Annotated in this window: 61 protein-coding genes and 1 pseudogene (1 of these 62 running past the window's edge); 36 read left to right on the forward strand and 26 right to left on the reverse strand. The window is 61.8% G+C overall.

The window, feature by feature from the left end; all coding sequences use genetic code 11:
• The 8 genes from ACQ4WN_RS16740 to ACQ4WN_RS16775 all read right to left on the reverse strand — a co-directional run.
• Positions 1-299 carry the 5' portion of an anti-sigma factor gene (locus ACQ4WN_RS16740; RefSeq protein ID WP_436552565.1) on the reverse strand. Its footprint begins 418 nt before the window's first position, so only the first 299 of its 717 coding nucleotides appear in the window; its start codon is at positions 297-299; the stop codon falls past the left edge of the window.
• Positions 296-853, reverse strand: coding sequence for a sigma-70 family RNA polymerase sigma factor (locus tag ACQ4WN_RS16745; RefSeq protein ID WP_436552566.1), 558 nt, complete (start codon positions 851-853; stop codon positions 296-298). Before ACQ4WN_RS16745 ends, ACQ4WN_RS16740 begins: the two co-directional genes overlap by 4 nt.
• Before the next feature lie 92 nt (positions 854-945).
• Complete coding sequence (locus ACQ4WN_RS16750) at positions 946-1,500, reverse strand: DUF3455 domain-containing protein (RefSeq protein WP_436552567.1); 555 nt, start codon at positions 1,498-1,500, stop codon at positions 946-948.
• A gap of 92 nt (positions 1,501-1,592) precedes the next feature.
• Entirely contained in the window at positions 1,593-1,940 is a 348-nt protein-coding gene (locus ACQ4WN_RS16755; protein WP_436552568.1) for a hypothetical protein, read from the reverse strand.
• Positions 1,937-2,323: a phage holin family protein gene (locus ACQ4WN_RS16760; protein ID WP_096233852.1), complete on the reverse strand. Its 387-nt coding sequence runs from the start codon at positions 2,321-2,323 to the stop codon at positions 1,937-1,939. The genes ACQ4WN_RS16755 and ACQ4WN_RS16760 overlap by 4 nt, the downstream gene beginning before the upstream one ends.
• Before the next feature lie 67 nt (positions 2,324-2,390).
• Positions 2,391-2,747, reverse strand: a complete 357-nt coding sequence (locus ACQ4WN_RS16765) for an ElaB/YgaM/YqjD family protein (RefSeq protein ID WP_436552569.1) — start codon at positions 2,745-2,747, stop codon at positions 2,391-2,393.
• A 107-nt stretch (positions 2,748-2,854) separates the two neighbouring features.
• Positions 2,855-3,709, reverse strand: coding sequence for a 4-hydroxybenzoate octaprenyltransferase (gene ubiA / locus ACQ4WN_RS16770; protein WP_436552570.1), 855 nt, complete (start codon positions 3,707-3,709; stop codon positions 2,855-2,857).
• 212 nt (positions 3,710-3,921) lie between these two features.
• Complete coding sequence (locus ACQ4WN_RS16775) at positions 3,922-4,854, reverse strand: hydrogen peroxide-inducible genes activator (RefSeq protein WP_436552571.1); 933 nt, start codon at positions 4,852-4,854, stop codon at positions 3,922-3,924.
• A 220-nt stretch (positions 4,855-5,074) separates the two neighbouring features.
• Between ACQ4WN_RS16775 and rfaE2 the strand changes: the two genes are divergently transcribed.
• The 7 genes from rfaE2 to ACQ4WN_RS16810 all read left to right on the forward strand — a co-directional run bounded on the left by rfaE2 (position 5,075) and on the right by ACQ4WN_RS16810 (position 14,896).
• On the forward strand, positions 5,075-5,557 hold the full coding sequence (gene rfaE2 / locus ACQ4WN_RS16780) for a D-glycero-beta-D-manno-heptose 1-phosphate adenylyltransferase (RefSeq protein WP_436552572.1): 483 nt from the start codon (positions 5,075-5,077) through the stop codon (positions 5,555-5,557).
• 159 nt (positions 5,558-5,716) lie between these two features.
• The gene (locus ACQ4WN_RS16785) at positions 5,717-7,171 is read left to right on the forward strand and encodes a hypothetical protein (protein WP_436552573.1); all 1,455 of its coding nucleotides are present in this window, start codon (positions 5,717-5,719) and stop codon (positions 7,169-7,171) included.
• A complete protein-coding gene (locus ACQ4WN_RS16790; protein ID WP_436552574.1) occupies positions 7,168-8,643 on the forward strand; it encodes a hypothetical protein in 1,476 nt (491 codons plus the stop codon). The genes ACQ4WN_RS16785 and ACQ4WN_RS16790 overlap by 4 nt, the downstream gene beginning before the upstream one ends.
• A 43-nt stretch (positions 8,644-8,686) precedes the next feature.
• The gene (locus ACQ4WN_RS16795) at positions 8,687-9,127 is read left to right on the forward strand and encodes a hypothetical protein (RefSeq protein WP_436552575.1); all 441 of its coding nucleotides are present in this window, start codon (positions 8,687-8,689) and stop codon (positions 9,125-9,127) included.
• Between the two features lie 37 nt (positions 9,128-9,164).
• Positions 9,165-12,863 (forward strand): tubulin-like doman-containing protein, encoded by a 3,699-nt coding sequence (locus ACQ4WN_RS16800; RefSeq protein ID WP_436552576.1) that lies wholly within the window; start codon positions 9,165-9,167, stop codon positions 12,861-12,863.
• A gap of 33 nt (positions 12,864-12,896) precedes the next feature.
• Positions 12,897-14,132, forward strand: a complete 1,236-nt coding sequence (locus ACQ4WN_RS16805; RefSeq protein WP_436552577.1) for a hypothetical protein — start codon at positions 12,897-12,899, stop codon at positions 14,130-14,132.
• A 17-nt stretch (positions 14,133-14,149) separates the two neighbouring features.
• Positions 14,150-14,896 (forward strand): hypothetical protein, encoded by a 747-nt coding sequence (locus tag ACQ4WN_RS16810; protein ID WP_436552578.1) that lies wholly within the window; start codon positions 14,150-14,152, stop codon positions 14,894-14,896.
• Here the strand turns inward: ACQ4WN_RS16810 and trmL are convergent, their stop codons facing one another.
• Complete coding sequence (trmL, locus tag ACQ4WN_RS16815) at positions 14,897-15,367, reverse strand: tRNA (uridine(34)/cytosine(34)/5-carboxymethylaminomethyluridine(34)-2'-O)-methyltransferase TrmL (RefSeq protein WP_070222564.1); 471 nt, start codon at positions 15,365-15,367, stop codon at positions 14,897-14,899.
• A 27-nt stretch (positions 15,368-15,394) separates the two neighbouring features.
• Complete coding sequence (locus tag ACQ4WN_RS16820) at positions 15,395-16,162, reverse strand: phosphoribosyltransferase family protein (protein ID WP_436552579.1); 768 nt, start codon at positions 16,160-16,162, stop codon at positions 15,395-15,397.
• A 57-nt stretch (positions 16,163-16,219) separates the two neighbouring features.
• On the opposite strand from ACQ4WN_RS16820, the gene ACQ4WN_RS16825 reads away from it, so the two are divergent.
• Complete coding sequence (locus ACQ4WN_RS16825; RefSeq protein ID WP_436552580.1) at positions 16,220-17,143, forward strand: methyltransferase domain-containing protein; 924 nt, start codon at positions 16,220-16,222, stop codon at positions 17,141-17,143.
• 124 nt (positions 17,144-17,267) lie between these two features.
• On the opposite strand, the gene ACQ4WN_RS16830 is transcribed toward ACQ4WN_RS16825, so the two are convergent.
• Positions 17,268-17,531: a hypothetical protein gene (locus ACQ4WN_RS16830; RefSeq protein ID WP_436552581.1), complete on the reverse strand. Its 264-nt coding sequence runs from the start codon at positions 17,529-17,531 to the stop codon at positions 17,268-17,270.
• 78 nt (positions 17,532-17,609) lie between these two features.
• Here ACQ4WN_RS16830 and coxB point away from each other — a divergent pair, with 78 nt between their 5' ends.
• The 6 genes from coxB to ACQ4WN_RS16860 are packed head-to-tail and all read left to right on the forward strand — an operon-like array spanning position 17,610 to position 22,271.
• Positions 17,610-18,818, forward strand: coding sequence for a cytochrome c oxidase subunit II (gene coxB / locus ACQ4WN_RS16835; protein ID WP_436552582.1), 1,209 nt, complete (start codon positions 17,610-17,612; stop codon positions 18,816-18,818).
• A 13-nt stretch (positions 18,819-18,831) separates the two neighbouring features.
• Positions 18,832-20,424, forward strand: coding sequence for a cytochrome c oxidase subunit I (gene ctaD / locus ACQ4WN_RS16840; protein ID WP_071079424.1), 1,593 nt, complete (start codon positions 18,832-18,834; stop codon positions 20,422-20,424).
• 51 nt (positions 20,425-20,475) lie between these two features.
• Positions 20,476-20,580, forward strand: coding sequence for a cytochrome oxidase small assembly protein (locus tag ACQ4WN_RS16845; protein ID WP_219116544.1), 105 nt, complete (start codon positions 20,476-20,478; stop codon positions 20,578-20,580).
• 7 nt (positions 20,581-20,587) lie between these two features.
• Positions 20,588-21,154, forward strand: coding sequence for a cytochrome c oxidase assembly protein (locus ACQ4WN_RS16850; protein WP_436552629.1), 567 nt, complete (start codon positions 20,588-20,590; stop codon positions 21,152-21,154).
• A 9-nt stretch (positions 21,155-21,163) separates the two neighbouring features.
• A complete protein-coding gene (locus tag ACQ4WN_RS16855; RefSeq protein ID WP_436552583.1) occupies positions 21,164-21,370 on the forward strand; it encodes a DUF2970 domain-containing protein in 207 nt (68 codons plus the stop codon).
• A 40-nt stretch (positions 21,371-21,410) separates the two neighbouring features.
• Positions 21,411-22,271, forward strand: coding sequence for a cytochrome c oxidase subunit 3 (locus ACQ4WN_RS16860; protein WP_289952273.1), 861 nt, complete (start codon positions 21,411-21,413; stop codon positions 22,269-22,271).
• 122 nt (positions 22,272-22,393) lie between these two features.
• Here the strand turns inward: ACQ4WN_RS16860 and ACQ4WN_RS16865 are convergent, their stop codons facing one another.
• Positions 22,394-22,594, reverse strand: coding sequence for a twin transmembrane helix small protein (locus tag ACQ4WN_RS16865; RefSeq protein ID WP_046683386.1), 201 nt, complete (start codon positions 22,592-22,594; stop codon positions 22,394-22,396).
• Positions 22,595-22,630: 36 nt separating this feature from the next.
• Here ACQ4WN_RS16865 and ACQ4WN_RS16870 point away from each other — a divergent pair, with 36 nt between their 5' ends.
• Genes ACQ4WN_RS16870 through ACQ4WN_RS16895 form a run of 6 tightly spaced genes read left to right on the forward strand, consistent with a single transcriptional unit; the run spans position 22,631 to position 27,802 of the window.
• Positions 22,631-23,386, forward strand: coding sequence for an SURF1 family protein (locus ACQ4WN_RS16870; protein ID WP_436552584.1), 756 nt, complete (start codon positions 22,631-22,633; stop codon positions 23,384-23,386).
• Positions 23,367-23,996: an SCO family protein gene (locus ACQ4WN_RS16875; protein WP_436552585.1), complete on the forward strand. Its 630-nt coding sequence runs from the start codon at positions 23,367-23,369 to the stop codon at positions 23,994-23,996. The genes ACQ4WN_RS16870 and ACQ4WN_RS16875 overlap by 20 nt, the downstream gene beginning before the upstream one ends.
• Before the next feature lie 18 nt (positions 23,997-24,014).
• On the forward strand, positions 24,015-25,190 hold the full coding sequence (locus tag ACQ4WN_RS16880; RefSeq protein ID WP_436552630.1) for a COX15/CtaA family protein: 1,176 nt from the start codon (positions 24,015-24,017) through the stop codon (positions 25,188-25,190).
• Positions 25,191-26,090, forward strand: coding sequence for a heme o synthase (gene cyoE, locus ACQ4WN_RS16885; RefSeq protein WP_436552586.1), 900 nt, complete (start codon positions 25,191-25,193; stop codon positions 26,088-26,090).
• Positions 26,087-26,680, forward strand: a complete 594-nt coding sequence (locus tag ACQ4WN_RS16890) for an SCO family protein (RefSeq protein ID WP_436552587.1) — start codon at positions 26,087-26,089, stop codon at positions 26,678-26,680. The genes cyoE and ACQ4WN_RS16890 overlap by 4 nt, the downstream gene beginning before the upstream one ends.
• A gap of 42 nt (positions 26,681-26,722) precedes the next feature.
• Positions 26,723-27,802, forward strand: a complete 1,080-nt coding sequence (locus ACQ4WN_RS16895; RefSeq protein WP_436552588.1) for an AI-2E family transporter — start codon at positions 26,723-26,725, stop codon at positions 27,800-27,802.
• Here the strand turns inward: ACQ4WN_RS16895 and ACQ4WN_RS16900 are convergent.
• From ACQ4WN_RS16900 to nhaR, 3 genes are all read right to left on the reverse strand, one after another.
• Entirely contained in the window at positions 27,799-29,139 is a 1,341-nt protein-coding gene (locus tag ACQ4WN_RS16900) for a hemolysin family protein (RefSeq protein ID WP_436552631.1), read from the reverse strand. The genes ACQ4WN_RS16895 and ACQ4WN_RS16900 overlap by 4 nt on opposite strands.
• 120 nt (positions 29,140-29,259) lie before the next feature.
• Positions 29,260-30,594, reverse strand: a complete 1,335-nt coding sequence (locus ACQ4WN_RS16905; RefSeq protein ID WP_436552589.1) for an MFS transporter — start codon at positions 30,592-30,594, stop codon at positions 29,260-29,262.
• Between the two features lie 123 nt (positions 30,595-30,717).
• Entirely contained in the window at positions 30,718-31,632 is a 915-nt protein-coding gene (gene nhaR, locus ACQ4WN_RS16910) for a transcriptional activator NhaR (protein WP_436552590.1), read from the reverse strand.
• Positions 31,633-31,747: 115 nt separating this feature from the next.
• On the opposite strand from nhaR, the gene ACQ4WN_RS16915 reads away from it, so the two are divergent.
• The 5 genes from ACQ4WN_RS16915 (at position 31,748) to ACQ4WN_RS16935 (ending at position 35,351) form a co-directional block, all read left to right on the forward strand.
• Positions 31,748-32,827, forward strand: coding sequence for a DUF475 domain-containing protein (locus ACQ4WN_RS16915; protein WP_436552591.1), 1,080 nt, complete (start codon positions 31,748-31,750; stop codon positions 32,825-32,827).
• A gap of 143 nt (positions 32,828-32,970) precedes the next feature.
• Positions 32,971-33,546, forward strand: coding sequence for a TerD family protein (locus ACQ4WN_RS16920; RefSeq protein ID WP_034784897.1), 576 nt, complete (start codon positions 32,971-32,973; stop codon positions 33,544-33,546).
• A gap of 71 nt (positions 33,547-33,617) precedes the next feature.
• Positions 33,618-34,313, forward strand: a complete 696-nt coding sequence (locus ACQ4WN_RS16925; protein WP_338680854.1) for a TIGR00266 family protein — start codon at positions 33,618-33,620, stop codon at positions 34,311-34,313.
• Positions 34,314-34,347: 34 nt separating this feature from the next.
• The gene (locus ACQ4WN_RS16930; RefSeq protein WP_436552592.1) at positions 34,348-34,929 is read left to right on the forward strand and encodes a TerD family protein; all 582 of its coding nucleotides are present in this window, start codon (positions 34,348-34,350) and stop codon (positions 34,927-34,929) included.
• A 203-nt stretch (positions 34,930-35,132) separates the two neighbouring features.
• On the forward strand, positions 35,133-35,351 hold the full coding sequence (locus tag ACQ4WN_RS16935; RefSeq protein ID WP_436552593.1) for a YqaE/Pmp3 family membrane protein: 219 nt from the start codon (positions 35,133-35,135) through the stop codon (positions 35,349-35,351).
• A gap of 698 nt (positions 35,352-36,049) precedes the next feature.
• On the opposite strand, the gene ACQ4WN_RS16940 is transcribed toward ACQ4WN_RS16935, so the two are convergent.
• The 5 genes from ACQ4WN_RS16940 to ACQ4WN_RS16960 form a co-directional block, all read right to left on the reverse strand.
• On the reverse strand, positions 36,050-36,937 hold the full coding sequence (locus ACQ4WN_RS16940) for a hypothetical protein (protein ID WP_436552594.1): 888 nt from the start codon (positions 36,935-36,937) through the stop codon (positions 36,050-36,052).
• A gap of 152 nt (positions 36,938-37,089) precedes the next feature.
• Complete coding sequence (locus ACQ4WN_RS16945) at positions 37,090-37,431, reverse strand: zinc ribbon domain-containing protein (protein WP_436552595.1); 342 nt, start codon at positions 37,429-37,431, stop codon at positions 37,090-37,092.
• 287 nt (positions 37,432-37,718) lie between these two features.
• The gene (locus ACQ4WN_RS16950; protein ID WP_436552596.1) at positions 37,719-39,371 is read right to left on the reverse strand and encodes a patatin-like phospholipase family protein; all 1,653 of its coding nucleotides are present in this window, start codon (positions 39,369-39,371) and stop codon (positions 37,719-37,721) included.
• Between the two features lie 208 nt (positions 39,372-39,579).
• Positions 39,580-39,981, reverse strand: a complete 402-nt coding sequence (locus ACQ4WN_RS16955) for a hypothetical protein (protein WP_436552597.1) — start codon at positions 39,979-39,981, stop codon at positions 39,580-39,582.
• The gene (locus tag ACQ4WN_RS16960) at positions 39,900-40,253 is read right to left on the reverse strand and encodes a DUF3667 domain-containing protein (RefSeq protein WP_436552632.1); all 354 of its coding nucleotides are present in this window, start codon (positions 40,251-40,253) and stop codon (positions 39,900-39,902) included. The genes ACQ4WN_RS16955 and ACQ4WN_RS16960 overlap by 82 nt, the downstream gene beginning before the upstream one ends.
• On the opposite strand from ACQ4WN_RS16960, the gene ACQ4WN_RS16965 reads away from it, so the two are divergent.
• Together ACQ4WN_RS16965 and ACQ4WN_RS16970 are read left to right on the forward strand one after the other, a co-directional pair.
• The gene (locus tag ACQ4WN_RS16965; RefSeq protein WP_436552598.1) at positions 40,213-40,374 is read left to right on the forward strand and encodes a hypothetical protein; all 162 of its coding nucleotides are present in this window, start codon (positions 40,213-40,215) and stop codon (positions 40,372-40,374) included. The genes ACQ4WN_RS16960 and ACQ4WN_RS16965 overlap by 41 nt on opposite strands.
• A pseudogene (locus ACQ4WN_RS16970) lies at positions 40,362-40,565 on the forward strand (antibiotic biosynthesis monooxygenase family protein); the annotation flags it as partial. The gene ACQ4WN_RS16965 and the pseudogene ACQ4WN_RS16970, both read left to right, overlap by 13 nt.
• 37 nt (positions 40,566-40,602) lie before the next feature.
• Here ACQ4WN_RS16970 and ACQ4WN_RS16975 read toward each other — a convergent pair.
• The gene (locus tag ACQ4WN_RS16975; protein WP_436552599.1) at positions 40,603-41,055 is read right to left on the reverse strand and encodes a hypothetical protein; all 453 of its coding nucleotides are present in this window, start codon (positions 41,053-41,055) and stop codon (positions 40,603-40,605) included.
• A gap of 178 nt (positions 41,056-41,233) precedes the next feature.
• Here ACQ4WN_RS16975 and ACQ4WN_RS16980 point away from each other — a divergent pair, with 178 nt between their 5' ends.
• Complete coding sequence (locus ACQ4WN_RS16980) at positions 41,234-41,500, forward strand: hypothetical protein (protein ID WP_071079406.1); 267 nt, start codon at positions 41,234-41,236, stop codon at positions 41,498-41,500.
• 90 nt (positions 41,501-41,590) lie between these two features.
• On the opposite strand, the gene rpoH is transcribed toward ACQ4WN_RS16980, so the two are convergent.
• From rpoH to ACQ4WN_RS17005, 5 genes are all read right to left on the reverse strand, one after another.
• Complete coding sequence (rpoH, locus tag ACQ4WN_RS16985) at positions 41,591-42,484, reverse strand: RNA polymerase sigma factor RpoH (protein WP_436552633.1); 894 nt, start codon at positions 42,482-42,484, stop codon at positions 41,591-41,593.
• 487 nt (positions 42,485-42,971) lie between these two features.
• The gene (gene ftsX / locus ACQ4WN_RS16990; RefSeq protein WP_436552600.1) at positions 42,972-43,892 is read right to left on the reverse strand and encodes a permease-like cell division protein FtsX; all 921 of its coding nucleotides are present in this window, start codon (positions 43,890-43,892) and stop codon (positions 42,972-42,974) included.
• The gene (locus tag ACQ4WN_RS16995) at positions 43,889-44,632 is read right to left on the reverse strand and encodes a cell division ATP-binding protein FtsE (protein ID WP_436552601.1); all 744 of its coding nucleotides are present in this window, start codon (positions 44,630-44,632) and stop codon (positions 43,889-43,891) included. Before ACQ4WN_RS16995 ends, ftsX begins: the two co-directional genes overlap by 4 nt.
• A gap of 8 nt (positions 44,633-44,640) precedes the next feature.
• Positions 44,641-45,699: a signal recognition particle-docking protein FtsY gene (ftsY, locus tag ACQ4WN_RS17000; RefSeq protein ID WP_436552602.1), complete on the reverse strand. Its 1,059-nt coding sequence runs from the start codon at positions 45,697-45,699 to the stop codon at positions 44,641-44,643.
• Between the two features lie 165 nt (positions 45,700-45,864).
• Positions 45,865-46,806: a MerR family transcriptional regulator gene (locus ACQ4WN_RS17005; protein ID WP_436552603.1), complete on the reverse strand. Its 942-nt coding sequence runs from the start codon at positions 46,804-46,806 to the stop codon at positions 45,865-45,867.
• 205 nt (positions 46,807-47,011) lie between these two features.
• On the opposite strand from ACQ4WN_RS17005, the gene ACQ4WN_RS17010 reads away from it, so the two are divergent.
• From ACQ4WN_RS17010 to ACQ4WN_RS17045, 8 genes are read left to right on the forward strand one after another with little or no spacing between them, the layout of a single operon-like run.
• Positions 47,012-48,322: an NAD(P)/FAD-dependent oxidoreductase gene (locus tag ACQ4WN_RS17010; RefSeq protein WP_436552604.1), complete on the forward strand. Its 1,311-nt coding sequence runs from the start codon at positions 47,012-47,014 to the stop codon at positions 48,320-48,322.
• Positions 48,312-49,109, forward strand: coding sequence for a DUF1365 domain-containing protein (locus ACQ4WN_RS17015; protein WP_436552605.1), 798 nt, complete (start codon positions 48,312-48,314; stop codon positions 49,107-49,109). The genes ACQ4WN_RS17010 and ACQ4WN_RS17015 overlap by 11 nt, the downstream gene beginning before the upstream one ends.
• A gap of 23 nt (positions 49,110-49,132) precedes the next feature.
• A complete protein-coding gene (locus ACQ4WN_RS17020) occupies positions 49,133-50,341 on the forward strand; it encodes a class I SAM-dependent methyltransferase (protein WP_436552634.1) in 1,209 nt (402 codons plus the stop codon).
• Between the two features lie 2 nt (positions 50,342-50,343).
• Entirely contained in the window at positions 50,344-50,892 is a 549-nt protein-coding gene (locus ACQ4WN_RS17025) for a chalcone isomerase family protein (RefSeq protein ID WP_436552606.1), read from the forward strand.
• The gene (locus ACQ4WN_RS17030) at positions 50,889-52,169 is read left to right on the forward strand and encodes an MFS transporter (RefSeq protein WP_436552607.1); all 1,281 of its coding nucleotides are present in this window, start codon (positions 50,889-50,891) and stop codon (positions 52,167-52,169) included. The genes ACQ4WN_RS17025 and ACQ4WN_RS17030 overlap by 4 nt, the downstream gene beginning before the upstream one ends.
• The gene (locus tag ACQ4WN_RS17035; RefSeq protein WP_436552608.1) at positions 52,157-52,720 is read left to right on the forward strand and encodes a DUF3833 domain-containing protein; all 564 of its coding nucleotides are present in this window, start codon (positions 52,157-52,159) and stop codon (positions 52,718-52,720) included. The genes ACQ4WN_RS17030 and ACQ4WN_RS17035 overlap by 13 nt, the downstream gene beginning before the upstream one ends.
• On the forward strand, positions 52,717-53,484 hold the full coding sequence (locus tag ACQ4WN_RS17040) for an SDR family NAD(P)-dependent oxidoreductase (RefSeq protein WP_436552609.1): 768 nt from the start codon (positions 52,717-52,719) through the stop codon (positions 53,482-53,484). Before ACQ4WN_RS17035 ends, ACQ4WN_RS17040 begins: the two co-directional genes overlap by 4 nt.
• A complete protein-coding gene (locus ACQ4WN_RS17045) occupies positions 53,481-53,936 on the forward strand; it encodes a nuclear transport factor 2 family protein (protein WP_436552610.1) in 456 nt (151 codons plus the stop codon). Before ACQ4WN_RS17040 ends, ACQ4WN_RS17045 begins: the two co-directional genes overlap by 4 nt.
• Positions 53,937-54,049: the final 113 nt, after the last annotated feature.

Raw genomic sequence — 54,049 nt, forward strand, 5'->3', positions numbered from 1 at the left:
CCGGCCAGTATTCTCCAGAAAGCCAGGCTGTTCCACCACGCTTGCCAGCCGCCCGCCTGCTGCACGGCTTTCGGCGTGAACAGGCTGGCGCTGATGCGCGGCCACAGTTGCGCCGAGGGCGTTTCGGGCGGTGCCAGCGTGGTCAATGGCAGCAGACGTTGTTCCCAGGCATCGATGGCATCGCGTAATGCCGGCTCGCGCGGCAAGCGCTGTTCCACATCCGCGCGCTCGGTCAGCGCCAAAGTGCCCAGCACGTATTGGCTGGCCAGCCTTTGCAATTGCTCGTCGTTATTTATCATCCCATGCACTCCCGCAAGGCGGCCAGGCCCCGCTTTACCCAGGCTTTGACGGTTCCCAGTGGCGCCTGCAGGCGCTGCGCGATTTCGCTGTGGGAACAGCCATCCACGTAAGCGTACAGGATGCTATTGCGTTTGGATTCGTCCAGGTGGCCGAGGCAATCGTGCAGCTTGCCCATGTCCGCCTGAAGGGCGTAGGCGTCGCCGGCATCATGGCCTTGTCGTTCGTGCAGCAGGGTTTCCACGGTATCCTCGTCGGCCGATACTTCATGGGCGCGGGCGCGCGCCACGTTCAGCGCCTGATGCCGCACCACCACATAGATCCAACCCTTGCCACTGCCGCGCGTGGCGTCGAAACTGCCGGCGCGACGCCAGATGCTGAGGAAGGCGTCGTGCAGCACGTCTTCGGCCAGTGCCCGCTGGCGCACGATGCGCAGGGCCACGCCCAGCAGATAGCGGCTTTCTTGCTGGTACAGGCCGTGCAAGGCTTGCTGCTCGCCCCTGGCGCAGGCGCGCAGGGCGGCATCGTAATCGAAGGGAGTAGCTTGGGCTGGCAAGGTTGGCACAATCGTCGGTAGTTAACGGTTAGCAAGTTTTTAATGCCGAGTATAGGCCAGAAACCAGCTTGCCAACCGTCGTTTTCACTGATTTATGCTGCTTTCCAGAAGATGTAGTCGGCCTGGTAGGGCACCCATTGCTTGACGCCAACGGTGTCCATGCCGCACGGCGCTGCCGGGGCCACGCCGCCGCTGGTGGCCACGCGCTGGATGTAGCTGACGCCCTGCATGGCGCCGCTGCCCGTGGCGGGGTTGGCTTTCACCAGTTGATACGGGATATTGCCCGCGCCGGCGGGCGCCACGGCCACTTGCGTCGCCGTCACTTTCGAACCGTCCAGGTTGGCCCAGGTCGCAGGCGGACCGACATACGTGCCCACTTGCATGCCGCTGCGGTCGTTCAGGGCCGCATCCGGGCCCACGAAGACCCATTCATGGCCCGTCATGTCTTTTTTGGCTTTGCATTCGTAGGCGATCTTGCCCACGCCCACCGTCTGCATGGCAACTTGATGGCCATCGGGCACCTTAACGGCGTTCGGCAATTGTTCCTGCGAGTAGCGCGCGCTCATGGGGGCGCAGGCGCTCAGCAGCAAGGCGGCGCCCAGCACAGTGAGGGTGGGAAAGGCGTGGTGGGTAGTGATGACGTGCATGGCAGGCTCCTGGTAGCGGATTGGCTCAACCGGTTGGTTGATACCATTACTACGCATGGGCCTGCCATTTGGATGCATCCAGGCAAAAATATTTAAGGAGGCGTGTCTTTCTTGCTGAAACGCTGCGCCAGCGCCAGCACGACGGGTAGGGCGGTCGTGGCGTGCTTGAGCAGCGCGCCGCTGGCCCGCAGCAGGGGCAGGAAACGCCGCGGGCGCACCAGCAGCAGGCCCAGCGCGGCGCCGCCCAGCATCAGGGGAATCTTGAAGTGCGTGGCCAGGGTATGGCGCAGATTGCTGCCCGTCAACGGTTCCAGCAACTGGCGCGTCTGCACGCCCAGGGCCAGGCGCTGCAGCGCGCATTCGGCCAGCAGTGCGTCGCGCCGCTGCGACAGGCTGGCGGCCGTGTGGACATGCGACAGTTTGGTGGGATGCGTGGTCATGGCCGCTCCGATTCCCGGCGCGCCAGCAGTTGCAGCTCATCCAGGTCTTTGTTCAGTTCGGAAAGTGTGAAGGACAGCAGTTTCGGCTTGCTGCGGAAGCTGGCGCGCACACCCAGCAGGGTAGCGAGGGCGGCCGCGATGAAGACGGCGGCCGTGATGGCGATGGCGGCGATGCGGTGCGTGTCCCAGAACAGCACGATGACGAGGAAGACCAGCAGCACCAGGCCGACAAACAGGCACAGCAGTGCCAGCATGGCCAGCGCCAGATAGGACAGGAAGCGCAGCGACTCTTCTTCCATTTCCACGGCCGCCAGGGCCAGACGGGTCTGGACGATGGCGGCGAGAGTCGCTGCGACTTGGGCGACATGGTGCACGATAGCCATATGCTGCCTTTCGCGTCATGAAACGGCCTGCGCCGTCGGTACTGTGTCGGTACTACGTTGGTACTATCTAGCGGCGTGACGAGGAGAGCAGCAGGCCGAACAGCACGCCAATGACGGCGCCCGCGCCCACGGCTTTCCATGGATTGTCCTGCACGTATTCGTCGGTGGCCTTGGCCGCCTTCTTGGTGCGTTCGAGCAAGTCTTCTTCCAGCTTGATCAAGTCTTTCTTGGCCGTTTCCAGGGTGGCGATGAACTTGTCCTTGACGGCTTTGACATTCTCGCCCGTCTGATCCTTGGCGCCATCGAGCCAGCCTTCCGCTTCATTGATGACGGTCTTCAGGTCGCCGACCAGTTTGTCGCGGGCCTTGTCGGCGTCGGCGAGGATGCTGTCGCTGCTGGATTTTCCGGTATGTATCGAGCTCATGTATTACCTCATGGAAGTGAAACTGCACAGTGAAATACCAGTGTAGGCAGCTGCGGCCAGGCATGTCTTGCGCCGCCTCAAGCGTTGCCGCGGCGCAAGATCATTGATTAACGGAAAGCAAAGTCCAGCACCACGCCCGCAAACACCGCTGCTCCTAGCCAGTTATTATGCCGGAATGCCGCAAAACACGGCATACGCTCGCGTGCGCGGATCAGGGTGTAGTGATAAACGGCGCAGCCGGCTGCAACTACCAGACCCGCGACGAACCAGTAACGCAAGCCCAGGTACCAGCCGCAGGCTAGCCACAGCAGCAGGAAAACGGCATAGCAGAACATGACGATGGCCACGTCGTAGCGGCCAAACGTAATGGCCGAAGTCTTGATGCCGATTTTCAAGTCGTCGTCGCGGTCGACCATCGCGTATTCCGTGTCGTAGGCCACGGCCCAGAAGACATTGCCCAGCAGCAGCAGCCAGGCGACGACGGGCACGGAATCCGTGATGGCGGCAAAGCCCATGGGAATGCCGAAGCCAAAGGCGATGCCCAGATACGCTTGCGGAATCGCAAAGAAGCGCTTGAAGTAGGGGTAGGTGCCGGCGATGATGACGGCGGCCACCGACAGCTGCTTGGTCAGCGCATTCAAGGGCAGGATCAGGCAAAAGGCCAGCACAGTCAGCACGCCGGCCACGGCCAGCGCTTCCTTGCCACTGATGCGCCCGCTGGTAATGGGGCGGTCCGCCGTGCGCTTGACGAATTTGTCGATATCCTGGTCGGCGTAGTCGTTGATGGCGCAGCCAGCCGAACGCATCAGGAAAGTGCCGAGGGTAAAGATGAGCAGCAACCGCCAGTCCGGCACGCCCTGCTGCGCCAGCCACAGCGCGCACAGGGTAGGCCACAGCAGCAATACAGTACCGATAGGCTTGTCCAGCCGTATCAGGCGGAAATACAGCGCCAGCTTGTTCATGGAAGACTCGATCTTGTTGAAGAGAAAGGTCGATTATCGCAAATAGTATGTCAATGTACTATTTTGACGGGTAGCATAGAGTCACAGTAACAACGCCTAACAAAACCGTAGCGAGCGGAAGTGAGTTGTGGTTGAGAAGCGGAGCTGTGCGAATGCACAGTGAGCATCGCAGGCCGCAAATCGCGACGCGCAGTAGGTTTGGTTAGGTGTTCCTAATCGTCGCACAAGGGGGAAATGCCGGGCAAGTCGCAGCTGGCGATGGCCGCGCACAGGGCATCGATGGCGGCCTTGCGCGTAAAACTCTTGCGCCAGAGCATCACCACTCTGCGCGATGGCACGGGGTCGGCGAATGGCCGGTATTCGAGCATGCCTTCGGTGGCATGCATATTGGACACGGAGGCGCGCGGCAAGACCGTCAGGCCGATGCCGCTGGCCACCATGTGGCGGATGGTTTCCAGCGAGGAACCTTCAAACGTGCGCTGCATGCCGTTGCCGGGCGAGGAAAAGCGCGCCATTTCGGGGCACACTTCCAGCACCTGGTCGCGGAAGCAGTGGCCATTACCCAGCAGCAGCATGGTTTCCGATTTCAAATCTTGCGCGGCGATCCGCGCGCGCGCCGTCCATGGATGCTGGCGCGGCATGGCCACGACGAACGGTTCGTCATACAGTTCCTGCATGGCCATGCCGTGTTCGGGCAGGGGCAGGGCCATGATGGCCACGTCCAGTTCGCCCTGGCGCAGCAATTCGAGCAGTCGAACCGTGAAGTTTTCCTGCAAGATCAAAGGCATTTGCGGCACCTGGTCTATCATGGCCTTGACCAGCGGCGGCAGCAGGTAGGGGCCGATCGTATAGATCACGCCCAGGCGCAGGGGGCCGGCCAGCGGGTCCTTGTTTTGCTTGGCGAGTTCCTTGATGGCGGCCGTCTGTTCCAGCACGCGTTCGGCTTGCGCAATGATCTGCGCACCCAGGGGCGTGACGGAGATTTCCGCACCGCCCCGTTCGAACAGGACCACGCCCAGTTCGTCTTCGAGTTTCTTGATAGCCACTGACAAGGTGGGCTGGGCCACGAAGCAAGCCTCGGCAGCATGGCCGAAATGTTTCGCTCGCGCGACTGCAACGATATATTTCAGTTCAGTCAGTGTCATAGTTGGATTGAAACACAGGAAGTGCTTACTTGCAATGAATGAAAGGTGGCGCAAACGTGAAACTGTGGCGCCTGTGGCGTATTGTAGCGGATCGCCCCCTATAATGCGGAGTCGGGCAGCGAAGGCAGAGGGCTGCCGGCGCTGGCGGCGGCATGCAAGGCGATAGTCACGCCTCAGCGTGACCATGTCGTGACCATATTTAACCCAACAAGAGATATCCATGCCTGATTTTGAAAACAAACTGTGCGGCCGTGACGAACTGCGTGCACGCGCCGCGGCCCTGCCGAAACCGGTGGTAGTGACGAATGGCGTGTTCGACATTCTGCACCGCGGCCACGTGACCTATCTGGCGCAGGCGCGTGCGCTTGGCGCCTCGCTGGTGGTGGCCGTGAATACTGATGCTTCAGTGAAACGCCTGGGCAAGGGCGACGACCGTCCGCTGAACAGTTGCGAAGACCGCATGGCCGTGCTGGCCGCGCTGGAAGCGGTGAGCCTGGTGGTGCCGTTCTCGGAAGACAGCGCCCTGGAAGTGGTGCAAGAGATCGCGCCGGAAATCTATGCCAAGGGCGGCGACTACGACATGGCGGCCATCCCTGAAGGCAAGGCCGTGCTGGCGTATGGCGGCCAGGCCGTGGCCATCGATTTCGCACACGACCGCTCGACCACCAAGCTGTTGACGAAAGTGCGGACGCAGCAGGGCTGAGGAACGCTGTCAATGTTTCCATACAGATAAAAAGACGTTACTATGCGAACTGCCAGGGTTGCGACCTCGTTGCGTCAGCCCCAGCACACGTTACACCGTCTGATATGCATTGCTTGTCATAGAAAATACATGGATCTTAAAACTTCTGGGGATTGGGCAGTGCCCTCTGGCGTCTGGTACGTCGATGACGATGGCGCGTGGACCATGCAGCGCAGCGCGGACGGCCAGAACGTCTCGCCCTTGCTGAGCCCTGCCGATATCGGCCTGCTGATGCATGCGCGGCGCCTGCCCGCTGCCGCCGGCGCGCCCGTGCGGCAGTTTCCGCCTGAATTCTCGTTCGACCCCGCCTCCGGCGCGGCCTTGCAAATGCCACCCGACACGGCTGCCACGCCGCCCTGGGTGCCGCCCTACGGTGCGCTTCCCGTCAGCGATGTGCCGCCGGCTGGCGCGGCCGGCTTGCGCCAAGCCAGCGTGCCCCTGAAACTGGCCGACCAGCGCGCGCGTGAAGAGCATGCCCAAGCCGACGCCCGGCTGCCCATGCCGCCGCCGGGCGATTACGAATTCTTTTCCGCCCAGTTCGGCACCAGCGCCGCCGCACTGCTGGCGCTCGACCCGCGCAAGGCCGTCTTGCACGCCTGGCTGCCCGCCTCGAAACGCTGGCAGGCGCTGGACCCCGAGTATGGTGGCTTGCTGGCCGAATCTGACCTGACCTACGACGCATGGCGTGCCGAGCTGGTGCCGGAGTTCAACAGCGTGCTGATCTTGCCGACCAGCCATGGCCTGGCCTGCATCCGTCCCGACGTGCCTTCGTTAAGCTACGTGGTCGAGCATGTGGGCGACGGGCCGTGCGCGGCCGCGCCCGTCTGGTTCCAGAACCGTCTGTGGGCGCCCTTGCGCGATGCCGATGGCCGCATCCGCTTCGTCAACCTTGATGCGCAACAAAAGCCGGGCAGCGATGTGCTGCTTGACGGCGTGGTGGACCTGGGTGCCGTCAGCACCCCCGTGGCCTACAACCGCATGGCCGTGTGGCCCTGTGCCAACGGCCAGCTGCGGCTGCAGCTGCAGCCCGATGGTAACGTGGCCGCCTCGTTCACGCCCTGGCCCGAAGGGCTGGTGCCGCGCTTTGAATTCGGCAGCCCCTACCTGTCGCGTGACGGTGGCCTGTGGCAATTGTGCTTTGCAAGCCGCCGTGACACCTATGTGTATGTCAAACTGGGTGGCCAGGTCGAGATGGCCGATGCGCTGGCGCCGCGCCTGTGTTCGGGCAGTTTCAATTACCGCTTCGCCACCAAGCTGAAAACGGCGCCGTGGGAAGAGCCGGAACACGGCGACGATGGCGGCAAGAACCAGGCTGTCATGCCGCTGCTGGAATCGAGTACTGGCAACAGCGTCTTTGGCGTGAAGTTTGCCACCAGCGCCGGCCTGTCCAGCGTGCTGCGCTCGAACGAGCGCCTGGCGGCGCAGCTGGTGCAGGACGATGAATTACGCGAAACCGTGTTTCACACCTTTGCCGTCAGCGAGCCGTGGCGCGTACGCCTGTTTGTTCATGAACGCATGCTGTGGGCGTACCACCTGCGACTGTTGGATATCGATGGCTGGACCTTGCAGGCATGAAGGCGCGCTTACTGAGCGTGGCCTGCGCCGCTCTATCTTTATTCAGTGCAGCCGGTGTGCAGGCCGCGGGCATCCAGCAAGCGTTTCTGGTGCAAAACTCGGGCTGGATGGAACCGTTCTACACGGATGAGCATTCGCAACTGAAAGCCCTGGTGGGCGCCGTGGCGCAGGCTGCCACGAACCCGTCCGATAAAGTCTATACCCTGGCGTTCAGCCAGAGCAGCGGCGCGCACGTGTCGCCGTCGCTGCTGGGGCAAGGGCAGGGCGGCGGGGGCGTGGCGGGTCAGCTGGCCAGTCTGGGCCTGGCGCGCAAGGGCAATGGCGGCGCACTGGCCGACACGGATTTCCAGGAAGCCGTCACAAAAACCATCACGGGGCCGTTCCAGTCCGCGTCCGGCATCGTGTGGATCTTTACCAATAACAAGAACAGTCCAAACAACGACAGCCAGACGGCCGAACGCAACCGCGACTTTTACCGCTTGCTGCACCTGGAGCCGTCGATCACCAAGACGCTGGTGTTTCCGCTGCGCATGCCCGTGCAGGGCAAGCTGTACAGCGCCAAGGGCTTGATGGTGTATGCGCTCGCGTATGGCCAGCCGGCGTCCGAGGCCCTGAACCGCATCCTGGCCGAAGGCCGGCTGTCGCAAGTGCTGACGCGTCCGCCCGCGCGCCTGAAACCGGTGGACCAGGATGCCGTGCGCATCGTGCCGCAGTCCGTCAAGAACAGCGACCATGTGCACGCCAGCCTGGGCCGCGATGGCCGCACCATCGTGCTCGACGTCGATGCGGTGAACCTGGTGCCGCAAGTGGTGCTGCAGGCGTCGCTGCAAAATATGTTTTTCCCGTATGTGATCGACAGCGCCAAAGTGCATGCCAGCCTGGCCGGGCAGAACGCACCCCTGCACGTTGCACCCGATCAAATCCACCAGTTGCAGCCGGGCGCCAGCCAGTCCGTGCAGGTACAGTTTGCCCTGCCGATGGCGCAGATCCCGTCGCCGTGGTCGGCGCAGGCGATTGCCGCCATGGGCAAGCAGGTGATGCTGCCCATGCAGGCGCAGGTGGGCCTGTCGGAACAGCGGCTGGCGCTGGCGTCCAGTTTTGGCAAGGATTTGCAGGAACTGTTCCCTGGCGACCCGATATCTAGCATGTTCACGCCGCCCGACAGCGTGCGCGCTTCACAGGCGACGATACCGTTGCTGGTGCGCATACAGTATCCGCTGCTGCCCGTGCTGGTGATACTGGGTGGCGTCCTGGCACTCGTGCTGGGCTTGCTGGCGCTGGGCCTGCTCGGCACGCGCGCCACGCGCTACAAGGTGATGGCCGACGGCGTGCAGCGGCAAGTGTTATTGAAGCCATTCAAAAGCGTGCAGATCCGCGATGATGACGGCCGCGATATCGGCGAACTCAAGCGGGGCCTGGGCAAGCCCACCGTCGTGCGCGTGGCCGAAGGCCATGCCTTGAGCCTGGCCTGAACAACCATTCTTTAAAAAATCTTCCATTACACAGAGGCATACCATGGCGCAAGATACTCCAAAAGACAATACAGGTTTTACCCTGCCGGCCCCGGCGTCTGCGCCGCCGGCCGCCGATGCGCCGGGCGCACCAGCGTCCGCTACCACCGCAACGACCGAACCGGCGCCCGCGCTTGATCCTGCCAGCACGACCGATACCTCGTCGCGCGACACCCTGGTCGGCGGCGTGGTGCTGTTGCTGCTGTTCATCGCCTTTTTCTTTGCCAAGAATGCCTATGCGAATGGCCTGGTAGCCAAGCGCGTGCCGCCCAACAAGGCCAATGCCTCGGGCTGGTGGCTGTTCATCTTCCTGGCCAGCCTGGCGACAGGCGTGGTGCTGGCGGCCGTGAACGCGCATAAATTCCTCGCGCCACTGTTCATGGGACCGCTGGTGCTGGTGGGCCTGGTCGCGTTACTGTTGACCTTTACATCGAGCCGTCGCTAAGCCGCACGCCGTCGTACGCATCATCGAAGGAATCACCATGGCAGAGAACCTGAACCAAACCATTACCGGCGGCGCCAGCGAGCGCAAGCAGGACAAGATCATCGAACTGCGCCCGACCCTGTTCATCGGCATCGGCGGCACGGGCATGCAGGTGCTGATGCGCGTGCGCCGGCGCATCCTCAACACCGTGTGGGGCGGCGCGGGCAACCGCACGCGCATCGAGGGCTTGGCGGACTTTCCCATCGCGCAATTCATCCATTTCGACCTGGACAATGGCGCCGTGATCGAAAGCGGCGAATCGCAGGCGAAAGACTTGCAGTTCGACCAGGTGAAGTTCACGGACGATGACAAGGTGGTCGAATCGTTCGACATGGACAAGTACAGCCGCGATGAAGATTCTCTGGAGAAATATCCGCACATCAAGGAATGGCTGCCCTTGACGCCGCAGCGCATCCGCGAATTGCGTTTCGACATGAGCAGCGGCGCGGGCCAGATACGCGCCGTCTCGCGCCTGTATTTCTTCGACAAATACGCGAAGATCCGCGACAAGATCCGTTTGAAACTGAAAGCCCTGAAGGCGGGCCTGTCGCACGAGCGCCAGCTGGCCGAACTGGGTTTACGCATGGAAACGAACCGTTTCCGCATCGTCATCGTCGGTTCCGTGGCCGGTGGCACGGGTTCCGGCTCCTTCCTGGACATGGGCTTGCTGGCGCGCTGGCTGGCGCGCAGCGAAGTGGGCGCGGCCGACGTCGAGCTGATGCTGTTCCTGCCGACCGGCTACACCAAGGCCAACAAGGACCGGGTCGAGGCCAACGGCTATGCGGCGCTGATGGAGCTGGAATCGGCGATGATGGGCAACAAGGGCTATGTGGGCCGCTGGGATGCGTATGACCGGCCGGAACTGACGCGCGAGCCGTACAGCGAGGTTTACCTCATCGATTCGGGTAATCTTGCCCAGCAGCACACCAAGGAAGTCAGCGACGTGTACCACATGGTGGCCGATTCCCTGTTCGAGGATTTTGCCTCGGCCGACTTTGCGCGCGCCAAGCGCTCGATCGCCGTCAACCAGGCGCAGCACAAGAATTCCCTGTACAACGCGCCCGTGCCGCAAGACCGCTTTGGCGACATGCGTTTGTATTTCTCGAAGCGCTTTTCTTCGTTCGGCATGGCCGTGCTCGATACGCGCCAGGAAGCGGCGCGCGACGAGCGGGCTCACCGCTGGGCCGGCGCCATGCTGCAAGCGTTCTTTGGCGTGGGCGGCACGGATGCGGGCGCCAACCGCGCCACCGATACGCAGCGCGATAATTTCCTCGCTGCAAATATGTTCCTGAAGGGCACGCCGTTCAGCGACTTCCCCGAATTTTCCGACAAGAGCATCGAACTGAAGCGCTCCAGCGGCGACTTCATCGATTTCCGCGTCGTCGACGAATTGCTGGAAGACCGCCACGGCCACTTGCTGGCCGGCGTGGAAAACCGCGTCAATACGCGCATCAACGATATCCGCACGGGTTTCGACCGCAGCGAATGGCCGGCGCAGGTGCGCGATGCCATGAAGCATCTGGAACGCGACGCCGTGCGCGACCAGGATTCCACGGCCGATACGACGGAAGACCGCATCAGCAAGCGCCGCCGCGAAGTGCTCGACGACGTCAAGAAAGTCGTGCGCGACCAGCTGTATGGCTATCTTGATAATAAAGAGTTCGGCGGCCTGGAGTACGTGCTGTCGCTGGTGGAACAGATCAAGGACCGCATCGAGGCGCCCGGCAGCGGCTTGACGGCGCAGATCGGCGCGAATGCCGAGCGCTACCGCGAAATCAAGGAAGCCGTGCGTTCGCGCGAATACGAGCGCCTGTTGAATAACCTGGAACAGACGCGCAGCACCTTCGGTTTCCTCAGCAATGGCGAAAAGCAGGCTGGCGTGGTGATGGACCATCTGCGCACGGAAATGGCGAATGCCCTGAAATTCCATTTGCGCGCCAAGGCTGCGGACGAGTCCGTCATCCTGCTGGGAGAACTGTCGCGCTGGCTGGGCAACCGGGTCGGCGTCGATGGACAGGGCCGCGCGCAGTGGAATGGCCTGGTGGGCGAGCTGCAAACGGGGCGCGAAGGCGTGCTGGCCATGCTGGCGGAACTTAAAACGGCCAATACCATCCTGCAAAAGGACCTGGACAAGGAACACGCGACCCTGATCGTCATTCCCGTCACGGAAAAAGCCATTGCGCTGCCATCGGCAGCCACTTTGCGCCAGTGGGCCGATGAAGCGTTCAAGGACATGGGCGGCTCGAAAGCGCTGTTCCCCATGCTGGGCGAACCGGCGCAGCGGGGCTTGATCCTGGCCAAGGTCACGCGCATGGCCGAGAACATGATCGCCACGGCGGGCCTGGCGGAAGGCGCGACGAGTACGCCCGACCCCCTGTTCGAGGCGCTCGAGCAGATGGATGTGTCCGAACGCCTGGACCGCTTCCGCAAGCTGCTGGCCTGCTCCATGCCATGGATCGACGCCAATATGGCCGGCGATTTCACGGTCGTGTCGGACCAGTTCAAGTGCGTGATCGGCGTGGCCAACGCGGCCGCCTTCAAGGCGAAGTTCGGCGCCGAGCTCGAATCGTGCGTGCCGACCCAGGTGGGCATCACGGTGAGCCAGCTGGAAATCGTCGAAACGGGCATCCGTGGGCGCGCCGTCTGCTATTGCGAACTGGCCGGCGTGCCGATGACGGTGCTGCGCGGCCTGGAAGGCTGGCGCACCAGTTACCGCAAGGAGGGCGACAACGACAAGGCGCCGACCCATACACATATTGATCCGACGCAATTCACGCACCCGATCGCACCGAACACGGATGAAATGAAGCGCCTGGCGGAAGATTTCGGCGAATTCCTGCAAGCCATCATGCTGGGCATACTGACGCGCCACACTGGCCGGGTCGTGCCGCCGGGCCAGTACCAGTTTGCCGTCGAACCGGGCGACTTGCGCCGCATCGGCAATGAACGGGCCATCCGCCAGAACGGCATGCCCGCCTCGTACGAGAAAAATATCGCCTTGCGCATCGAAGAAAAATTGGCTGCGCTTGATGCTGTGCAGACGGCGGCCCTGGCGGCGCTGGCAAAATATTATGAACGGGGCGTGTATGCGCCCAAGCTGGTGGCGCAGGCCGATGGCTCGCAGCTGCCGTATATCGGCTTTGGCAGCGCCATTTCCGCCGAGGTGGGCGCGCGTTTGCGCGAGTCGGCGCGCCGCAAGGGCATGGCCAGCGATGAGCTCGACCGCACGGTGCAAGCCCTGCTGGGCCGCCTGAAGGAATGGGCGAATGTCATTGGCGACTCCGACAGCGATGCGTACGACTGGGAAGTGCGCGAGCCGGAAGCGGACGGCCAGCCGCGCCTCAAGTATGCGATCAAGCCAGAAATGCTGGAAGCGGGGCGGTTGGAGCAATTGCTGCGTCCGGCCGGCGCGCCGGCTGCCCCTGTAGCACCGGTTTTTGGCATGGCGCCGCCACCGCTAGGCGGCATGCCGCCGCCGCTGGTGGAGCACCAGTATTTCCTGGGCATCAATGGCCAGCAGCAGGGACCGTTCACGGCCCAGCAAATCGTGCAGTACGTGCAGGCGGGGCAGGTCGCACCAGGCACCACCAAGGTGTGGCGCGCCGGCTTGCCGGCCTGGGTCGACCTGGTCCAGTTCGCCGAGCTGGCGCCTTTGTTCCTCAGCGCGCCGCCACCGTTGATGCCGCCGCCCCTGTGAACGCTGGAATGATGTTGGAATGAAGGATTAGTTTTGGATATCTGCATCAAATGTCAGGGCGGCCTGTGGACCGCTGTCAGCCATTGCCCGTACTGCGGTCACGCCGTGGCTGGCGCTGCCCGGCCAGACGCGGCTGTGCCGCTGCCTGTGCCCGCGCCGGTTCCAGTGCCAGCGCCGGTTCCAGTGCCAGCGCCGCCGCCCGTGGCGCCCAAGCCGCCACCCGTGCCGGTGACACCGGCGCCTGCGCCGAAAGCGCCGCCGGTGCCGGTGCCGCCGCAAGCCGCGCCGAAGCCCGTACCTGCCCCCGCGCCTGTGCGTCCACCGGCGCCTGCGCCGGCAGTACCGCCGCCACCGCCGCGCAAGTGGCTGCGCTGGCTGGGCGGCCTTGCCGTGCTGGCGGCCGTCATCGTCTACATGAATGGCAAGCCGGGCGGCAAGAACGATGCGGCTTGCAATGACGCTATCGACAGCGGCCTCAAGTTGGTAGCGAATGGCAGCCTGGACGGTGCCCGCCAGAAGCTGGCGACGGCGAAAAATGTGTGCACGGGCAAGTCCAGCGCCAAGGCGGACGATTTGCAGGCGGCGATTGGCAAGGCGGGCGCCACATCAGGCAGTTGCCAGCGCGGCGTGCGTGCCATTGAACGCAATATCGATGGCCACCAATTGCAAAGTGCCGTCAAGGGCATCGCCGCGCTCGACGCCGATTGTGCGGGCGCATCCAGCGTGGCATCCTTGCGCAAGCAGCTGGCGCGCCAGCAGGCGGCAGCCGCATCGGTGCTGGTAGGGGTGCGCCAGGCGCTTGATGGCAAGGATGCGACATCGGCACGCAATGGCATTGCCCGGCTGGAAGCGATCGACCGCGAAGCGGCGGAATTGCCGCAGTTGAAGGCCGACGTGCAAGCGCTGTCGGCAGCCTCGGCGCCGGCGCCCGCGCCCGTTTCTGCAGCGGCACCGCTGGAAACGGCACCGGCCCGCATCGTGCCAACGGAACCGGCGCCCGTGCGCGCGGTCGAACGTTCAGCGGCGGCCGAACGCCGTCCGCAGGAAACGTCGCCCGTCGATAGCGGCGCGGCCATGCGCAGCGAGATGGCGCAATCGTTCTTGCGCGATGCCGAGCGATCGTTGCTGGAAGGCAAGTTCGATGCGGCCAAGACGTATCTGGAAAGCGCGCGCCGTATCGATCCCGGCAATGCGCGCATCGAGAATCTGTCGCGCCGCATCCGCGAACGGGAACGGCAAGTGCTGCAGACGGAAACAACGATCAATTAGTCATCTGGGGAGCCACCATGCTGAATCACACCACCTTGCGCGCGGCTGCTGCGCTGACCATCGCGGCCATGCTGACCGGCTGCGCCACGGCGCCGGTGAATCCGAACGGCGTGCGCCAGGACAGTTCCTATTCGCAAGGTGGCACCCAGGCGGCCACGGATGAGGACCCATGCAGCGTGGGCACGACGGCGGCGGCCGGCGCGGCCGTGGGGGCGCTGCTGGGCGCGCTGGCGGGCGGCAAGAATGGCGCGCTGAAGGGCGCAGCCATCGGCGGCGGCCTGGCGGCGGCCGGTTGCCTGGCCATCAACGTCAATTCGCGCCAGACCAAGACGGCGGCGCAGGCGGACCGCGACTACATCCGCGCGCGCGGCGCGCTGCCGCGCGAGCCGCAAGTGGTGTCGTACACGCCGCAGCTGAGCGCGTCGACCGTCAAGCGCGGCCAGCCGTTCAAGGTGACAACGGTGGTGGAACTGGTCAACGGCAGCGCGCAAAGCGTCAACGACGTGCGCGAAGAGCTGGTGGTGCTCGACCCGCAAGGCCAGCCATTCAAGTCCGGCTCGAAAACCTTGGCCAGCAGTAATAAATCGGGCGGGCGCTTTGAAAACTCGTTCGAACTGACCTTGCCGGCCGGCGTGTCGCAGGGCGTGTATGGCGTCAAGACGAATCTGTACGTGAACGGCAAGCTGGCCGCCACGCGCGACCTGCGCACGCAGCTGGTGATGCTGGACGAGCATGGCGGCGCGGCGCAGCTGGCGCTGCGTTAGTTAAGCGCCACCAGCATAGCCATGCTGGCGCCAGGCCTCGTAGACGACGACGGCCACCGTATTCGACAAATTCAAACTGCGGTTGTCGGGGCGCATGGGCAGGCGGATGCGTTGCTCGGCAGGAAAACCGTCGCGCAGGGCGGGATCGAGGCCTTTTGTTTCCGAGCCGAACACGAACACGTCGCCCGGTAAAAAGGCCACGTCGCCGAACGGGCGTGAACCGCGCGTGGTCATGGCGAACATGCGCGCCGGGTCGGGCTGCGTGTCGGCCAGGAACGCTGCCCAATTCTTGTGCACCTTCATCTTGGCGTAATCGTGGTAATCGAGGCCGGCGCGCTTCATCTTGGCATCGTCGAGCGGAAAGCCCAGCGGTTCGACCAGGTGCAGCTGCGCGCCCGTGTTGGCGCACAGGCGGATGACGTTGCCCGTATTGGGCGGGATTTCAGGTTCTACCAAAACAACGTGAAACAAAATGCTCTCCTCATATATATAGCGAATTTAATGCGGCGGCGTGCGCGCCACGACCAGGATGCTGACCTTCGCCGCGCCCGCGCGCTTGCAGGCGGTCGCCAGGGCGTTGACGGTGTGGCCGCTGCTCATCACATCGTCGACGATGCCCACATGGCACCCATGCAATAACGCCCCATGTTCCGGCGCGATGGCGAATGCGTGCGCCAGGTTGGCTTGCCGTTCCTGTGGCGCCACGCCGCTTTGCGCCGGCGTTTCGCGCACGCGCAGCGCCAGGCGGGGCTGCAAATGTACGTCCAGCAGGCGCGCCAGTGGACGGGCAATTTCCAGCGCCTGGTTGAAGCCTCGCTCGGCCAGGCGGGCCGGGCCCAGCGGCACAGGACACAGCAGTTGCGGCGCCTCCCAAGTCGGTTGTTGCTGAATGGCAACATGCAGCAGTTCTGCCAACAGGGGCGCCAGCGCCAGGCGCGCGCCGAATTTCAGCTGCAGCAGCAACTGGTCGACGGGCGCCGCATAATCAAACGCCGTGATCGTGGCGTCGTATGCGGGCCTGTGGCGCAAACAGCGTCCGCACAGCGTTGCCACCTCAATGTCCGCGAGCGGATTGGCGCACTGGCGGCAGCGGGGGCGCAGTTGCCCCCGTCCTTGTCCCAGATACTGCGCGCGGCAGGGCGGGCACAGCACTTGCGGGCAGCCGATGCCACACAGCGCGCACTGGGCCGGCAGCACTGTGGCGCCCAGCCACTGGTGCAGCGCCCGCCAGGCGCCATCAAGCCGGGGCCGGGTGGCGGTCCGCATCGCGATGGCGTCGTTCCATGTACACTGCCGACATTATCTCACCTCCCCCGATTCAACATGCCAGTTCCCACCAGTCCGCCCAAAATGAGTGCGCCCATCGATACGGTGCAAGTACGCGATTTCTTTTCCCGTCCGGCGCGCATCGCGCCGTCGGACTTCCTGCGCCGCGAGGTATCACAGCGCATGCACGAGCGCCTGGAGCTGGTGAAAATCACGCCCTTGCGCGTGCTGGACGCCGGTTGCGGCCCCGGCGCGGACCTGGCGCAGTTGCACAAGGATTATCCCGCCGCGCAAATTATCGGTCTCGATGCAGCGCAAGCGATGATGCAGGCGGCGCGCGCGCCCGCGTCGAAACTGGCCGGCCTGAACCAGTTCCTCAGCAAGTTGCTGCCGGCCAAGGCAGGCGTGGATTTGCTGTGCGGCGACCTGGGCGACCTGCCGCTCGCGCAAGGCAGCATCGACCTCGTGTGGTCCAACCTGGCGCTGCACTGGCATGCCCAGCCTGACCGCGTGTTCGCCGAATGGCGGCGCGCGCTGCGCCTCGATGGCTTGCTGATGTTTTCCTGCTTCGGCCCCGACACCTTCCGCGAAGTGCGCGATGCGTTTGCCGAGGCGGACCTGTTTCCGCACGCCTTGCCCTTTGTCGACATGCACGACTTTGGCGACATGCTGGTCGAGACGGGGTTTTCCACGCCCGTGCTGGACATGGAGATCATCACAGTCACCTACGATACAGCGGAAAAACTGCTGGCGGACGTGCGCGCCTTTGGCGGCAACCCCTTGACCACGCGCCGGCGCGGCCTGATGGGCAAGGCGGCCTGGCAGCGCATGCTGGACGCGCTGGAAAAGATGCGCCGTCCCGACGGCAAGCTGGGCCTGAGTTTCGAGGTCATCTATGGCCACGCCTTCCGTCCCGCGCCGCGCGTGACGCGCAATGGCGAGGCCATCATTCGTTTTGACTTGCCCAGAAAACCCAAATAAAAGGGGAAAGAAACTGACACTTGGTCGCCATCCGCGCATGGATGCAGCAGCGTAGCGTTGCAAAGCGCGCGGCGGCCGGCAGAAGGGCGCGCACAAAGCCGATTATTGCTTGATGGATTCAAGTTTACTTGATTATAATCGTTGATTGTTTGTCAGCTTGCCAAGTAGAAAAAACAAGGGCTGCATACAAAATAAAAAAAACAAAGCAAGACTTATTCGAAGTTACTGCATTAGTATAGTAACCATCTTCCCCGCGAGGCCATTTCAAGGTGGGGAAGAAAAACAGGGTTCCAGCATGGTTGCGCGCCGCCGTTTTTGCTGCCGTAGCCAGCATGGAATTCGCTGGTGCTTGACGCACATGGCCGTATTCTGGCTGTGTTGCTTTCATGGAGGAGCGGCAGCGGTCCAGTACGGAGAAATCCGCAGCCGTTTAAAATATCATTATTTTTGGGTGGTTGGGGAAAACATGACACATGCAAAGCGACTTCAATCGTTGCTGCTCGGGCTGTCTTTGACAGCGTTTGGCATCGGGCGATGGGCCACGGCGGCACCGGCTGCCAGTACCTATCCCGGCACCGGCGGTCCCGTGCCGTTCGAAATGAATCTGCAACCGCCGGCGACACAGATCGCCCATGAAATCTACGATTTGCACACCCTGATGATGATCATCTGCCTGGTGATCTTCGTGGCCGTGTTCGGCGTCATGTTCTATTCCATCTTCAAGCACCGCAAGTCCCTGGGCCACAAACCGGCCACCTTCCACGAAAGCACCACCGTCGAGATCGCCTGGACCGTCGTGCCTTTCCTGATCGTCATCGGCATGGCCCTGCCTGCCACGCGCACCGTGGTGGGCATGAAGGATACCTCGAACGCCGATATCACCATCAAGGCCACGGGCATGCAGTGGAAATGGGGCTATGATTATCTGAAAGGCGAGGGCGAAGGCATTTCCTTCCTCTCCAACCTGGCCACGCCGCGCTCGCAAGTGGGCGCGCCAGGGGCGCCGCCGACGGAAAAGCGGGGAGAAAACTATCTGATCGAAGTCGACAATGAAGTCGTGGTGCCGGTCAACAAGAAGATCCGCGTGGTGCTGACGGCCAACGACGTCATCCACGCCTGGTCCGTGCCCGCCTTCGGCGTCAAGCAGGATGCGATTCCCGGCTTCGTGCGCGACACCTGGTTCAAGGCCGACCATATCGGCACCTTCCGCGGCAATTGCGCCGAACTGTGCGGCAAGGAACACGCGTTCATGCCCATCGTCGTCAAGGTCGTATCGGCAGATGACTACAAGGCCTGGGTTGATGTAAAACAAAAGGAAATGGCGGCATTGGCTGATGATCCAAGCAAGGTGTGGACCATCGACGAATTGAAGGTCAAGGGCGAGAAAGTGTATACGGCCAACTGCGTGCTCTGCCACCAGGCGACAGGCAAGGGCGTGCCCGGTGCGTTTGCAGCGCTGGACGGCTCTGCCGTGGTGAACGGTCCGAAAGCGGCACAGATGCATGTCTTGCTGAACGGGCAAAAGAGCGGCAAGTTCCCTGCTGAAATGCCAGCGTGGAAACAGCTGTCCGACACGGAAATTGCCGCAGTGATCACTTACACGCGCAATTCCTGGTCGAACAAGGCCGAAGAGAACATCGTTCAACCAGCCGAAGTCGTGGCTGCACGCAAGTAATTAGGAGCCGCACATGAGTACTAGCACGAGCACCTTGGATCACGCCGGTCACGACCACGCCCACGACCATCCCACTGGCTACCGCCGCTGGCTGTTTGCCACCAACCACAAGGATATCGGTACCCTGTACCTGTGGTTCTCGTTCATCATGCTGCTGTCGGGCGGCGTGCTGGCCCTGATGATCCGTACGGAACTGTTTCACCCAGGCTTGCAATTTTTTCACCCTGAATTCTTCAACCAGCTGACCACCATGCATGGCCTCGTGATGGTGTTTGGCGCCATCATGCCGGCCTTCGTCGGCTACGCCAACTGGATGATCCCGCTGCAAGTGGGCGCATCCGACATGGCGTTTGCCCGCATGAACAACTTCTCGTTCTGGCTGTTGCCGCCGGCAGCGCTGCTGCTGGCCACCTCCTTCCTCGTGCCGGGCGGCGCCACGGCTGCCGGCTGGACCCTGTATGCGCCGCTGTCGACGCAGATGGGCCCTGGCATGGACATGGCGATTTTCGCCATGCACCTGATGGGCGCCTCGTCCATCATGGGTTCGATCAACATCATCGTCACCATCCTCAACATGCGCGCACCGGGCATGACCCTGATGAAAATGCCGATGTTTTGCTGGACCTGGCTGATTACCGCGTACCTGTTGATCGCCGTCATGCCCGTGCTGGCCGGCGCCATTACCATGACCCTGACGGACCGCCATTTCGGCACCTCCTTCTTTAACGCGGCCGGTGGCGGCGACCCCGTCATGTACCAGCACATCTTCTGGTTCTTCGGCCACCCCGAGGTCTACATCATGATCTTGCCGGCCTTCGGCATCGTCTCGCAGATCCTGCCCGCGTTTGCCCGCAAGCCATTGTTCGGTTACGCGTCGATGGTGTACGCCACGGCCTCGATCGCGATTCTGTCCTTCATCGTCTGGGCGCACCATATGTTTACCACCGGCATGCCGGTGACCAGCCAGCTGTTCTTCATGTACGCGACCATGCTGATCGCCGTGCCGACGGGCGTGAAAGTGTTCAACTGGATCGCCACGATGTGGAAGGGTTCCATGACGTTCGAAACGCCGATGCTGTTCTCGGTGGGCTTCATCTTCGTCTTCACCATGGGCGGCTTCACTGGCCTGATTCTGGCCGTGACCCCGATCGACATCCAGCTGCAGGATACTTATTATGTGGTGGCCCACTTCCACTATGTGCTGGTGGCCGGTTCGCTGTTCGCCCTGTTCGCTGGCTTCTACTACTGGTCGCCGAAATGGACGGGCCATATGTACAACGAGACGCGCGGCAAGATCCACTTCTGGCTGTCCTTGATCACGTTCAACGTGACCTTCTTCCCGATGCACTTCCTGGGCCTGGCCGGCATGCCGCGCCGCTACGCCGACTATCCGGCGCAGTTCACGGACTTCAATATGATCGCCTCGATCGGCGGCTTCGGCTTTGGCCTGATGCAGGTGTACTTCCTGTTCTTCGTGGTCTTGCCGACCATCCGCGGCGGCAAGGCTGCGCCAGCGAAACCATGGGAAGGTGCGGAAGGCCTGGAATGGACCGTGCCGAGCCCGGCGCCATTCCACACGTTTGAAACCCCGCCGACAGTGAAATGAGGTATCGCGGGCCGGCGTGTTGCGCGGCCCGTCTTGAATAAAGTGCCTGTCATGACCGAACGTAAAAAACCGAACAACCTGCGTACCGGGCTGATCTTGGCCGCTTTGGCGGCCTTCTTCTTCCTGTCCGTATTCGTCAAGCGCATGTGGCTCTGACGTGACGATGCCCCACCAACAGGAAACACGCGGCCTGAACCGCAAGATGCTGGGCAAGCTGATCGTCATTGCCATCCTGATGTTTGGCTTTGGCTACGCCCTGATTCCCGTCTACAAGCAGATTTGCGAGGTGATGGGCATCAACGTGCTGACGCAAAAAGATGGCACGGTGGCTTACGATAACAATACGCAGGTCGATACGACGCGCAGCATCACCGTCGAGTTTGACGGCAATGCGCAGGGGCCATGGCGCTTCCGCCCGACCGTGTCGAGCATGCAAGTGCATCCGGGCGAACTGGTGACCGTCCTGTATGAAGTGGTCAACACGCAAAACCGCGTCGTCAACGCGCAAGCCATCCCCAGCTATGCGCCGCAAAGTGCCACGCCGCATTTCAAGAAGGTCGAGTGTTTCTGCTTCAAGCAGCAGACCTTGAAACCCCACGAAGCGCGGCAGATGCCGGTGGTGTTCTTCCTCGATCCGGCCCTGCCGAAAGAGGTGAAAACCATCACCTTGTCGTACACGTTTTTCGAGATTGCCGGTCTGAGCCAGGCTCAAACGCCGGCCGTCCAATAGGAGAGTGCCATGGGCGAATCCAAGCAGCCTGAAAAAGCGTCATTCCTGTATTCGCTGCGGGCCGTGGTGTGGTCATTCACGGGTCTGCGCCGCAAGAGCGATTTCGACACGGATTCGGCCAAGCTCAATCCCGTGCACATCGTCATCGCCGGCTTCCTGGTGGTGGCTTGCCTGATCGGCGTCCTGATTTCGATTGTTAAATTCGTCGTTTTATAAATTATAAAAAACCACCCTATAAGTTTTTGAGGAGATGATGATGAGTTCCAACCACGCCGCCGTACCTTATTATTTCGTGCCCGGCCCGTCGCGCTGGCCCATGCTGGGCGGCGCCAGCCTGCTGCTGACCATGATCGGCGCCTCGGCCTGGGTCAACGACGTCTCCTGGGGCCCGTACGTGAATTACCTGGGCATCGCCGGCATCCTGCTGGTGCTGTATTTCTGGTTCGGCGACGCCATCAGCGAATCGGAGCAGGGCCTGTACAGCGAGCGCATCGATCATTCCTTCCGCTGGAGCATGAGCTGGTTCATCTTTTCGGAAGTCATGTTTTTCGCCGCCTTCTTCGGCGCGCTGTTCTATGCGCGCAGCATTTCCATGCCGTGGCTGGCCGATCTCGACCACAAGGTGATCTGGCCCGACTTTGCCGCCCACTGGGGTAATACGGGCCCGGCTGGCACGGTGCAGGAATTTACCACCATGACGCCGTTCTGGATTCCAACGATCAATACGGCCTTGCTGCTGACGTCGGGCGTCACCCTGACCATCTCGCACCACGCACTGCGCGCCGGCCACCGCGCCATGACGGCCCTGTTCCTGTTCGCCACCATCGTGCTGGGCGCGATCTTCATGGGCTTCCAGGTCTACGAATACATGCACGCCTACAGCGAACTGAATTTGAAATTGACGTCGGGCATCTACGGCGCCACCTTCTTCATGCTGACGGGCTTCCACGGTTTCCACGTGACCCTGGGCGCCATCATGCTGTCCGTCATCCTGTACCGCGTGCTGAAGGGCCACTTCACGCCCGACCACCACTTCGGCTTCGAAGGCGCCGCCTGGTACTGGCACTTTGTCGACGTCGTCTGGCTGGGACTGTACGTGGTCGTGTATTGGTTATAATGGCGGGGCAGGGCCTGCGTCGTTGACGCTTGCGCCTGCACCATAAAAAAAGCCGTACCGGGAGATCCTGGGTACGGCTTTTTTCTTAGCGTGAAGAATTTGCCAATCAGGCAAGAAGAAGCTTAATGTATACCGGTCGGCTGGATGTAGCCCAGATGATGCGCCAGCAGGATCAGCAGGAACAGCGTGATCGACAAGCCCACGCGCAGGGCCAGCGCCTGCACGGTGCGGTTGCTCTTGCCCTTGTCGCGCATGAGGAAGAACAGGGCCGAGCCCAGGCTGCCCAGGATCAGGATGAAGGCAATGGCAACGAGGATTTTCATGGATGGTAGCGCCAGGCTTGAGGAGGTTTCATTGTAATGCGTATCCGCTTCCATTTTAGATGGATTCCATTTGTTGTAATGCTGCTACTGGTGGCCCTGGGGGTGTCGCTGGCGCAATGGCAGCAGCGCCGTGGCGACGAGAAACTCGCCCGCGCCGCCCGTCTCGCGGCGGGCAACCAGGCCGCACCGCTGGCATTGACGGCCGTGCCCTTGCTGCCGGCCGATGCGCAAGCGATCGAATACCGCCGCGTCACCGTCACGGGCCGCTTCGTGCCTGCCTGGACGGTCTACCTGGACAACCGCCCGTACAAGGGCCAGGCGGGCTTCCACGCGCTCACGCCATTCCAGATCGACGGTTCCGCCATGCACGTGCTGGTGGCGCAGGGCTGGTTGCCGCGCAACAATGCCGAGCGCACGCGCATTCCCGATTACGCCACGCCCGCGGGCACGATGACCATTAGCGGCATCGCGCGCCTGAACGCGGGTCACGTGATGGAACTGGGCACGGCGCCGGCCCTGGCGCCACACGCCATCGTGCAAAATGCCGATATCGGCCAGCTGGCCCAGGCCAGCGGCCTGGCCTTGCAGCCCTTCCTTATCGAACAAACAGTTGATTCAGTTGATTCGACAGCGGCGCCAGCGGCCAGCGCGCTTCCCGTGCGCGACTGGCCGGCGCCCGATCTGGGCGTCGACAAGCACCGCGGCTATGCATTCCAGTGGTATGCACTGGCACTGATGGCTTTTCTATTTTTTGTCTTTACAGGATTTCGACGTGCAAACAAACAGCCCTGAAACAACACAAGACAGCACCGGCAAGCAGGTACAGAACACGGGGCGGTGGAAACTATTGGCCGTGGTGGCCGTGTGCGCCTTTCCCATCATCGCCTCGTATTTCACGTATTACATCATCAAGCCGACGGGCCGCAACAACTACGGCGCCCTGATCGACCCCCGTTTGCACCCGATTCCCGAAGCCCGGCTGCAGGTGACGGAACTCGACGGCAAGGCCGCGCCGCTGGCGCAGTTCAAGGGCAAGTGGGTGCTGCTGCAAACGGGGCCATCCGATTGCCAGGAAGCATGCAAGAAGCAATTATTTGACATGCAACAACTGCGCCTGATGCAAGGCAAGGAACGCGAACGCCTGGAACGGGTCTGGCTGGTGACGGATGCGCAGCCGCTCGACACGCTGGTGATGCGCGAATTCGACGGCACCAGCATGCTGCGCGTGAATAACGACGCCCTGAAAGCCTGGCTGCCCGTGGAGGCGGGCGGCAAGACCAGCGACCACCTGTATCTGATCGATCCGCTGGGCAATCTGATGATGCGTTTCCCGAAAGATGCGGACCCGAACAAGATCAAGAAAGACATCGCCAAGCTGCTCAAAGCTTCGGCGATCGGTTAAGGAGTCTGCATGCCGACGATGCATCTCTCCGCGCTGGCCCAGCTGGGCTTGACAGGTTTGCTGGTGGCGCTGCTGCCATTGACCATGGTCTGGGTGTCCGCGGACGCCAATAAATACCGCAAGCTGGTGTGGATCGCCGTCTTTTTGACGGTCGACCTGATCATGTTTGGCGGCTTTACGCGCCTGTCCGATTCCGGCCTCGGTTGCCCGGACTGGCCAGGCTGTTATGGTTCCGCCAATCCCTTCCTCGCGCACGAGCACATCGTGGCGGCGGAAACCCTGATGCCGACGGGCCCCGTGACGGTGGTCAAGGCGTGGATTGAAATGACGCACCGCTACCTGGCCATGGCCATTGGCGTGCTGATCGTGGCGATGATGGTGCAGGCGTGGCGCCAGTGGAAGAAAAGCAAACGCCAGGAATTTGCGCCGGCGTTGCCGACGGCGCTGTTTTTGTTCGTCTGCCTGCAGGGCGCGTTCGGTGCCTGGACCGTCACATTGAAACTGCAACCGGTGATCGTCACCATCCACTTGCTGCTGGGCATGGGGCTGCTGGCCATGCTGACGTGGCTGGGCGGGTGCCAGGACCATGCCGTCAAACCCTTGCTGCGCGCCGATGCGGATGCGTCCGTGCTGCGCCCCGTGCGCGCGCTGGCCGTCATGTCGCTCGTGTTGCTGACCATGCAGATCGCGCTGGGCGGCTGGGTGAGCACCAACTACGCCACCCTGGCCTGCACGGATTTCCCCCTGTGCGGCGGCAAAGTCATTCCGGAGATGGATTTCGAGCATGGTTTCCATTTGTGGCGCGAGCTGGGCAAGACGGCCGCCGGCCATTACTTGCCGTTTTCCGCGCTGACGGCCATCCATTGGGTGCACCGCAATTTCGCCTTCATCGTGCTGGCCGGTGTCGGCTATACGGTGTTGCGTGCGTGGAAACTTCCATCCTTGCGCGGCACGGCCCGCTGGCTTGCCTTGGTGCTGGCCCTGCAGGCGGCTACGGGCCTGGCGACGATCTACCTGAGCTGGCCATTGTCGATTGCCGTCCTGCATAACGGCGGGGCGGCGCTGCTCGTGTTGTTGCTGACCATGTTAAACTACAAGGCTAAATTCCAATTCGATGTAGCGCGTAATGTTCAGCGCGCTTGCGCCTCCGCGACAGTGCCCCCTGCATCAGCCAGTCCTTCCCGTACCGCATAAATGACTACTCAGACCATCAGCCGTAAACCATCCCCCCGCATCGCCCAGTACTGGGCGCTGACCAAGCCGCGCGTGACGCAACTGGCCGTGTTTTGCGCCGTCATCGGCATGTTCCTGGCCAGCGAGGAGTTGCCAGACTGGCGCGCGGTGGTGTTTGGCACCCTCGGCATCTGGCTGCTGGCCGGCGCTGCGTTTGCCGTCAACTGCCTGGCCGAGCGCGAAATCGATGCGCGCATGGCCCGCACGGCGCGCCGCCCCATGGCCATGGGCGACATCAGCGTCAAGCAGACGGTGGTGTTCGCGCTGGTGATCGGCGGCCTGGGCATGGCGATTCTGTATAACCTCGTCAATCCGCTGACCATGTGGCTGACCTTTGTTACCTTTGTCGGCTATGCCTTGATCTACACCATGGTGCTGAAACCGGCCACGCCGCAAAATATCGTCATCGGCGGCCTGTCCGGCGCCATGCCGCCTGCGCTGGGCTGGGCTGCCGTCGCCAACGACGTGCCGATGCAGGCCTGGTTGCTGGTCTTGATCATCTTTGTCTGGACGCCGCCGCACTTCTGGGCGCTGGCCATGTACCGGCGCGACGATTACGCGCGCTCGGGCTTGCCCATGCTGCCCGTCACGCACGGCTTGAAATTCACGCAATTTCACGTCTGGCTGTATTCGATCGCGCTGGCCGCTACCACCTTGTTGCCCTTTGCCGTGCGCATGAGCGGCCTGATCTACCTGGCCTCGGCCGTGTTGCTCAACGCCGGTTTCCTGTATTACGCGTGGAAGATGTACCGCCACTACACGGACTTGATCGCGCGCAAAGCGTTTACGTATTCCATCATTTATCTGGCATTGCTGTTCGCGGCCCTGCTGGTCGATCACTACATTCCCATCGGAACATGAAAAAAACCCTGACCTTGTTGTTGGCGGCCGCCCTGGTCGCCGTCCTCGCCGGCTGCGGCAAGCCGGCCGCGCCCAAGCTGGCATTCAAGAACACGGACGTGACGGGCCTCGGCTATGCGCGCGAGTTCGCGCTGACGGACCACACGGGCCACCCGCGCACCCTGGCCGACTACAAGGGCAAGCTGGTGCTGATGTTCTTCGGCTATACGCAATGCCCGGACGTCTGTCCCACGACCATGGCCGACATGGCGCAGGTGATGCAGGCAATGGGCCCGCAGGCGGAGCAGGTGCAAGTGCTGTTCGTCACCGTCGACCCCGAGCGCGACACGCAAGCCTTGCTGGCGCAATATGTGCCCGCCTTCGACAAGCGCTTCGTGGGCCTGTATGGCGATGCGGCCGCGACGGCCAGGGTGGCCAAGGAATTCAAGGTGTATTACGCCAAGGTCGAGGGTGAAACGGATAGCAGCTACACGGTCGACCACACGGCCGGCACCTATGTGTTCGACCGCGAAGGCAAGATCCGCCTGTTCGTGCGCCACGGCGAAAAACCTGCCGCCATCGCGCACGATCTTAAACTTCTGCTATCCTGACCCGGTCGCGCCCCCAGGCGCCATCTTCAGGATTTGCAGTACATGGATAAACGTTTCGAGCCCCACGCCCGCCTGGCAGCCATCATCTTCTTGCTGATCGGCTGCTTTTTCGTCTTGCGGCCCTTCCTGGCAGCCATGCTGTTTGCCGCCTGCGTGGGTATTTCCAGCTGGCCCCTGTATATCCTCCTGCTGGAACGCCTGAAAGGCCGGCGCAACTGGGCGGCGTCCATCATGACCGTATCGCTGATCCTCGTTATCGTGCTGCCGCTGGCCCTCGTCACCTACAACCTGGCCGACAATGTCTCGCGCATCTATGAACAGTTGCGCACGGCGCTGGAATCGGGCGGCCTGCATCCGCCGGCCTGGCTGGCCAGCATCCCCGTGGTGGGCGACACCATCGATGGCTACGTGCGGCGCCTGCTGGAAGACCGCGAGGAATTATTGAATTTGGGTAAGACCATGCTGGAGCCGGCGCGCCATTTCCTCGCTTCCGGCGGCATTTTGCTGGGTACGGGTCTGGCGCAGACCAGTCTGGCCGTGTTTGTCAGCTTCTTCCTCTACCGCGATGGCCAGCAACTGAGCCGTGCCCTGATGACGGGCGCCGGCCGCATCATCGGCGACAGCGCGCCGGGCGTGGGCCTGACCATCAGCCGCACCGTGCGCGGCGTCATGTACGGCTTGCTGGGCACGGCGCTGGCGCAGGCGCTGGTGGCGGTGATCGGCTTTCTGATCGCTGGCGTGCCCGCCGTGGCGCTGCTGGGCGTGGCCACCTTCATCTTTTCGCTGATCCCCGTGGGGCCGCCCCTGATCTGGGGCGGCGCCGCCATCTGGCTGTTTACGGACGGGCAGACGGGCTGGGGCATCTTCATGCTGGTGTGGGGCGCGCTGCTGATCAGCGGCGTGGACAACGTGGTCAAACCCATGTTGATCAGCCGCGGCAGCAGCTTACCGTTTTTGCTGGTGCTGCTGGGCGTGCTGGGCGGCGTGCTGGCCTTCGGCTTCGTCGGCATCTTCATCGGACCGACCCTGCTGGCGGTGCTGTACAGCTTGCTGCAAACGTGGACGGTGGGGGAAACCACCGTGCCGCAGGGCAAGGATACGATTACCTTGAAAAAAGATTAATCGCGTAAGTCCGCATCGAGGTCGCGTTCCTGCTTGGGGATCACCTTGATCAGTACGATGCGGGGCCCGTTCATCTTCTTGACGACGATGTCGAAGTCGACAAAGGTGATGCGCTGGCCCTGCTTCGGAATGTCCCCCAGCTTGACCATGATCAAGCCACCCACCGATTCCACGTCATCCAGCCCCAGTTCCTCGTTTTCGATATCGATGCCGAGGATGCGTTCGAGCGAGAAGATGGGCAGGCTGGCCTTGCCGATCAGGGTGCCGTCGCTTTGCTTGAGCCAGTCGTTTTCATTGCGGCGGAATTCATCGCGGATTTCGCCGACCATGGCGCCGAGCAAGTTATCGAGCGTGATGAAACCCAGCGGGCGCTTGCCCTTTTCGCCGATCAGGGCGAAGTGGGGCGCACCATCGCGGAAGCGGCGGAACAGTTCCAGCGCCGGCGTGCGCGCGGAAATGATGTCCACGGGACGCAGAAACGGCGTGAGCGAGGTGATCGGTTTGCCTGCCTGCTGGGCAAAGAACAGGTCTTTCAGGTGCACCACGCCCAGCACGTCGTCTTCATTCATGTCGAAATACGGGTAGCGGCTGAAGCGGTTGCGCAGCACCGTGTCGAGGTTTTCTTCCAGGGTGTTTGACGCGTACAGGGCGATCACTTCGTTGATCGGGCGCATCAGGTCCGACACCGTCATTTGTTCAAAATCAAGCGACTGCGCCAGGATGTTGCGCTCGTCGCGCGTAAACTTCTCGCCGGGCTGGCTGGTGCGCAGGATCAGCTTGAGTTCTTCGGACGAGTAATGGGCATCGTGGCCGCCCTTGCCGGACAGGCCCGCCATGCGCAGCACCCAGTTGGCGCTGGCGTTGAGCAGGTAAATGGCCGGGTACATGGCCCAATAGAAACCATACAGGGGAATCGCGCTCCACAGGCCGACGGCTTCCGGGTTGCGGATGGCCATCGATTTGGGCGCCAGTTCGCCCACGACGATATGCAGGAAGGAAATGACGCTGAAGGCAACGACGAAGGAGACGCCATGGATCAGTTCTTGCGAGGTGATGCCGACGGCGCCGAACACGGGTTCCAGCAAGCCGGCAAACGCCGGTTCGCCGACCCAGCCCAGGCCCAGCGACGCCAGGGTAATACCTAGCTGGCAGGCGGACAGGTAGGCGTCCAGTTGGCCATGCACCTTGGACAGGATGCGGCCCCGCAATCCCTGTGTCCTGGCGATGGCGCGGATGCGCGTGCGCCGCAATGTGACGATGCCAAACTCGGCGGCAACAAAAAAACCGTTCAGCGCGACCAGGAAGAGGGCGAGCAGGACTAGCAAGACATTGTGCATGGGGGCGCTGAAGATGGGCTGTAAAAACGTCATCTTAAACGACGAAGGGCGGCATAACCTAATTTAGCCGCGCGCCCAGCCCGTGCAGGCGGGTGCGCGCGGCGGTTTTGTCACGCTTTTTCAGCCTTTGGCCGCCGTTTGCGGTCCGCCGCGCATGGCAAAGACCATGACGGCCGAGACGATGGCGGGGATGGCAACGACGAGGAAAATCGTGCTGTTGGGCCAGTTCAGGCGGATCAGCTCGCCACCGAGCACAGGGCCTATGATGGAGCCGATGCGCCCGATGCCCAGGCTCCAGCCTATGCCCGTCGAGCGCAGGGTGGTCGGGTAGTAGCTGGCCGCCAGGGCATTGACGGCAGGCTGGCCGCCCACCACGCAAAAGCCCGCGATGAAGATGGTGATGAAGAGGAAGGCCAGCGACACGTCGGGACGGCCGATCAGGGCGATGGCGACCGCCGCGACGAGGAAGCATGGCAGCAGGATGCGGCGGAAGCTGGAGCGGTCGATCAGCTGGCCCATGACGAGCGTGCCGATGGTGCCGCCCACTTGCAGGGCCGTGCCCGCCAGCACGGCGTTGGCCGTGGACAGGCCTGCTTCCTTGGCAATGGTGGGCAGCCAGTTGGACAGGAAGTATAAATTCAGCAAGTTCATGAAGTTGATGACCCACAGCAAGATCGTCATCTTCGCGCGGCCCCCCGTAAACAATTGCAGCACGGGCGCGCCCTTGTGGGCCTTCTCATGCACGACATACTGGGTATTGGCCGTAATAGTCACCGTTGGATCGATGCGTTTCAACCACTGCGCCACCTTGTCGAGCTTGCGTTGCTTGAGCACCAGGAATTGCATCGATTCCGGCAGCAGGAAGAACATCAGCACGCCGATCACCAGCGGCACCACGCCGCCCACGTAAAATACGGATTGCCAGCCGAATGCGGGAATCAGCGCGGCCGACAGCAAGCCACCGAGCACGGCGCCCAGGGTAAAACCGCACGAAACCAGCATCATCAGTGTGACTTTCTTGCGCAGGGGGCTGTATTCGCCGGCCAGCGCCATGGCGTTCGGCATTACGGCTCCCAGGCCCAGGCCCGTGATGAAACGGATCAGCTGCAATTGCTCGATGTTGGTCGCCAGCGGCGTGACCAGCATGCACAGCGAAAAGAAGATGGTCGAGCCGATCAGTACGGGGCGGCGGCCGAACTTGTCGGCCGTGATGCTGAAGACGAGCGAGCCGACCAGCATGCCCAGCAGGCCCGCGCCAAACACGGGGCCAAGGTTGGCCTTGCTGACGTGCCAGTCGGCGATGATGGCGGGCGCCACATAACCCATCGCCTGCACGTCGAAACCATCCATGATGACGCACAGCCCGCACAGGATCAGCATGCCGATCTGGAAGGAGCCGATCTTGTTGTGATTGATGAGATCGGGAATATCGATCGTCTTGCCTGCCGTGGACATGGTGCCGTTCCTTTTTTTTATGGTGATCGCGCCCTTCCGGCGAGGGACAGGCGCGTGTTTGTCTCAGGCTTCATTACAATCGCTTTTGATTGATTATTCAAACGTTATTTTCGAATGGATTTATCAGGTTTCCTTGTGAATCTTCGGCGAGCGCTGGATGGCCGCCAGGATCACGTCCAGCGCCGGGTGCATGATCTTGCGTTCATTCGAGATGACGTAAAACTGCTCGCGCAGGGAAGAAGCGTCGCCCACCAGCACGGCGCCGAATTGCTCCTCAATCTCGCCGGCCAGGCTGGCCGAGGCGAAGAACAGGCCCAGGCCCTTGCGGCCAAACGCGTTGAGCATGGCGTTGTCTTCGAATTCGCCGACCACGTCGGGGCGCACGCCTTGCTGCACCATCCATTCATCGATGCGTCCGCGCAGGGCGTTGTTACGCGCGGGCAGCAGAAATGGCGCGCCGTGCAGGCTATGCGGGAAATTGTCGCGGTATTGTCCGGCCAGCGCAGGGATGGCGAACAGCTTCATGGCGCTTTCGCCCCACAGGTGGCTCGACACGCGCAGGCTGGCGCCGGCCGGCACGGCGCGGTCCGTCAACACCAGGTCCAGCTTGTGCAGGGCCAGGTCGGCCAGCAGGGATTCGAATTCATCTTCCAGGCAGACCAGCTTGACGGGCTTGTCCAGGCTGCGCGTGGCGTCGAGCATGCGATACGCCATCAGTTTCGGCAGCGAATCTGAAATGCCCACCGTCAGGCGCATCTTTTCCGCGTCGGAGTCGGCCAGCGCGTCCTGCATCTGTTCACCGAGCAGGAAAATCTGGTCCGCGTAGCCGAGGGCCAGCCGGCCCGCTTCCGTCGGTACCAGGCGCCGTCCCTGCGGCTGCAGCAGGGACTTGCCCAGTTCCTTTTCCAGCAGGGCCAGCTGGGTGCTGATGGTTTGCACGGCCAGGCCCAGGCGTTCGGCCGCGCGCGTCACGCCTCCTTCCTTGGCGACCACCCAAAAGAAGTACAAATGGCGGTAATTGAAACCGGTCGTTTTCATCGCGTGACCCTATCTTCTGTTTTTTCGAAGTAATACTTCCATTATCTTCCATTTTTAAATGTGTCGCATGTCCTTATACTACGTTCCATTGAATTTGGATAACGGGGAACTATCGATGAAACATTTCAGAGTGTCATTTCTAGTGACATTTATCTGCCTCGGCATTTCCGCCTGGTGGGGTTACACGCACGGTGGCGTGTCGACCATGCTGTCGGCATTGGGCATTGCGGTGATCCTGGGCGTGATGGAAGTCTCGCTGTCGTTTGACAACGCGGTGGTCAATGCCTCGGTGCTAAAGAACTGGGACAAGTTCTGGCAGAACCTGTTCCTCGGCGTGGGTATCATCATCGCCGTCTTCGGCATGCGTCTGCTGTTCCCGCTGGTCATCGTGGCGCAAGCGGCGGACCTGGGCTTGCTGGAAGTATGGAATCTGGCCCTGAGTAATCCGGAACAGTATTCGATGCACCTGACGAATCACCACGCGGAAGTGGCAGCTTTCGGCGGCATCTTCCTGCTGCTGGTGTTCTTGAACTTCCTGCTGGACTCGGAAAAAGAAACGCACTGGCTGGGCCGTATTGAAGAAAAACTGGGCGCGCTGGGCAAGATCTCGTCGATTTCCGTGATGATCGCGCTGGGTACCCTGATGGTCAGCCTGTCGATGATCGAAGAAGGTCAGAAGCTGGTGGTCTTGACGGCCGGCCTGTGGGGTATTTTGACCTACGTGGGCGTCGATGTGATCAGTGGCTTGCTGGAAGGCGATAACGGCGATGGCAACATGGGTGACATTATCAAGCGCGGCGGTATTGGCGGCTTCCTGTACCTGGAAGTGCTCGACGCCTCGTTCAGCTTTGACGGCGTGATCGGCGCGTTTGCCATCACCAAGGATGTCGTGATCATCATGCTGGGCCTGGCGATCGGTGCGATGTTCGTGCGTTCGATGACGGTGTTCCTGGTGCGCAAGGGTACGCTCGACGAGTTCGTTTATCTGGAGCACGGTGCGCACTATGCGATCGGTATCCTGGCCGTGATCATGTTGGTCAGCATGAAGTTCCACATTCCCGAGATCTTCACGGGTCTGATCGGCGTGGCCTTCATTCTCGCCTCGCTGTGGTCGTCGATCCGCTACAAGCGCAGGATGGCCCTCGAAGAAGGCAAGACGGAAGCGCTGGAATCCGTCAAGGCAACAGTAGCGTAAAGAATGCGCGGCAAACGACTACACCGGTTTGTCGGCAAGTTGTAGCAAGCGTCGCCGCCGGCCTGGGGAGTCAGGCCGGTGGAGGGCGCCAGGTGTTATTTATTTCATTAGCTGGACTTTATTTCACATAGGAGAAATACATCATGGCAATCAGTCTGCAAAAAGGCGGCAACGTCAACCTGAGCAAGGAAGCCCCCGGCATCTCGAAAATGATCATCGGCCTGGGCTGGGATGCCCGCGCCACCGACGGCGCCGCGTTCGACATCGACGGTTCCGTGTTCCTGCTGAAGGCCGACGGCAAGGTACGCGCCGACGTCGACATGATTTTCTACAACAATCTGAAATCGAGCGACGGCTCCGTCACCCACTCGGGCGACAACACCACCGGCGCCGGCGATGGCGACGATGAAACCGTCATCGTCGACCTGGCCACCGTGCCAGCCGAGATCGACAAGATCGCCGTCTGCGTGACGATACACGATGCCGAAGCGCGCAAGCAAAACTTTGGTATGGTATCGAAGGCTTACGTGCGTTGCGTGAATGCCAACGGCAACACGGAAATCGCCCGCTTCGACCTGTCGGAAGACGGTTCGGCGGAAACGGCCATGGTCTTCGGCGAAATCTACCGCAATGGCGCGGATTGGAAATTCAAGGCCATCGGCCAAGGCTACAAGGGCGGTCTGGGCCCGCTGGCAGCATCGTTCGGCGTCGGCGTTTAAGTTGTAAATATCAGGGCGATCCGCAGTGCGGGCCGCCCCCATCATTACCAAGTTGAGGAAGGAACAGTCAGATGCCAGTTTTCAATATTACCGGGGACGTCGACCCGTTCCTGCATGTGTCGCTTGCCAAGGGCGAGAAGATTTATTGCGAATCCAACGCGATGGTGATGATGGAAACCAATCTTGAGCTGAAAGGCAAGATGACTGGCGGTATAGGCGCCGCGCTGATGCGCACCTTTGCCAACGGTGAATCGTTCTTTCAGCAGCATATCGAGGCCATGCGGGGCGACGGCGATTGTCTGCTGTCGCCCACCTTGCCCGGCGCGATGCGGGTGCTCGAGGTTGGCGCCCAGCAATACATGATCAGCGATGGCGCCTTCGTGGCAGCCAGTTCTGGCGTGGAATTGAAGGTGCGCACGCAAAGCCTTGGCAATGCGCTGTTTGCCCAGAGCGGTGGTTTTTTCATCACCGAGACGGCAGGCAGCGGCCAGTTGGCGGTGTCCGGTTTTGGCGCGATGTCGATACTGGAAGTGACTCCTGGCAAGGACGTGGTGATCGATAACTCGCATGTCGTGTGCTGGGATAACCGCCTGCAATACGAAATTTCCATGACGACCGGCAGCAGCGGCGGCTTTCTGGGTAATTTGATCAATAGCCAGACCAGCGGCGAGGGCATGGTGCTGAAGTTTTCAGGCACGGGGAAAATTCTCGTGTGCTCGCGCAACCGCGCGGCCTTCCTCGCCTGGACGCAAAGCAAGCCGGCGTAATCAAGCAGTAACTAACTCAACAGGAGCAATGCGTATGTCTGTCAATTTGAGCAAAGGCCAGAAGATTTCTCTGGACAAAGAAGCTGGTGCCACCCTGACCCGTATCACCATGGGCCTGGGCTGGGATGCCGTCAAGACCAAGGGTTTCCTGGGCTTCGGTTCGAAGACCGAAGCCGTCGACCTGGACGCCTCGTGCGTCATGTTCGACGAAAACAAGAGCACGTCCGACATTGTCTGGTTCCGTCAGCTGAAAAGCAAGGATGGCAGCATTGTCCACACGGGCGACAACCGTACGGGCGCGGGCGATGGCGACGACGAACAGATCAATGTCGATCTGTCGACAGTGCCGGCGCACGTGAAAAGCCTGGTCTTCACCGTCAACAGCTTTACTGGCCAGAACTTCTCGCAGGTGGAAAACGCCTATTGCCGCATCTTGAATGCCAGCAATAACCAGGAAGTCGCGCGTTTCAACCTGTCTGTGCAAGGTTCCCACACGGCACAGATCATGGCCAAGTTGTACCGCCATAACGGCGAATGGAAGATGCACGCCATCGGCGAAAACGGCAACGGTCGCACGTTTGACGACTTAATGCCGCAAATTGCCGTGCATCTATAAACGTCAGGCCAAATCTGCTGCGCGCCGCGATTTGCGGCCTGTGATGCTCACTGTGCCTTCGCACAGCTGCGCTTCTCGGCCACAACTCGCATTCGCTCGCGACGATTTTGCCAGACGTTGTTAAGGAGCAGTACGCAGCGGGCGGGGGACGGACCGGATACCGGCCCTTGTCCGCTGCTCTAAGTTTAGGAGAGTATGTCGTGATGCGATTGCTGATAGCCTTGCTATTTCCGTGTCTCACGTTTTTCATGCTGGGGCGCCCGCTGGCCGGTGCCGCCGCCTTGATCTTGCAGTGCACTGTGATCGGCTGGGCGCCGGCGGCCCTGTGGGCCCTGTACACGGTGAACCAGCATAAAACGGAGCAGGAACTGGAAGGTGCGTTAAGCCGCAGCTACATGCGCAGGCGTAGTCGGTTGATTTAAATCAGCCGGGCGCTTGGAATCCTTGCGCTAATGACACTCACGAGTAATCGTGCGTGTCATTTTTTTTTGTGCGCCCAGCATGGGCGCACTCTTGTGGGTGAAAGTCCCGCCGCGAGCTGGCCACAGCGAACGAAGTGAAGCGCAACTGCGGAAAGGCGAACGACCGTGGGGAGGAAGCGTAGAGCGAAACTGCGAGCCGATGGACAAGAACCGGATAGAAGGCGTTGCTGATCAGGGCGAGCAGGCAAGCAACCGCGAAGCTCTTGTGGCCAAGGATCAGGCGGCGTACATCCGGCGGTTGTGCAGGGAAGGAGTGCGTTCTTGCCTGGGGAGATCTCGCCTCGCGCCTGAAAGGGCGACGGTGGAAACCGGAGCGAGAAGTCAGCAGAGGCCGTAGTAGTCGGGGGGGCTGGGCTGGGAAGGCCGAAATCCCAGACAAAGGGCCGATGGAGCGGGAGGGTGAGTCTACCTGACCATCTGAGATGGATAGGCTTCAGATGCCCGGAAGATGAATATGGGCGTCATGTTCGGGTATAGACATGCCGACCTCAACCGTTTCAAACGCCCGGTGCGGACCCGCATGCCGGGTGGTGTGGGAGGGGGGCGGTCATTGTGGCCGCCCCCTATCCCGATATGCCGCGTACCACGCGGCGCAATGCGCTGGCGCAGCAAGCTGGCACTGCAAGCCCGCGCTTTTTTTATTTGGATGGGTCGTTGCTTTCCTGCAGTTCCACCACCTTGCCATCTTCCCTGACGGTGCTGCCGTCGAACACCACCGTCGAGTGTCCGCCCATCATGGGCAGCGTCAGCGTGACCTTGTCGCCATCTTGCGCGTAGGTTCCCTGTGCGGAACAGGTGCCGAATTCAGGCGTGGCCCGCACGCCCGAACGGTCGGCGATCAGGAAGTAAAACAGGGTTTCGCAACTGTTGCCACGGCCACCGCTGCTGGCCATCAGGATGTATTCGCGCTGCTCAGGCAATTTGAACACGCGCACAGGTTTTTGCCAATGCGCATCGTCACCGCTGAACAGGAGCTGCTCATTGAGGGCGATGCCATTTTGGCCATTCTGCATTTCCACTTTCGACAGCTTGCCAGCCACCGTGTCCAGCGGCGTCGGTAGCCCATCCGCATTGCTGTCCAGCGAACCACTTTCCGTGTGGGCCGCTGGCAGCGCAGCCATTGCCACGCTGGCTGCCTGACTCTCGTTGGTGCTGGCAAGAATGGCTGCCATTTCCGTGTTCAACTGATCGTCTGCGGCACTTTGAGTACGGCCTGTGTACACCGCAGCGCCGATGCCAACCAGCACGCCGATCACGCAGCTGGCAATCAGGATACCCACGGCCCACTGCGACCACTTTTTCTGCACGCGGTTGAAATGTTCAACGCTCTGCCACTGTCCATTTTTCCAGGCCATTTCGCGTCCCTTGATACCCAGCCAGATGGCGACGCCGAAACCGACATAGGGAATCAACGCCAGCAGGCCGATCCACGTGCGATTGCCCACGGCCCAGATCCAGTTCAGCAGAAATGCGCCCCAGCTCCAGCCTTTAATGCCATCTGGCAAGGTATCGGCGATGGAGGGCAATGCCGCTGCAGGCTGAGTGGCGCCAGCAGGGGACGCTATACCGCAGCTTCTGCAGAATTGTGCGCTATCGTCATTGCTTTTTGTACCACATGCACTACAAAACATTTTGATCCTTTTAGTGTTGGGATGGCTAGCCACAGCCGGGGGATTTTCTACGGTGCCAGCATGCCGATCAATGCCAGAAACGAAATCGATGACAGCACCACGGCGGTAATCGCCATCTTCTTTCCTGCAATGTAGTTTTTGATGCTAATGGCGCCAAAGACGATGCCGGCCAGCGAAAAGAGGAAAAGGCCCAACATCATTTCCTGGTCCATGGCTTCATCGCTGAGCAGCGCGAGGACGCAGAGTATCCCCGACACTAGCGCTACTATCGCCATCCAGACCGGGCCTTCGCTTGTCGCCGTCGGATGCAGGCGTTGTACCCCGCCGCAGTGCGGGCAGGTAGGGGCCGATTCGTGTATTTGTTTTCCACAGCAGGTGCAAAAGATCATTGTTCTTCCATCATGAATTCCTGGTGCCGCTTGCATTGCAATGGCAGGCAAAGTGTATTGGCACGCTTGCAGCGTCATACCGGTAGAGCGCAGGGGCAGCCGTAAGCTGCATTAATTAGAAAATATTTCCAGCGGGAAATATGATAACAAATATACTTATGGGAAATGTATCGAATACTCACAACGGGGAGCGAAAGGAGGCTTCTGCAACTAGCCGGTGTTGCTGCAGCGCGCCGGCGATGGGCGTACGTGTACCGCCCATGTGGCCAAGTGTGGGCAATTACTGCTTATTTCTTGCAGCGTATCGGCACATTCACAGAATTGCCATCCGAACTCAGGTTGCGGTACTGTAAATCTTCGCTTTCGATGGCAAAGCGGGGCACGGCGTGGATATAGCGCTGCTTGCAGACGGTGTCGTCATTGATCAGCCGACCCGCCAGCATGTAGTCGCACAGGGCGAAGCGCGATTCTTCGTCGTCGAGGATCAGCACGCGCGCGGCGCTGTACAGGGCCGCTTGCAGTACGTCCGGGCTGCAGTTTTCCGGACCCGTCAGCTTCAGATGGGTTTTTGTCTGCGTGGCCAGGCGTTGCAGCTTGACCAGGGCGGCACGCTCTTCCTTGCGCGCCCCGTCGACTTGCGCATCGCTGCTGGACAGGCGCAGCGCCAGCGAGGCGATTTGGTCGATGGAAATATGCCAGGCAAAACCTTCCAGCCGCGTGCGTATCTGGCCCGGCAAGGGATCGGCCGCATCGACTTCGCAGCGGTACTGGCCCAGATGGGGCCGGCATAGCACGGGAATGGCAAAGGCGGAAGTGCGCTTGCCTTTGACGAATTTCTGGCTCAGGTCGCCAAAGTTTTCATGCGTGATGGTATCGAAGCGGGCTTGCCCAAAGCCCAACTTGACGAGGTTTTCCTTGCGCTGGCGCGAAAACAGGGCGTCGACGGCATCGTAGATATTCTTGTTGAAGATACGGTCCAGCGGCTGGCGTTCGTCCGACATCTTTTCAAATACGGCGCTGGAATTGGGCGCGTTGGCATCGATGGAAATGAGGATGAAGGGTTTGCTGTTCAGGCGCGGCGGCACGACGGCCATGTCGTTGCCATACAGTTGCGTCAAGGCCACGTCCCACAGGGTTTCCACGCCCAGGTTGTCGGCCGCGCCGCCGTCGAACAGGTGTACGTAGGACGGCGATTCGCGCGACTCGGAGCCGAGTTCCGGCACGAAACTGTTTTTCGGCCGGAAACGCTCGAAGGTGACGGAATCGAACACGCCAGGAAAGGCGGCCGAGGTGGCCACGGCCGTGGCCAGGCGGATATCCTGGATCGGCGAATGCAGGGTGCCGTAAAAATACTCATAGGAAAGCACCACGCGCTTGCCGCCATCGGTGGCGTCCGTCGCGTTGGCCAGGAAGATGGGGCCGTCGTGCGGCAAGTCCTGGTAGGTTTTCTTGTCGTACAGCACATCGTCAAACACGTCGGACAGGAACGAGGTGCGCGTCTTGTTCGTCAACAACATCGTTGTCAGGTTGGCGGGTTTCAAAATGGTCTGGCCGAAGAAATCCGTTTTCAGTTTGCTGCGCAGCAAGGGCCAGTCCGTTTGCTTGCCATGCAACGCATAGTAGCCGCCCGCGATGGCGCCGCCCGAGACGCCGGAGATGGCCGAGGCGCCGCTGACGAGGCCGAACTGCTCCAGCTGCTCCAGCGAGGCAGCCGAGAAATTGGCCGCGCGGCTGCCGCCGCCGGACAGGGCGATACCGATGAAATGGTCGCTGGGCATGGGATTCTGGATGCGCGCCTTGGGCGCGTCAATGCGCAGGCGCGGTGTTTCCTGCACAGCAAACGTGCGGTTTTCGACACCGCTGTTGGGGCGCAGGGCGAGTACCGTGCAGCCGCTCAGCAGTGCAAGCAGGAGAAAGGGTAGGAACAAGCGTGGATGCATGCGTGATCTGTGCGTAGTCATGGGTTGGGATACGGACGGAAACGTGTGCGATTCTAGCAAACTTGCTGGTGCTTAACACATGAAGCTGGACGCAGCAGCGCTCCCGGTCGCTGCGTGAATCACGCGGCTCGCATCATGGATCCACGAGAAAAGATCGATGACAGGTGGATGGCCAGCGGCTTGCTCCCAGCAGGGCGCGGAGTGCGCTTTAATGGCGCAGCATGACGCCCGTGGCGATGCAGCCGGCGATCGCCAAGCCCATGGTCAGGCTAAAAGCTGCCATCAGGAGTGCCCAGCGGCAGATAGTGGCGAGTTTGCCGCTCGGATACACGCGCCACATGGCCCAGGGCAGATAGGCGAGCAGCCAGGCGCCGAGCGCGAGGCGGGCAATCTCGACGGGGATCAAGTTCATCAGTGCCATCGTGATGAAAGCAAAGGCATTCGTGTGCAGGGCAAACAGGAAATGCTCGCCATAGTGGCACCCGCTGCCCAGATAGAGGATTTTCAGATACACGGCAAACAGCGGCATCAGGCAGAACATGGCATATGGCGCGTAATGGAAAAAGCTTTCCACCATGAGCTTTTGTTTCTCGGCGTCGGGCAGTTGCACAAAGTGCTGCCACTGGCGCGGCAGCGTAGGGGGCTGGCCCAGCTGCGTAGCTGTATCTGCGCCGGGCTGTTTTCGAGGGTCTGGTGGAGGCCTTGGGCGCTGACCTGGCCTGCTTCGCTGTCGACGGGAAGCAGCAAGTCGCCGCTGCCGAACTTGAGGATGGCAAAGAACAGGATGCTGAAGGTCAGGTACACCCGCAGCGGCTCGACGTAGCGCACGCGGCGTCCTGCGATGTATTCATTGCTCAGCGCACCCGGACGAAATAGCAGCAGCGCAGGCGGCCTGGCATGGGCCGATGCGCTGGAACGCCTGCCGCTGGCGTGGACTTATCTGCCATCGCTGAACGCCCGCATCCCCGTGTTTGCGCGAGGAGCAGGCGCATGTTCGCCGTGATTTTTGAAGTCTGGCCCAACGCCGAAGGACGCCAGCAGTATCTGGATCTGGCGGCGGCGCTACGGCCCTTGCTCGATGATATCGATGGTTTCATTTCCATCGAACGCTTCAGCAGGCTGAGCGAGCCGGGTAAATTGTTGTCGCTCTCGTTTTTCCGCGACGAGGCGGCGCTGGCCCCGTGGCGGCAACAGGCGCGCCGCCAGTCGCCAGCGCCACGATGCCTGGCGTTTAGCGGGGCAGCGCGCCCTGCGTGATCTTCACCTTGACCCGGTAGGTGGGTTCGGCCGCGTTGAGGGCGGGCGGCGTGGCCGGGTCGACGTCGAGCAGGGTGAACGTCAGGTGGTTGACGGTGACGGAACTGGCGGCGCCGGGCATGGAGTCGGACAGCACGATATCCGTGGCGCCCGCGCTGTTGAGCAAACTGAAACTGTAGCTGACGTAGCCTTTCCACACGCACACGGCCCCCTTGCGGCAGCGGCTGTCGTTGACGCGCTCCAGTTTCAGGGTATCGGTGGCCGTGATGGCGACCTGTTCGCCCGGCGAGAGCACGTGGGTGACGCTGCGCGGCGTGTTTTCCGCGTCGCCGGCGCTGCCGGCCGCGCCGCAGCCGGCCAGCACGGCCAGGCAGGCGATGAATATGGGTAACAGCCAGCGACGATAGGAGTCATGGAGGTAATGCATATTTTTCCTTTCAGATGGAGCTTCCCCGACGCGGCGTGCGCGCAAGAGATGAAAATGATAATAACAAAATGATATTTTTCCGGCGCACTATTGGCACGCTGCGGATGAATTGACGCGCCGGCCACGCGGCGCGCCGATTACTGCGTAGAATGGCTGTTTTGAAAATCAGGAAACAACCATGAAAAAAACTGCTCTGGCGAAAAGCGATGCCAAGAAACTGATGGGAAAGATGAATGTTCCCGGCGCCGGCGCATTCGGTAAGGAAGCGGTGGTCGTCGACCGCCGCGAGCAGCGCAAGCGCGATCAGGCTCTGGGCCTGGTGCCATTCGCCGTCAAGCTGAACAGCGATCTGGTCTTGCAATTGCAGACCCTGGCCAAGGAGCGCGACGCGGATCTGAATGAATTGGTCGCCGAGCTGATCACCAAGGGCTTGGCTGCAGCGTAAGGGCTGACAATGTTTATCTGTTGATAAACATTAAACTGTAAAACTAAAAGGCGCCTTGCGGCGCCTTTTGCATTGCGACCTTGCTTGTGCTTACACGTAAGAGGCCAGCGCGCCCTTCATTTTTTTCAGCGCCGCTACTTCGATCTGGCGGATGCGCTCGGCCGATACGCCGAACTCTTCTGCCAAAGCGTGCAGGGTGGCGCCGGAACCGTCGTCGTTGGCCAGCCAGCGTGCTTCGATGATGCGGCGCGAACGGGCGTCCAGCTTGCCCAGGGCCGTTTCCAGGCCTTCCGATTGCAGGCGCGTGACTTGTTGCGCTTCCAGCACCTTGGTCGGCTCGCTTTGCTCCGACGACAGGTAGGCGATCGGCGAAAACTTGTCGTCTTCATCGTCGGTGGGCGATTCCAGGGCGATGTCGCGGCCGCTCAAGCGCGTTTCCATCTCGATCACTTCTTCGCGCTTCACGTCGAGCAGCTTGGCCAGCGCATCGATCTGCTTCGGCGTCATCGCGTCCAGGCCCGTCTTGTGGCTGCGCAGGTTGAAGAACAGCTTGCGCTGGGCCTTCGTCGTTGCGACCTTGACCAGGCGCCAGTTTTTCAGGATGTACTCATGCATCTCGGCTTTCACCCAGTGCATGGCGTACGACACCAGGCGCACGCCCTGGTCCGGATCGAAACGTTTCACGGCTTTCATCAAGCCGATATTGCCTTCCTGAATCAGGTCGGCATGCGGCAAGCCATAGCCCAGGTAGCCGCGGGCAATCGAGACCACCAGGCGCAGGTGCGACAGCACCAGCTCTTGCGCGGCGGCCAGGTCATTTTTTTCGCGCAGGCGTTTCGCCAGCGAAATTTCTTCGTCGTGGGTCAACATGGGCAGGCGGTTCACGGCCGAGATATAGGCGTCGATATTGCCCAGATTGCCAGTGAACCCGAGGCCCAGCGCATTATTTTTGGTCGGAACCAATGCGGACGTTGCGGACATCATAGTCATGTTTTCTCCCTCGTAGTCTTGCTTTGTTCCAGTTGGCCATGTCACGCGACGTGGCCTGATTGTCTGTTCGGTTTTGCGTATTCGGTCTTGCACTTTGCAGATCGCGGCTCCATCTATATCTGGCGCTCATGGCGGTTCTGCGGTTGGTATGCGCCTATATTAGCACTCTCTGCCTGAGAGTGCCAATCAGCACATTTAATCGTCCTGATAGCCTAAATACTATGGCGATTTTCTAGTTGATAATTTATCTAAAACACGCGGCCAGGGTGCATGGACACTGCAGTGTGCACCTGTTTGGCCGCGCCTGAAAGGGCCGCACGCTTCTTTACGACAATGGACATAGTCTACGGCCGCAAGCTGAAGCTAGCCTTAAGAATACTTGCTAAATATCAAGATAGCCACGGAATGCGGTGGATGCTAAAAAAACAAGGTGAGGGTGAGGCGTATGGCGACGCCTGGGGCGCCGCCATGCGAGGGAAGGTCAGTTCAGGCGCGCCAGGTGGCGCTGCACGCAGAGGAAGGCGCCGATCAGGCCCAGGCCGGCGCTGACGGCCAGCAAGCCAGCCATCGGCAGCGGCGCCAGCGGCACCAGCTGGAATTCGGACGCATACAGGCGGGCAAACTCGGCAATCGCGGTATTCAGCGGCTGCAAGGCCAGCGCCACGGCGCCCAGTGCCAGCGCACCGGCGCACAGGCCCAGCAGGGCACCCGTGTAATAGAAGGGGCGGTGGATGAAGGTGTCGGTGGCGCCGATCAGTTTCGAGATGCTGATTTCATCGCGCTGCTGCATCACTTGCAGGCGGATGGTATTGAAGACCACGGCGATCACGGCTACGCCCAAAGTGATCGCCAGCAGCAGCAGCACCAGGCGCAGCACGCCGAGCAGGGCCGCCAGGCGCTTGACCCAGGCCGAATCGACTTGCGCCGATTCCACGAATGGCAGCTGGCGCAACTGTTCCGCCACCGCATCGACATCCTGCGCTTCGCTGGCGCTGCTGAAGGCATCGAGTTTCAGCACATAGCTGTCGGGCAGGGGATTGTCGCCCAGGGTGCTGAGCACGTCGGCCAGGCCGTTCTTGTTTTTCAGGGTGTCGAGCGCCTGTTCGCGCGGGATGAAGACAATCTTCGCCTTTTGTGCGCCCACGATCTTGCGCATGGCGCTGGCCAGGGCCACGGCTTGCTCGCGCGGCGTGTCGATCTTCAGGAAAACGCTGATTTCCGGGTCGACGGACATCTGCTCCGACATGGGGCGCACATTGTCTAGCATGGTCAAGCCGGCGAATGGCAGCGACAGGGCGATGGCGACGACGAGCACGTTCAATAAAAAGCCGCCCGGCGACTTGCGCAAATGAATCAGCGCCGAACCCAGGGCGAAGCGGTGTTGACGGAACCAGCCTCTCATGCCTGCTCTCCCTGCGCGTCGTCCGGGCCAGGTGGCGGGGCGAAATCGGGATCGGGCGGCGCGAAGACGGGCGCCTGCGTGGCCTTGTCGATGGCCACCAGCTGGCCGTTTTTCAGGTGGATCACACGGGCGGCGGCGTCGAGCATCTGTTCGTCATGGCTGGAAATGAGGCAGGTCACGCCCACCGAATGAAACGCTTTCAGGGCGTCGAGCACCTTGTTGGCGCTGGCGCGGTCCAGGTTGGCCGTCGGTTCGTCGGCCAGGATGATCTGCGGCCGGTTGACGATGGCGCGCGCGATCGACACGCGCTGCTGTTCCCCGCCCGACAGCGACAGCGGACGCGCCATGGCGCGGTCCAGCAATCCCACTTTGTCGAGGGCGGCGCGCGCGCGCTGCTCGGCGGCAACTTTATGCGCACCGACGACCAGCAGCGGCAGCATGACGTTGGCCAGGATGGAACGGTCGTTGAGTAATTTTTGCTGCTGGAAGATCAGGCCCATGTTACGGCGCAAAAAGGGCACGCCGGCCGGCTTGATCTTCGCCATGTCCTGGCCATTGACGATCAGCTTGCCCGACGTGGGGCGTTCCATGGCGGCGATCATTTTCAGCAGGGTGGATTTGCCGGCGCCGGACGGGCCGGCCAGAAACACCAGCTCGCCTTTGGCAATACTGAGCGAAATGTCGCTGAGCGCCACGGCATCGGAGGAGTATTGCTTGGAGACGTGCTGAAATTCAATCATGTATAGGCTTATCCGAGCAGCGCTTCGACAAATTCGGCAGCCACGAAAGGCTGCAAGTCTTCAATTTTCTCACCGATGCCGATGAAATACACGGGCACGGGACGCACGCGGGCAATCGCCGCCAGCACGCCGCCCTTGGCGGTCCCATCCAGCTTGGTGATCACCAGGCCGCTCAACTGCAAGGCATCGTCGAACGCTTTTACTTGCGTGAGGGCATTCTGGCCCGTGTTGCCGTCGATGACGAGCAGGGTTTCATGCGGCGCGCCCTCCATGCCTTTGCCGATCACGCGCTTGATTTTTTTCAATTCTTCCATCAGGTGCAACTGTGTCGGCAAGCGGCCGGCCGTGTCGACCATCACCACGTCGATGCCGCGCGCTTTCGCCGATTGCACCGAGTCGTAGGCCACGGCGGCCGGGTCGCCCGATTCCTGCGAAATGACGGTGACGTTGTTGCGCTCGCCCCAGACCATCAGCTGCTCGCGCGCGGCGGCGCGGAAGGTGTCGCCCGCGGCCAGCAGCACCGATTGATTGTTCGACTGCATGTGCTTGGCCAGCTTGCCGATGGTGGTGGTCTTGCCGGCGCCATTCACGCCGGAAATCATCATCACCAGCGGCTTGTGGCGGCCCAGCTCGAAGCGTTTTTCCAGCGGGCTCAGGAGGTCGATCAGCAGCACTTTCAGCGCGGCCTTGACGGCGGCGGCGTCGAGCAACTTGTCTTCCTTGACCTTTTTCTTTAATTCCGTGAGCAGGAATTCGGTGGCGTCGATGCCCGCGTCCGACATCAGCAGCGCTGCTTCCAGCTCTTCGTACAGGGCGTCGTCGATCTTCGCGCCGACGAACAGCACGGATAAAGTGTTCGAGGTTTTCGACAGGCCGGCCTTCAGGCGCGTCATCCACGATTTTTTCTCGGGTTCGGCAGCCACGATCACGGGCACGAGCTCGGCCGGCGCGCCGCTCAGGGGCGTGGCGGCAGGCTGCGGTGCAGGCGACGTGGCGGCAGGAAGAACGAGGGGCTCGGCTGGTGCAGCCTCGGGAGCGATGGGTTTTTTCTTGAAGAAACTAAACATGGATGTGTGGTGGCGGGTGCTGACCTAAGGCCCGGCGGCGCCGGACACTGTTGTTACGGGCTATTCTACCAGAGCGCGCCCGGCACTTCATGCTTTACTGTTCGATTGGCAACATTGCGCGGCTATCCACGGAGATCGCCGCAGTTGCCGCGCTTTCCGGCCGGTTCAGTGGGTTTGCAGGGCTTGCGCCTGATGGCGGCGGCGCCAGTCGGCGATGCTTTCGTCGACTTGCCGCAAGTTCAGCACCTGCAGGAAGGGCGGCGGTTGCTTGTTTAGCACGGGACTGCGTCCGCCAGCCCACAATTCTATGCTTGGTGGCAAGCTTGCGTGCAGCTGCTGCAGGCTGTCGCGCGTCTGCCGTTGCTTGCTGGCGCTGGAAAACGACAGCGCCACGATGTCGGCCCGCTGCGCGCGGGCGGCCGCGACGATGTCCGTGAGCGGCGTTTCCACCCCCAGCGACATGCAATGGGCACCGGCCGCCGCACACAGCGCTTCGGCCATCAGCAACCCCAGGCCATGACGCTCCTGCGGCAAGGTACTGAGGACGATGCGCGGCGTGCGCGTGGATGGGCTGCTTGCCTGCGGCAGGGAAAAAATGGCATGGCGCATCACCGTCTGCAAGGTTTCGCTATATAGATGCTCTTCATATATGGCCAGGTCGCCGCAAGCCCACGCTTCGCCCACCATGGCGGTTAGGGGCGCGATGACGTCGATGGTGAACGCTTTCAAGCCCAGCACGGCCAGCGCATGGCGCAGGGCATCGCCCAGTTCCGCCATCTGGTGGCCACGGCACAGGGCCAGGTAGTGTTCGAGCTGAGGTGCCCGGGTTGACGGCGCCGCGTTGCCGGCGCTGGCCAGTTGCTGCAGTTGCACGGTACTGTGTTGCATGATTTTTCCCGGACGAAATCCGAGGTCCAGCAGGCGCTTGACCATGCGCAACTTCTGCACTTGCTCGGCCGGGTAGCTGCGCTCGCCAAAGGCGTCGCGCTTGGGCTGGGGAAAGGCGTAGCGGCGCTCCCACACGCGCAAGGTTTCCTTGGCCAGTCCGGTATCGCGTTCGACATCGCTGATGCTGAAGGCGGAAGTGGGTTGCAGGTCAGTATCCATACCAGGGTGGCTTTGCTCGCTTGCGGAAGAACGTGGCTTGCATTTTACGCCTTCCGCCGCCCCTTACCAACTAGCTGAATCCGATTAGAAATTGCCGACGTATAAGTTTGTGAACGGCTGAGGGCACTCATTGACATAAATCAATATTTCATCGATTATTCATGAGGCTCGTTTTGTCCAGGACAAACTTAACACAGGTGTATTCATGAAAATTGCCGTCGTCGGAGCAGGAATTGCCGGTTTGTCGTGTGCCTACCGGCTGGCGCAGGCGGGCCAGGACGTCACCTTGTACGAGGCGGGCAACTATTTTGGCGGTCACAGCCATACGGTGGATGTCACGCTCGATGGCGTCACGCATGGCGTTGACACGGGTTTTCTCGTGTTCAACCACGCCACCTACCCGCACCTGGTGCAACTGTTTGATGAACTCGGTGTCGAGGCGGCCGACAGCGACATGTCGTTTTCCGTGAAAATGCCCTTGGGCACCACGCCCGATGCCCGCGTGCTGGAATGGGCGGGCGCCAATCTGGACACCGTGTTTGCCCAGCGCAGCAATCTGCTGCGCCCCGCCTTCTTGCGCATGCTGCGCGACATCCTGCGCTTCAACCGCCAGGCCAGCGCCCTGGCCACGGCCAGCTTGCCGGCGCCGGCCATGTCGCTGGGCGAGTTTCTCGACCTGCATGCCTACGGCGACGAGTTCCGTCACTGGTATCTGCTGCCGATGGCCGCCTGCATCTGGTCGTGCCCGGCGCGCCAGATGCTGGCCTTTCCTTTGGCGACGTTTATTCGTTTCTGCCACAACCATGGCTTGCTGCAAGTGAGTGACCGCCCGCAATGGCGCACGGTACGGGGCGGTTCGCGCATGTATGTGGAAAAACTGCTGGCGGGCATACCGCAGCAGCGCCTGGCGTGCCCCGTGCTGGCCGTGCGCCGCCAGCCGCACGGTGGCGCGCGCATGGTCGAGTTGCATACGGCCGCCGGTGTCGAGCATGCCGACCACGTGGTGCTCGCTTGCCACAGCGACCAGTCGCTGGCCCTGCTGGCCGATATTCGCGACGACGAGCGCTGTGTGCTCGAAGCCGTGCGCTACCAGCCCAATCGGGCCGTGCTGCATACGGACGTGTCCTGCCTGCCGCAGCGCCGTCGTGCCTGGTCGGCCTGGAATTACCAGGGCCGGCCGGCCGCGCAGGGCGAGGCGCCGCAAGTATGCGTGCATTATTTGCTGAACCAGTTGCAGCCGCTGCCATTCAGTACGCCCGTTCTCGTGTCGCTCAATCCGCTCGACGAGCCCGATCCGGCGTCCATCATCGACGAATTTTCGTATGCCCACCCAGTGTTCGATGGCGCGGCCATTGCCGCCCAGGCGCGCCTGGCCGGCTTCCAGGGCGCGCAGCACACGTGGTTTGCGGGCGCCTGGACGGGCTATGGCTTTCATGAAGACGGCTTGAAGTCGGGCCTGGCGGTGGCAGAAGCGTTGAACGGCATGGCGTCGGCGGAGCTCGGTCATGCCGCGTGATCCCTCGCCGCCCGTGCCGCCACAGCCCCAGCTGTGCCTGGGACGGGTGCGCCATGCGCGGCTACGCCCGCGTCCGCATGCTTTTAGTTATGGCATGTTTTATCTGCGCCTGCCCTTGCGCAGCATGGGCGCGCACGACTTTCCTGCCCGCCTGATCTCGCGCAATGGCGCCAACGTGCTTGCCTTCCGCGACAGCGACCATGGCGATGGCACGACGCCGCTGCTGGAGTGGATCGATGGCTTGCTGCGCCAGCATGGCGTGGCCGATGCAGGCGGTGAAATCTGGCTGCAAACCATGCCGCGCATGTTCGGCTATGTCTTCAATCCCGTCAGTTTCTGGTTTTGCCACCGCCCGGATGGCGCGCTGCGCGCCGTGCTCTGCGATGTGCGCAATACCTTTGGCGAGCGCCACCTGTATTTGCTCGAGCAGGGCCACGCCATTGCCTATGGCAGCGAACTGGTCGCCAAGAAAATTTTCCACGTGTCGCCGTTTTGCAAGGTGGAAGGCAATTATCGTTTTCGTTTCCTGCGCAACAGCGACAAGGATGGCGAGCGTCACCTGGCCCGGGTCGATTACGACGACCTCGACGGTCCGCTGCTGCAAACGAGCTTGTCCGGCACGGCGCAGCCGCTGCGCGATGGTGCCATCGCCTGGGCCTTGCTGCGCTACCCCCTGATGACGTTTGGCGTGATGGCGCGCATCCATTGGCAAGCCTTGCGCCTGTGGCTGCGCCGCGTACCGTTTTTCAGCAAACCCCTTCCCCCACAAGAAAAGGTGTCCCGATGAGCTCCGATTCCCTGCCGACCGGCATGCATGCGCGCAGCAGTCCCCCTATCTCGCATGAGCATCTGGATATGCCTGCCACCGGGCGCATGATAGTGCGCCTGCTGGAAAAATTGCAGTATGGCGCCCTGCGCCTGCGCACGCCCGATGGCCGGATCTTGTTGTACGGCGACGCCAGCCACCCCGTCACCCTGGATTTGCACAACTGGCGTTTGTGTTCGGCCGTCCTGCGTTCGGGCGACATCGGCTTTGCCGAAACGTTTATCGCGGGCGACTGGCGCACGGACAATTTACCGGGTCTGATCGAATTGATGATACGCAACCGTGCGCAGATCGAATCGCTGATCTACGGCAACTGGTGGGGCAACCTGGTCTACAAGGTCAGGCATTTGCTCAACCGCAATTCGCGCGCCGGCAGCAAGAAAAATATCCACGCCCATTACGACATCGGCAACGCCTTTTATCAGCTGTGGCTGGACCCGTCGATGACGTATTCGAGCGCGCTGTTCACCGAAGGCGCCAGCCTGGAACAGGCGCAGGGGGCGAAATACCGGCGCATCGCCGACCAGCTGCAACTGCAGCCGGGCCAGCGCGTGCTGGAAATCGGCTGCGGCTGGGGCGGCTTTGCGGAAACGGCGGCGCGCGATTACCGCGCCCATGTGACGGGCCTGACCCTGTCGACCGAACAACTGGCCTATGCGCGCCAGCGCCTGCAGGGCGCGGGACTGGCCAGCCAGGCCGATTTGCAACTGTGCGATTACCGCGACAGCCACGGCCAGTACGACGCCATCGCCTCGATCGAGATGTTCGAAGCCGTCGGTCAGAGCTACTGGCCCGGCTATTTCGCCTGCGTGGCGCGCAACCTGAAGCAGGGCGGACGGGCTTGCATCCAGACCATCGTCATCGCCGACGAGCTGTTCGAGCGCTACAGCAAGAGCACGGATTTCATTCAACAGTACATTTTCCCGGGCGGCATGCTGCCATCGCCGGCCGAGTTTCGTCGCGCCGCCGAGGCGCAGGGCTTGCGTGTAGTGGACGCCTTCAGCTTTGGCCTCGACTATGCAGAAACCCTGCGCCAGTGGCGCGCCAGTTTCCTGGCCCAGCGCACGGCGCTGGAAAAGCAGGGTTTCGATGGCCGTTTCCTGCTGACCTGGGAGTTTTACCTGGCGTATTGCGAGGCCGCCTTCCAGGCGCACAACACGGATGTGATGCAATTTACCCTGATCAAGGACTGACCATGCGCCGCTTGCTTGCCGCTGTTGTGCTGTCGTTGAGCATGTCCGGTGCCGTGGCCGCGCCGCCTGCCTTTGTGACTGTGGACGTGCCCGAAGCGCGGCTGGCCGGGGAAGGCGAGTATACCTGGTTCGGCATGCGTATTTATCGAGCGCAACTTTGGGTGGGGGCGCAGGGTTACCAGGGCGCGGCGTCGGCAACGGCGCCTTTTGTGCTGGAATTGCGCTACGCGCGCGCGCTCGATGGCAAGAAGATCGCCGAGGCCAGCTATGAACAGATGCAGAAGATAGGCGCTGGCACGGAAGCGCAGCGGCTGGCGTGGCTGGCCACCATGCAGCGCATCTTTCCTGACGTCAAGGAAGACCAGCGTATCGCGGGCGCCTACCGGGCCGGCATCGCGCCCGGCGTGCGCTTTTATCTCGATGGCAAGGTGCTGGCTGACGTGAGCGATGGCGACTTTGCGCGCGCCTTCTTCGCCATCTGGCTGTCGCCCGATTCGACGGCGCCCAAGCTGCGCGGCGCGCTGTTGCAGCATGCGGCGCCGCTGCCATGAATGCCGGGGCCAGCGCTCTGACCTTGCCGGCCTTGTTCAGTTATGGCCTGTTTGGCTTGCCGCTGGCCATGCTGGCGCTGCCTATCTATATCTATGTGGCGCCGTTTTATGCGCAGCGCAGCAGCCTTGACCTGGCGCAGATCGGCGCCGTGCTGCTGGCGGCCCGCATCGCCGCTGCCTTCATCGATCCGGCCCTGGGCGCCTGGATGGCGCGCGGCGGGCGCAGCTATGCCGCATATGTCGGCGCCGCGCTACCGCTGCTACTGCTGGGCTTTGGCGCCCTGTTTCATCCGCCATCCCTGTCGCATGGTGCTACTCTGGCCTGGTTCCTGGCTGCCTTGCTGCTCGTCTACACGGCCTATGGCCTGGCCGGCATCGCGCACCAGAGCTGGGGCGCGGCGCTGAGCCAGGCGCCCACGCAGCGGGCGCGGGTGGCGGCCGTGCGCGAAGGCTGCGGCTTGCTCGGCGTGATCCTGGCGGCGGCCCTGACCTCCGTGCTCGGCTATGACGGCTTGTCGCTGGCCTTTGCCATCTGCCTGCTGGCGACGGGCACATTGCTGCTGGCGCGCGCGCCGCGTCCGGCCTTGCGCACTGCGGGGGACGTGGTCGCCGGCAGTGGCTGGACAATCCCATTGCGCCAGCGCGCGTTTCGCTGGCTGTTCGCCGTCTTGCTCGTCAACGGCGTGGCCGCCGCCATCCCCGCCACCCTGTTCCTGTTCTTTGCCGGCGATTATCTGCGTCTGGGGCATTACGCCGGCCCGTTCCTGATCGTGTATTTTTGCGCGGCAGCCGCTTCGATGCCCGTGTGGGTGGCGCTGGCGCGCCGCTTTGGTGAAGCGCGCGCCTGGGGCGGCGCCATGTTGCTGGCCGCCAGCGTGTTTGTCTGGGCCTATGGCTTGGGCGCGGGCGCCGCCTGGGGCTTTGCCGCCATCTGCCTGCTGTCGGGCCTGGCGCTGGGCGCCGACCTGGCCTTGCCGCCAGCCCTGCTGGCAGGGCTGATCGGCGCGGCCGGTCATGCCGGGCGGCATGAAGCGGCATATTTCGGCTGGTGGAACTGGGGCGTGCAAATGAGCCTGGCACTGGCGGCCGGCATCGCCTTGCCCCTGCTGGCCTGGCTTGGCTATGTGCCGGGCAGCAGCAAAGGCTTGCCGGCCCTGTCAGCGGCCTACGCTTTGCTGCCCTGCGCCCTGAAACTGCTGGCAGCGTTGCTGCTGTGGCGCGCGCCTTTACAACATATATATAGCGATCACCTGGAGATTCGACCATGCACCTCATGAAATGTTGCCGACGCGGCATAGCGGCGGCGGCTGTGCTGCTGGCGCTGGCCGCCTGCTCAACGCCGCCTACACCGGCCACGTATGTGCAGGAACTGCCCGTACTGGATCTGCAGCAGTACTTCAATGGCACGCTCGATGCCCACGGCATCTTCCAGGACCGCTCGGGCAAGGTGGTCAAGCGTTTCACGGTGGTGATGCGGGCCAGCTGGGTGGGTGAGACGGGCACCCTGGACGAGGATTTCACGTATTCGGACGGCAGCAAACAACGGCGCGTGTGGACCCTGCGCAGGACGGCGCCCGGGCGCTTCATCGGCACGGCGCCGGACGTGGTCGGCGAGGCCATCGGCGAAGTGGCCGGCAATGCGTTGCGCTGGCAATACGTGCTGGCGCTGCCGGTCGATGGCACGGTCTACCACGTCGACTTCGAGGACTGGATGTTCCTGATGGATGACAAGGTCATGCTCAACCGCGCCGCCATGAGCAAGTTCGGCTTCAGCCTGGGTGCCGTCACTTTATCGTTCAGCAAACGTCCATCACAGGCGGCCCCATGAATCGCAAGATCAGCAGCTGGGCCGGCAAGCGCGTGTGGATCATCGGCGCCTCCAGCGGCATCGGCGCCGCATGCGCCACCTTGCTGCTGGGACAGGGCGCGTGCGTGGCCCTGTCGGCCCGCCATCGCGCCAGCCTGGAGCTGTTGTGCGAGGGGCAACCGCTGGCGCAGGCCTTGCCGCTCGATATCACCCAGCCCGCGCAGTTGCGGGCCGTCTGCGCGCACTTGCAGCAGCAGTGGACGCATATCGACCTGATACTGGTAGTCGCTGGCGGCTATCAGGCCATGCGTGCCGATAGTTTCGACCTGGAAGCGGCGCAGGGCTTGCTGGCCCTGAACGTGGGCGGCGTCTTCAACTGCCTGGAGCAGGCCTTGCCGTGGCTGTTGCGCCAGGGCAGCGGCGGCATCGGCATCGTCGCCTCGGTGGCCGGGTATGGCGGCTTGCCGAAGGCGCTCGCTTATGGCGCCAGCAAGGCCGCGCTGATCAATCTGACAGAGTCGCTGTACCTGGATTTGCATGGGCGCGGGATTGATGTGTATCAAATCAATCCCGGTTTTGTCGCCACGCCCCTGACGGCGGACAATGATTTCAAGATGCCTGCCCTGATGACGGCGCAAGACGCCGCCGCCGCCATGCTCGACGGTATCGAGCGGGGCCAGTTTCACATCCACTTCCCCAAGCGCTTTACGAATACCCTGCGCCTGGCGCGGCTGTTGCCGTACCGCGCCTATTTTTGGCTGATCCGCAAGGTGACGGGCGTATGACCGCAAGCAGCCAGGATACGGGGCAGACGGAAGGCGCGCTGGCGCGCCTGGTGGCGTTTTACGAGCACTTGAGCATCGAAAGCCTGGCGCAACTGGGCGCCGTGTACGCACCGGACGCCCATTTCAAGGACCCGTTCAACGAGGTGGTGGGGCATGCCGCCATCCTGGCCATCTTCGAGCATATGTTCGTGCAAGTCGATGCGCCGAGGTTTGTCGTGCTGGAAAGCCTGGGGCAGGGGACGCAATCCTTCCTGACGTGGGAGTTTCGTTTTCGCATGAAACGCCTGGTATCGGGCGAACAATGTATTCGTGGCGCAACGCATGTGCGCTTCGATACGCAAGGGCGGGTGGTCTTGCACCGCGATTATTGGGATGCCGCCGAAGAATTGTATGAAAAACTGCCTGTGCTGGGCGGTTTCATGCGCATGCTCCGGCGCGCAAGCCAGCGTTAAGCTTGTTTCTTGATGCTTTTCAGCAAAAAATCAAAAAAAGAAGAAGTAAATTGTGTGCAAATGAGCGGTAAGAAACTTGATTCCGATCAATTTGTCGTTTTTTTGACACAAAT

Origin of the sequence: Janthinobacterium pasteuri, from assembly GCF_051380775.1 — a bacterium.
GTDB lineage: Bacteria > Pseudomonadota > Gammaproteobacteria > Burkholderiales > Burkholderiaceae_D > Janthinobacterium.

Coding starts and splice junctions, on each gene's coding strand:
- ACQ4WN_RS16825 (WP_436552580.1), top strand. CDS start 16,220: ATGCCAGTTCCCACCAGTCCGCCCAAAATGAGTGCGCCCATCGATACG.
- ACQ4WN_RS17020 (WP_436552634.1), top strand. CDS start 49,133: ATGCATGCGCGCAGCAGTCCCCCTATCTCGCATGAGCATCTGGATATG.
- ACQ4WN_RS16935 (WP_436552593.1), top strand. CDS start 35,133: ATGCGATTGCTGATAGCCTTGCTATTTCCGTGTCTCACGTTTTTCATG.
- ACQ4WN_RS16920 (WP_034784897.1), top strand. CDS start 32,971: ATGGCAATCAGTCTGCAAAAAGGCGGCAACGTCAACCTGAGCAAGGAA.
- nhaR (WP_436552590.1), bottom strand. CDS start 31,632: ATGAAAACGACCGGTTTCAATTACCGCCATTTGTACTTCTTTTGGGTG.
- ACQ4WN_RS16855 (WP_436552583.1), top strand. CDS start 21,164: ATGGGCGAATCCAAGCAGCCTGAAAAAGCGTCATTCCTGTATTCGCTG.
- ACQ4WN_RS17035 (WP_436552608.1), top strand. CDS start 52,157: ATGCACCTCATGAAATGTTGCCGACGCGGCATAGCGGCGGCGGCTGTG.
- ACQ4WN_RS16795 (WP_436552575.1), top strand. CDS start 8,687: ATGGCGCAAGATACTCCAAAAGACAATACAGGTTTTACCCTGCCGGCC.
- ACQ4WN_RS16980 (WP_071079406.1), top strand. CDS start 41,234: ATGAAAAAAACTGCTCTGGCGAAAAGCGATGCCAAGAAACTGATGGGA.
- ACQ4WN_RS16845 (WP_219116544.1), top strand. CDS start 20,476: ATGACCGAACGTAAAAAACCGAACAACCTGCGTACCGGGCTGATCTTG.
- ACQ4WN_RS16865 (WP_046683386.1), bottom strand. CDS start 22,594: ATGAAAATCCTCGTTGCCATTGCCTTCATCCTGATCCTGGGCAGCCTG.
- coxB (WP_436552582.1), top strand. CDS start 17,610: ATGACACATGCAAAGCGACTTCAATCGTTGCTGCTCGGGCTGTCTTTG.
- ftsY (WP_436552602.1), bottom strand. CDS start 45,699: ATGTTTAGTTTCTTCAAGAAAAAACCCATCGCTCCCGAGGCTGCACCA.
- ACQ4WN_RS16860 (WP_289952273.1), top strand. CDS start 21,411: ATGAGTTCCAACCACGCCGCCGTACCTTATTATTTCGTGCCCGGCCCG.
- ACQ4WN_RS16930 (WP_436552592.1), top strand. CDS start 34,348: ATGTCTGTCAATTTGAGCAAAGGCCAGAAGATTTCTCTGGACAAAGAA.
- ACQ4WN_RS16800 (WP_436552576.1), top strand. CDS start 9,165: ATGGCAGAGAACCTGAACCAAACCATTACCGGCGGCGCCAGCGAGCGC.
- ACQ4WN_RS16820 (WP_436552579.1), bottom strand. CDS start 16,162: ATGCGGACCGCCACCCGGCCCCGGCTTGATGGCGCCTGGCGGGCGCTG.
- ACQ4WN_RS17005 (WP_436552603.1), bottom strand. CDS start 46,806: ATGGATACTGACCTGCAACCCACTTCCGCCTTCAGCATCAGCGATGTC.
- ACQ4WN_RS16765 (WP_436552569.1), bottom strand. CDS start 2,747: ATGAGCTCGATACATACCGGAAAATCCAGCAGCGACAGCATCCTCGCC.
- ACQ4WN_RS16945 (WP_436552595.1), bottom strand. CDS start 37,431: ATGATCTTTTGCACCTGCTGTGGAAAACAAATACACGAATCGGCCCCT.
- ACQ4WN_RS16925 (WP_338680854.1), top strand. CDS start 33,618: ATGCCAGTTTTCAATATTACCGGGGACGTCGACCCGTTCCTGCATGTG.
- ACQ4WN_RS16830 (WP_436552581.1), bottom strand. CDS start 17,531: ATGAAAGCAACACAGCCAGAATACGGCCATGTGCGTCAAGCACCAGCG.
- cyoE (WP_436552586.1), top strand. CDS start 25,191: ATGACTACTCAGACCATCAGCCGTAAACCATCCCCCCGCATCGCCCAG.
- ACQ4WN_RS16950 (WP_436552596.1), bottom strand. CDS start 39,371: ATGCATCCACGCTTGTTCCTACCCTTTCTCCTGCTTGCACTGCTGAGC.
- ACQ4WN_RS16965 (WP_436552598.1), top strand. CDS start 40,213: ATGTATTCATTGCTCAGCGCACCCGGACGAAATAGCAGCAGCGCAGGC.
- ACQ4WN_RS16750 (WP_436552567.1), bottom strand. CDS start 1,500: ATGCACGTCATCACTACCCACCACGCCTTTCCCACCCTCACTGTGCTG.
- ACQ4WN_RS16975 (WP_436552599.1), bottom strand. CDS start 41,055: ATGCATTACCTCCATGACTCCTATCGTCGCTGGCTGTTACCCATATTC.
- ACQ4WN_RS16895 (WP_436552588.1), top strand. CDS start 26,723: ATGGATAAACGTTTCGAGCCCCACGCCCGCCTGGCAGCCATCATCTTC.
- ACQ4WN_RS17040 (WP_436552609.1), top strand. CDS start 52,717: ATGAATCGCAAGATCAGCAGCTGGGCCGGCAAGCGCGTGTGGATCATC.
- ACQ4WN_RS17025 (WP_436552606.1), top strand. CDS start 50,344: ATGCGCCGCTTGCTTGCCGCTGTTGTGCTGTCGTTGAGCATGTCCGGT.
- ACQ4WN_RS16905 (WP_436552589.1), bottom strand. CDS start 30,594: ATGTCCACGGCAGGCAAGACGATCGATATTCCCGATCTCATCAATCAC.
- ACQ4WN_RS16790 (WP_436552574.1), top strand. CDS start 7,168: ATGAAGGCGCGCTTACTGAGCGTGGCCTGCGCCGCTCTATCTTTATTC.
- ubiA (WP_436552570.1), bottom strand. CDS start 3,709: ATGAACAAGCTGGCGCTGTATTTCCGCCTGATACGGCTGGACAAGCCT.
- ACQ4WN_RS16890 (WP_436552587.1), top strand. CDS start 26,087: ATGAAAAAAACCCTGACCTTGTTGTTGGCGGCCGCCCTGGTCGCCGTC.
- ftsX (WP_436552600.1), bottom strand. CDS start 43,892: ATGAGAGGCTGGTTCCGTCAACACCGCTTCGCCCTGGGTTCGGCGCTG.
- ACQ4WN_RS16810 (WP_436552578.1), top strand. CDS start 14,150: ATGCTGAATCACACCACCTTGCGCGCGGCTGCTGCGCTGACCATCGCG.
- ACQ4WN_RS16900 (WP_436552631.1), bottom strand. CDS start 29,139: ATGCACAATGTCTTGCTAGTCCTGCTCGCCCTCTTCCTGGTCGCGCTG.
- ACQ4WN_RS17015 (WP_436552605.1), top strand. CDS start 48,312: ATGCCGCGTGATCCCTCGCCGCCCGTGCCGCCACAGCCCCAGCTGTGC.
- ACQ4WN_RS17030 (WP_436552607.1), top strand. CDS start 50,889: ATGAATGCCGGGGCCAGCGCTCTGACCTTGCCGGCCTTGTTCAGTTAT.
- rpoH (WP_436552633.1), bottom strand. CDS start 42,484: ATGATGTCCGCAACGTCCGCATTGGTTCCGACCAAAAATAATGCGCTG.
- ACQ4WN_RS16995 (WP_436552601.1), bottom strand. CDS start 44,632: ATGATTGAATTTCAGCACGTCTCCAAGCAATACTCCTCCGATGCCGTG.
- ACQ4WN_RS16880 (WP_436552630.1), top strand. CDS start 24,015: ATGCATCTCTCCGCGCTGGCCCAGCTGGGCTTGACAGGTTTGCTGGTG.
- ACQ4WN_RS17010 (WP_436552604.1), top strand. CDS start 47,012: ATGAAAATTGCCGTCGTCGGAGCAGGAATTGCCGGTTTGTCGTGTGCC.
- ACQ4WN_RS17045 (WP_436552610.1), top strand. CDS start 53,481: ATGACCGCAAGCAGCCAGGATACGGGGCAGACGGAAGGCGCGCTGGCG.
- ACQ4WN_RS16870 (WP_436552584.1), top strand. CDS start 22,631: ATGCGTATCCGCTTCCATTTTAGATGGATTCCATTTGTTGTAATGCTG.
- ACQ4WN_RS16755 (WP_436552568.1), bottom strand. CDS start 1,940: ATGACCACGCATCCCACCAAACTGTCGCATGTCCACACGGCCGCCAGC.
- ACQ4WN_RS16775 (WP_436552571.1), bottom strand. CDS start 4,854: ATGACACTGACTGAACTGAAATATATCGTTGCAGTCGCGCGAGCGAAA.
- ACQ4WN_RS16760 (WP_096233852.1), bottom strand. CDS start 2,323: ATGGCTATCGTGCACCATGTCGCCCAAGTCGCAGCGACTCTCGCCGCC.
- ctaD (WP_071079424.1), top strand. CDS start 18,832: ATGAGTACTAGCACGAGCACCTTGGATCACGCCGGTCACGACCACGCC.
- rfaE2 (WP_436552572.1), top strand. CDS start 5,075: ATGCCTGATTTTGAAAACAAACTGTGCGGCCGTGACGAACTGCGTGCA.
- ACQ4WN_RS16850 (WP_436552629.1), top strand. CDS start 20,588: ATGCCCCACCAACAGGAAACACGCGGCCTGAACCGCAAGATGCTGGGC.
- ACQ4WN_RS16915 (WP_436552591.1), top strand. CDS start 31,748: ATGAAACATTTCAGAGTGTCATTTCTAGTGACATTTATCTGCCTCGGC.